Origin of the sequence: Desulfovibrio sp. DV, assembly GCF_001936595.1 — a bacterium.
In the GTDB taxonomy this organism is placed as follows: Bacteria; Desulfobacterota; Desulfovibrionia; order Desulfovibrionales; family Desulfovibrionaceae; genus Solidesulfovibrio.
This window is the reverse complement of the sequence record NZ_MLBG01000015.1, coordinates 1-57,671: the sequence shown is the minus strand read 5'-3', so window position 1 is coordinate 57,671 and position 57,671 is coordinate 1. Positions and strand designations below refer to the sequence as shown.

The following is a 57,671-nucleotide window of genomic DNA, read 5'->3' as shown; positions in this document are numbered from 1 at the left end:
TCCGCGAGGTCCTTCTGGGCGAGGCCGGCGTTGTCCACGGCGCGCGACCGGGCCTTTACGTCGTGGACATGAGTTCCATCGCCCCCCTGGCCAGCCGGGAGATAGCGGCGGCCCTGGCCGAAAAGGGCGTGCGGTTTCTCGACGCCCCGGTCAGCGGCGGCGAACCCAAGGCCATTGACGGCACGCTGACCGTCATGGTCGGCGGCGATGCGGCCGATTTCGAGGCGGTTTCCCCGGTGCTTTCGGCCATGTCCGCCGCCGTCACCCGGGTTGGCGAGGTCGGGGCCGGCAATGTGGCCAAGCTCGCCAACCAGATCGTGGTGGCCCTTAATATCGCAGCCATGTCCGAGGCCTTTGTCCTGGCCGCCAAGGCCGGGGTGGAGCCGGAGCTGGTCTATCAGGCCATCCGGGGGGGGCTGGCCGGCAGCACGGTGCTCGACGCCAAGGCTCCGCTGGTCATGGACCGCAAGTTCGATCCCGGCTTTCGCATCAAGCTCCACGCCAAGGATCTGGCCAACGTCATGCAGACGGCCCACGAGTTGCATGTGCCTCTGCCGTTTACCGCCTCGGTCATGGAAGTCATGCAGGCCATGCTGGCCGATGGCTGCGGCGAGGACGACCACGGCAGCATCATCCGGTATTTCGAGCAGTTGGCCAAGGTCACGGTGAAACGGTAATTCGGCGTTGTAACGATTATTCGGCACTATGCCGGCTCCGCCTGCCTGCGCCTGGGGAGGGGCCGGAAACCGGCGTCTTCGGACGCCGCCAAGGAGGCAGGCATGAGGAGTCGAAAACTGGTACTGGCCCTGGCCCTGGCTCTGTGCCTGGGCACGGCCTGGGCCATTGCCGCCAAGGTCATGAGCGTGTCGGTGCGCGACGGGCAGGTCCGCGAGACCCCGTCGTTTCTGGGCAAGATCGTGGCCAAGGCCGGCTACGGCCAGTCCGTGGACGTGTTGGAAGAGCAGGGTGACTGGTCCAAGGTGACGCTGCCCGGAGGCGTGGCCGGCTGGATGCACAAGACCGCGCTTTCCACGGACAAACTGGCCATGTCCGGCGGCTCGGCCGCACCCGGCAGCGTGTCGGGCAAGGAAATGGCCCTGGCCGGCAAGGGCTTTTCCGCTGAAGTCGAGGCCGATTACAAGCGCAGCCACGGCGGCAACTTCGCCGCTGTCGACGCCATGGAGCGGGTGCACTACGACGCTGCCGCCCTGATCGCCTTTTTGAACAAAGGCGACGTCAAACCGCAGGGAGGGGCGCGATGAAACCGCGTAGCCTGATTGCCTGCGCCGTCCTGGCCCTGGCTGTCCTGGCCCTGGCCGGCTGCCGCAACCCCGAGGCCCTTTCCCAGGCCCTTGGTTCCTTTGGCGGCAGCGTTGCCGGCGTGCCCGTCGGCGACTATGCCGCCTCGGCCGTCAAGGGGGCCTCGGCCGTGGCCCATGCCGCCGAAGACTTCAACCCGCAGCAGGAATACTACATCGGCCGGGCCGTCGGCGCGACGCTTCTGGCCAAATACCAGCCCTACAACAACGCCGCGGCCAACGCCTACGTCAACGAGGTGGGCCAGGCCCTGTCCATGTTCTCGGACATGCCCCAGACCTATGGCGGGTATCACTTCCTCATCCTCGATTCGGCCGAGATCAATGCCTTTGCCGCGCCCGGCGGGCTCATTTTCATCACCCGCGGCATGGTGCGCTGCTGCTCCGGCGAAAACGCCCTGGCCGCCGTCCTGGCCCACGAGATCGCCCACGTCCAGAACAAGGACGCGCTGCGGGCCATCAAACGCGCCCGCACCACCCAAGCCCTGGGCATCATCGGCGGCGAGGCGGTCAAGCACGCCGGCGGCGGGCAACTGTCCCAGCTGAGCAGCCTTTTCGCCGATTCCATCGGCGACATCATGACCACCATGGTCAACAACGGTTACTCCCGCACCCTGGAATACCAGGCCGACAAGGCCGCCGTGTCCATCCTGACCCGCACCGGCTACAACCCGTCCGGTCTGCCGGGCATGTTGGCCGAAATGCAAAAACGCCTGTCTCCGGGCGGGGCGGACTTTGCCAAGACCCATCCCGCTCCTGGCGACCGCATCAGCGAACTGGCCAACCTGGCCCGCGTGGCCGAGGTGAACGAACCGGCTGTCCGGGCCGCCCGCTTCAAGGCCGCCCTGGGCGATATCTAGCCGGCTGTTGCTCCCCTTCCCGTGCCGGGGGCCAAAGGGCCCCCGGCCACACCCCGCCGGATACGAGACCCCATGAGCCAGCCAACGCCCAAGGCCGCCCGGCCGCCAGCCGCCCCCGTCGCACCCCCGGCCGCCGGCCAGGAGGTGTTTGCCAAACGCATCCGCCACGGCCTCATTGCCGGACTGGTCGGGCTGGCCGCCGCCTGGGTGCTCTCGCTTTCCGGCCTCACCGACGCCCTCGAGGCCCGCAGCTTCGACTGGCGGGCCCGTCTGCTCGCCCCCAAAACGTCTGCCACGGACGCGGTGCGCCTCATTCTCCTGGATCAGGCCAGCCTGGACTGGGGAGCCAGGGAGAACGGCCTGTCCTGGCCCTGGCCCCGGGAAGTCTACGGCTTCATCCTGGATTTCTGCCGCCGGGGCGGGGCGGCCGCCGTGGCCTTTGACGTGCTCTACACCGAACCTTCGGCCTACGGCGTGGCTGACGACGCCGCCCTGGCCGAGGCCGGCAAGCGGCTGGACCGGCTGGCCATGGCCGTCTTTCTCGGCCGCGAAACCGGCCAGGATACGTCCTGGCCGGCAGCCATGCCGGCCGATCCCCTGGCCGTCGCCGGCCTTGACGCCTGGCTGGCCGGCCTGCCCCCGGAGGTGGCCCCGGTCTACCCCAGGGCCGCCTTTCCCGTGCCGGACGTGGCTGCCGGAGCGAAAATTCTCGGCAACGTCAGCCAGGAGCCCGATCCCGATGGCATTTACCGCCGGGTGTCGCTTTTCGGCGTCTTCGACGGCCGGCCGGTGCCGAGCCTGTCCCTGGCCGCCTTTGTGCTGCGCCATCCGGAGGTCTCCCTGGCCGTGTCCCCTGACGCCCTGCGTCTGGGCGGTTCCGTCATCCCGCTCGACCCCTGGGGCCGGGTCATCCCGCGCTGGCGCGCTTCCGAAGCCTTTCCGGCCGTGTCCGCCGCCGCCGTCATCCAAAGCGAACTGGCCCTGCGCGACGGCGGCACGCCGGCCCTTGATCCGGAAATGTTTCGCGACCGCTACGTCCTTTTCGGCTTTTCCGCTCCGGGCCTGCTCGATCTGCGCCCCTCCCCGGTGGCCGGCGTCACCTCGGGCGTGGAGATCCACGCCCAGACCCTGGAAAGCCTCCTTTCCGGGGATTTCCTGCGCGATGCCCCGCCCCTGGTCGACTGGCTCCTGACCGCCGCCCTGTCCCTCGTCTCCGGGCTGGCCGTGTCCCTGGCCACCGGGGCCGTGGCCGGTGCGGCCTGCGTCATCCTGCTCGTGCCGCTGCCGGGCCTGATCGCCCTGGCCGCCTATTCCCTGGGCTCGTGGCAGCCGCTGGCCCTGCCGGAATCCGCCGTGGCCGCCTCCCTGGCCACGGCCGTACTCATCGGCTACGCCACCGAGGGCCGCCAGAAACGCTTCATCAAATCCGCCTTCCGCCAATACCTGAGTCCGCACGTCATCGAACAGCTCATCGCTCACCCCGAGCGCATGAGCCTTGGCGGCGAATTGCGCGAGCTCACCATCTTTTTTTCCGATCTCCAGGGCTTTACCAGCATCTCCGAGGGCCTGGGGCCTCAGGAACTGACCGCCTTCCTCAACACCTACCTGACGGCCATGACCGACATCATCCTCGAAGAAGGCGGCACCGTGGACAAATACGAGGGCGACGCCATCATCGCCTTCTGGAACGCCCCCCTGGACCAGCCCGACCACGCCACCCGGGCCGTGCGCGCCGCCCTGCGCTGCCAGCGTCAACTGGCCCGGATGCACCCCGTCTTCGAACCCATCGTCCACCGCGACGTCATCATGCGCGTGGGGCTCAATACCGGCCCGGCCGTGGTCGGCAACATGGGGTCCAATTCCCGCTTTGACTACACCATGCTCGGCGACGCCGTGAATCTGGCCTCGCGCCTGGAAGGCATCAACAAACAGTTCGGCACCCGGACCATGATCTCCCAGGCCACCCGCGAGGCCATGGGCGAGACCATCGCCGCCCGCACCCTGGCCCGGGTCGCCGTGGTCGGCCGGGGCGAACCCGTGGTCGTTTCCGAACCAATGTGGCCTGAAGAAGCGGCCGAGCGCGCCGAGACCTTTGCCGTCTACGCCAAGGGGCTTGAGGCCTTCACCCGGGGCGAGTTCGCCAACGCCCTGGAACACTTCACCCACATCGCCGACAGTGACCCTGCCGCCGCCTCCTACGTCACCCGGTGCCGCGATTACCTGGCCGTGCCGCCGGAAAAGTGGACAGGCGTGTGCGTCATGACCTCGAAATAGTTTTTCCTTCTGTCCCCTTTCGGGCGCAAAAACGCCCTCCGGTTTCCCGGAGGGCGTAAACAGCGAAAGGATGTCCCGGGTTCAGCAATCGTCCGGGCGTCTGGGTTTGTCAGGCGGCGGCGTGGGCGCAGAGAGGGAGAGGGCGGCACGGATCAGGCCGGCGATCCAGATCACGGTATTGGCGCTCATTGCTCCATCCCCCTCGTCCGGTGCAGGCTCGTGGCAATTGCCACGGCGCTTTAAAGCATTGCCTCCCCCGTCGCGGGGGCCGGGGGATCATCCCCCCGGCAGGGCTCGGGGCAGCACCCCGATGCTGCCCTAAAACATATACCGCAGATAATAGCCGCAGGTCGGATAGGCCCAGATGGTTTCGCGAAGGGCCTTGGCCGGCAACCCCTGACGCATGGCCAGGGCCACGACGTTTATGAGTTCGTCGGCGGCGTGGCCGAGGATATGCGCCCCGAGGATGCGGTCGTCGTCGGGCGAGACCAGGGTTTTGGAATAACCGGGGTGTTCGCCCAGGCGTTGCCAGGGGAAGGCCTCGGCGAGGTCGTATTCCTTTTTGGTGTAGGGAATGTTCTGGGTCTGGCAGTCGGCCTCGGTCAGTCCGGCCATGGCCAGGGGCGGCTGGGTGAAAAGGACGCTTGGCGTGCCGGTGCGGTTGATGGGCGTGGTATTGCCGGCCAGCATGTTTTCGGCGGCGGTGCGGCTTTCCAGGTCGGCCGTGGGGGTCAGGGCATAGGGGGCGTCCAGGCAGTCCCCGGCGGCATAGACGTCGGGGTTGGTGGTGCTTTGCAGGAAGGCGTTGACGCGGATGCCGGCCGGGCCGGCGGCGACATTGGCCAGATCCAGGCCGAGTTTTTTGATCTGGGCTGGCCGGCCGGCGGCGTTGACGGCCATGTCGGCGGCGATATCCAGGCCCGGGGCGCTCAGGCACAGGCCATGGGGCTCCTTGTCGATGCGCCCCACCGGGGCGTTGACGTGGACGGCGATGCCCATGGCCCGGGTGGCCTCGATGAGGCGGGAGGCGGCGTCGCGATCAAACCGGCGAAGGGCGGTGTCGCCATGGGTTACGATGGTGGCGCGCGCGCCGCAGACGTGGGCCAGATGGGCCAGTTCGAAGGCCACAAAGCCGCCGCCGACAAAGACGATGCGGGCCGGAAGCGTCTCCAGGGCCAGGAAATCGTCGCTGGTTTGCAGATGTTCGGCTCCGGGGAAGTCGAAACGCTGGTGGGTGGCTCCGGTGGCGATGAGGATTTTTTTGGCCACGATGGTCGTGTCGCCGGCCGCCAGGGTGTTTGGGCCGGTGAAGGCGGCCCGGCCCTCGATCACGTCGATGCCGGCCTCGCGGTAGTGCCGGGCCAGCCAGGGGGCCACGGGTTCGGTGAAGGTCCGGGTGAAGGCGGCCATGGCCGGCCAGTCGGGCCGGGGTTCGCCGGAAAGGCCCTTGCCGGCCAGATGCCGGGCCATGGTCACGGCTTCGGCCGGCCCCATGAGCACTTTTTTGGGATTGCAGCCGGTGTGCGGGCACACGCCGCCAAGGAGGCCGGATTCGATGATGGCCACGGACCAGCCGGCCTCGCGGCAACGCCGGGCGGCCGGGCCGCAGGCCGGGCCAGCGCCGATGATGGCCAGATCGTAGGTGCGTTTTGTCATAATAAACCTCGGATGTCGGCCGGCAGCGTGCCGACGGTTTGGCTTTACGGTTTTTTCCGTTACCATGATTTTGCCGTCCGCCATAGGGGCGCGGCGGGTATTTGGGAAAAACGGAGGCAGGTATGGGGCATCTGGGCGAATATGATCTGCTGGTCATGGGCGGCGGCGCAGCCGGACTCACGGTTGTGGCCGGTGCGGCCCGGCTCGGGGTGCGGGTGCTCCTGGTCGAGAGCGAACGGGCTCTTGGCGGCGACTGCCTGCATTTTGGCTGCGTGCCGAGCAAGACGCTGATTGAAACGGCCCGGGTGCGCCATCTGGCCGGCCGGGCCGCCGAATACGGGTTGCCGGCCATCGAGCCCGGCCCGGTTGATTTCGCACTGGTGCGCCGGCGCATCCAAGGGGTCATTGCCGGCATCCAGGAACATGATTCGCCGGACCGCTTCCGCCGGCTTGGGGCCGAGGTCCATTTCGGCCAAGCCCGGTTTGTCGATGACCACACCCTGGAACTCGACGGACGGCGCATCACCGCCGACCGCATCGTCATCGCCACCGGCTCCCGGGCGGCCGTGCCGGACATCCCGGGACTGGCAAGCAGCGGCTATCTGACCAACCGGGAACTCTTTTCCCTGGAAAAACTGCCGGCCTCGCTGGTCATCCTCGGCGGCGGGGCCATTGCTGCGGAGATGGGGCAGGCCTTTGCCCGGCTGGGCAGCCGGGTGACGGTGGTGCAGCGAAGCGCCCAACTCCTGTCGCGCGAGGACGCCGATCTGGCCGCGGTCGTGGCCGCCGGCCTTGCGGCCGACGGCGTGGAGGTGTGCCTGGACTCGGTTGTGGAATCCGTGGCCGGGCCGGATGCAGCCGGGCTGCGCACGGTGACCGTCATCCACGGCGGCCAACGCCGGGGAATTGCGGCCGAGGCCATCCTCGTCGCCATGGGCCGCACCCCCAACCTCGACGCACTGGACCTTGACGCGGCCGGGATTGCCTATACAGAAAAGGGGCTTGTGCTCGATGACCGTCTGCGCACCTCCGTGCCCCACGTGTTCGGGGCCGGGGACGTGACAGGCGGCCACCAGTTCACCCACGCCGCCGGCTACGAGGGCGGGGTGGTGGTGGCCGGGGCGGTCTTCCGGCTGCCGCGCCGGGTTGATTATACGTTCATGCCGCGCTGCGCCTTTACCGATCCGGCCCTGGCCGCTGCCGGGCTGACCGAAAGCGGGGCCAGGGCGGCCGGCATCGCCCATACGGTCATTGCCGAGCCCTTTGCCGGCAACGACCGGGCCAGGGCGGCCGGCGAAACCGCCGGGCTGGTCAAGCTGGTTCTCGGCAAACGCGGCCGGCTCCTTGGCGTCGGCATCGTCGGGAGCGGGGCCGGGGAACTGCTGGCCCAGTGGCTGGCCGCCCGGGCCGGCAAGGTCGGCCTGTCCACCCTGGCCGGCACGGTGCTGCCCTATCCGACCCTGGGCGAAACCGGCAAACGGGCCGCCGGCCGGACGCTGGAAACGAAACTTTTTTCGCCTCTGGTGCGACGGGTATTGCGGCTGGTGTTCGGGTATCGCGGATAGAGGGAGAGAGTGGCGGGCAGGAGAGAAGAGAGAAGAGGGAAGAGGCCTCCGGCGGCCAAAGGGACTGAGTCCCTTTGGAATCCCCGCCTGGGGGATGGCTGATTGGACGGTGGGTGTTGCCTGACCGGTGCGTGGAAGTTGAGCATGGGAAGACGGGGACAGGCTCCTGCAACGGGGAACGATGTAACGAGGACGGATAGCGACTGATGGCGGGAAAAGGCAAGCCAGTGCTGGTCATGGTGCTCAAGGGGTATCCGAGGATCTCCGAGACGTTTATTTCCAACGAGATTTTACTGCTGGAGAGCCTTGGCTTCACGGTGCGCATCGTGTCCATGCGAAAGCCCCGGGAGGACTTTTCCCATGCCTCGGTCGGGCGCATCCGGGCCGAGGTGGTCTATCTGCCGGAATATATCCTGCCGGCCCTGCCCCGGCTCCTTGCCGCCAACGTCGGCACCGCCCTGGCCCGGCCCCGGGGCTGGCTGCGGGCGGCCGGGCTCATGCTGCGCCATTTCTTCCAATCGCCCAAATCGGCCACGGTCAAGCATCTGCTCCAGGCCGGGCTGTTGTGCCGGGAGGCCCTGCCCCCGGGCGAGTCGCCCCACCTGCACGCCCACTTCGCCCATTCGCCGACCTCAGTGGCCATGTACGCCGGGCTGATGTCCGGCGCGCCGGTCAGCTTCACCGGCCACGCCAAGGACGTCTGGACCCAGAATCCGGCCCGGCTGGCCGAAAAGATCGGCCGGGCCGCCTTTGTGGTCACCTGCACCATGGCCAACGTCGCCTATCTCAAAAAGCTTTCGCCCAATGGCACCCCGGTGTTTGGCGTCTACCACGGCATCGACCTGTCGCTCTTTGACGGCAACGGGACCCGGCCGGCCCAAGGCCCGCCCTACCGGCTGCTCACCGTGGCCCGGCTGACGGCCAAAAAGGGCCTGGATACCGTGCTCGACGCCCTGGCCGTGCTGGCCGGACAGGGTATTGATTTCACCTACGATCTGGTCGGCGCGGGCGAGGACCGGGATTTTCTGGCCCGACAGGCGGCCCGGCTGGGCCTGGCCGACCGGGTGCGCTTCCACGGCGCGCTGCCCCACGAGCAGGTGCTGGAGCTTTACCGGACCGCCCATGCCTTTGTCATCGGCTGCCGGGTGTTGCCAAACGGCGACCGCGACGGCGTGCCCAACGTGGTGGTGGAGGCCATGGCCATGGGCGTGCCGGTGGCGGCAACCGACGTCTCGGCCCTGCCGGAACTGGCCCGAGACGGGGAAACAGCCCTGACCTGTCCTCCGGGTGACGCCAAGGCCCTGGCCGCCAACCTCGTCCGGCTGCTCACCGACCCCGGCCTTCGCGACCGGCTGACCGGGGCGGCCCGGGCGGTGGTTGCCGCCGAGTTCGACAATGCGGCCAACACCCGTCGTCTGGCCGCCATCTTCGCCAAGCAGGCCGGCTCCCCGCCCGGCATCTTTGCCGCGGGACTGGCCTTGTGAACGTCGCCCTCTACGCGCCGTTTAAGCCGCTTGACCATCCCGATCCCTCCGGGGACCGGACCATCGGCCGGGAACTGGCCGCGGCCCTGGCCGGACAGGGGCTGGACCTGACGACGCCCAGCCGCTTCCGGTCGCGCTGGTTCTCAGCCCGTCCCAGGCTCTGGCTGGAGGCGCTGTCCGCCCGCCGCCAAGCCCTGGAAACGGCTTCCAAGGCCAGGGTGCAGGCCTTTGTCACCTACCACGCCTACTACAAATCCCCGGATGTCATCGGTCCCTATGTGGCCCGTGAACTCGCCATTCCCTACGTGGTCTTCCAGGGCGTCTATTCCACCAAACAGCGCCGCTGCCTGAAAACGCGCCTGGGCTACGAACTCAATCGCCGCTCGCTGGTGGCGGCGGATCTGGTTTTTTCCAACCGCCGCCTGGATGTGGACAACCTGCTGCGCCTGTTGCCGCCGGAGAAAATCGCCTACGTGCGCCCCGGCATCGATCCCGAGGCCTTTGCCTTTGACGGCGAGGCGCGGCGGGCCTGCCGCCGGGAGTGGGGCGTGTCGGGACGCCCGGTCATTGTCACGGCAGCCATGTTTCGAAACGACGTGAAGACCAGGAGCCTGACGTATCTTTTCACCCGGCTGGGTGAGCTGGCCCGGTCCGGGCTGGACTTTTTCCTGGTCATTGCCGGGGACGGCGAGATGCGCGACGCCCTTGTCGCCCTGGCCGGCCGGGAGTTGCCGGGACGGCACCTGTTTCTGGGCTGCGTTGCCCGCGAGCGGCTGGGGGCGGTGTTAAGCGCCGGGGACGTGTTCGCCTTTCCGGGCATCGGCGAGTCGCTCGGCATGGTCTATCTCGAAGCCCAGGCCGCCGGGCTGCCGGTGGTGGCCCTGGCCGAGGGCGGCGTGCCCGAGGTGGTGGCGGCCGGCCGCACCGGCCTGCTGACGCCTCCGGGCGACGACGCGGCCTATGGCCGGGCTTTGGCCGCATTGGTTGTGGACCGGGAGCGGCGTCTGGCCATGGGCGAGGCGGCCCGGGCCTATGTCCGTGACCGGCACGACCGCGACCGCAACTACGGGGCCGTGGCCGGGGCGCTGCGGCGGCTGGCCGGGAAGGGCTGAAAATGGCACTGGCTCAACCCGCCGGTCTCGTGGTAAAAAAGGGGGCTTGAGGCTTTTGCACGATGCAATTTTTTTGGAGACCAACCCTGGCCTGGATCCGCAACATTCCAAACGTATTGCGGGTGTCCAAAGGGCAGTGCCCTTTGGCCGCCGGAGGCATCTCCTTTGCCATTTTTTGCAGAACCTCGCTTTTTGTAACTCTCGGTAACCATGTAGAAAATCGAGGCATTTCTGACTCGCGGACGTGGCGGCGAGCCGGAAGGCGATGGAGCCGTCATGGCCAAGTTGCACGAAACGCCACTGCGTGACTTGCCCCCGGCGTCACCTCTGACGCTTGGACTGTGGACCACCGCCGCCCAGGCGGCCCGGACCCTGCTCGGGGCCGGGGTGGGCGAGGCCCTGGTCCTGGACGGGGGCCGTCCCCTTGGCGTGGTCACCACCCGCGGGCTGGCCCGGGTCTTGTGCCAGGATGCCGTCCAGGCGGCGCATCTGGCCGTGCGCGACGTCATGGACCCGGTGGCGGTCTCCCCGGAAAGCGACTTTCTGCCTGCTGCCTTGCGCCATCTGCTGGCTGCGCCGTCGCGGCGTCTGGCCGTGGTGGACGCCACCGGCCGGGCCCTTGGCATGCTGGCCCCGTTTCATGTGGCCCGGCTGTGCGGTTCCCTGGACGAACTGGCGGATCGCAGCGTGGCCAGCGCCATGGCCCGGGCCGTGGTCACCGGGGCTGTTGGCGAGAAGCTGTCCTGCGTCCTTGGCCGCATGGTGCGCATGGGCGTTGGCGGCGTGGTGGTCACCGAAGACGACAAGCCGCGCGGCATGTTCACGGCCCGCGACGCCGTGCGCTTGCTGGCCGGCGGCACGGATATCCGGGACGTGCCGGTGGACGCCGTCATGCGCGCCCCGGTGGCCGTCATTTCGCCCCAGCTGCCCCTGGCCCAGGGGCTGGCCGGCATGGACGGGGCCGGAGCCGGGCGGCTGGCCGTCACCGATCCGGCCGGCTTTCTGCTGGGCCTTCTCACCTGGACCGACGTGGCCGCTGCCCTGGCCCACATCCTGGCCGACGCCGAAGCCCTGCGCCTTCGCGAACAGGCCGATCGTTACCGCGACCTCTACGACAACGCCTCCCAGGGCCTTTTTCGTCTCGACGTCCATGGCCGGATGGTGGCGGCCAACAGTTCCCTGGCCCGGCTTTTCGGCTACCGCGACGTGGCCGACTGCCTGCGCCAGTCCCGGCAGGCCGCCCACCCGCTGCGCCTGGACGTGCCCGAGCGCCACAACCTGCTGGTGCGCGCCCTGTCGCAGCCCGAGCCCGTGGCCTTCGAGACCCGGACCGATGGCCGGGACGGTGGCTCCAGGCGCATCTACTGCGTCATGCGCACCGTGCGCGACAGCCTGGGCACGCCGCGATTGCTGGAAGGGGCCTGTGCCGATTTTCCCGTGGGCGTGCCCCCCCAGTCCGTGCTGGCCGCCGAGTCCGGCTACCGCTCCATCGTCGAACACCAGACCGAGCTGATCTGCCGTTTTGACCCGGCCTGCCGGCTGACCTTTGTCAATGCCGCCTTTGCCCGCTATTGGGGCAAGACGCCCGAGGCCTGCGTCGAGGAAAATTTCCAGCCGGACATCCATGACGACGAGGCGGCCATCGTGACCCGGCGCATTGCTTCCCTTTGCCCCCATCGTCCCACCACCGGTTTCGAATACCGGGTGCTGCGCCCCGACGGCCGGGTGCGCTGGCAACGCTGGACCCATCGGGCCATCTTTGACGCCGAGGGGGAGTTGGTCGAGTATCAGGCTGTCGGCCGGGACATCACCTCGCGCAAGCTGGCCCAGGCCCGTCTGCGCCAGCAGCACACGATTTCCCGGGCCATGCTCGAAGCCCTGCCGCTGCCGGTCTATTGCAAGGACACCTCCGGGCGCTATACCGGCTGCAACCGGGCCTTCGAGCAGCTTCTCGGCATTCCGCGCGGCCAGCTCCTCGGCGGTTCGCTTGACGGGCTGGTGCAGCAGTATGCCTTTGCCGCCGAGTGCGGGCAAAGTGATGCGGCCCTGCTGGCCATGGGGACCCCCCAGGTTATCGAAACCGCCCTGCCGGGATCGGCCGGCCGGCGGGAATTCGATATCCACAAGGCCCTCATCCGCGAACACGATGGCGGCGAATCGGTTGTCCGGGGCATTGTGGGCGTGGTTGTGGACGTCACGAAAAAGCGGCGCACCGAAACGGCCGCCAGGAAGATCGTCGGGGAACTGGAGGCCCTCATTGCCGCTCGGACTGCGGAAATCGAGGTCCTCGGCCGCCGGTTGGCTGCCCAGGCCACCGAGTCCGGGCAGCTGGCCGCCGCCCTGCGGGATCGGGACAACTTTCTAAACGCCGTGCTGGCCGGCATTCAGGACGGGGTGTGCGTGCTGTCCCCGGACATGGTGGTGCTTTCGGCCAACCGGGCTCTTCGCGGCATGTATCCGGGCCGGGGCGAGCTGGTGGGGCAACGCTGCCATGAGGTCTACCACGGCCTTTCCGCTCCGTGCCCGGATTGTCCGTCGCTGCGGGCCATGGCCACCCGCAAGCTGGCCATCAACGTGGTGCCCAAGGAAGATCCCACGGATTCCGCCGGCTGGGTGGAACTGTTCTGCTATCCGTTGCTCGACGCCTCCGGGGCCGTGACCGCCGTGGTCGAGATCGTGCGCGACGTCACGGCCGGAAAAAAACTCGAAGCCGAACTGGCCGCCGCCCTGGAGCGGGCCGAGGCAGCCAGCCAGGCCAAGGGCGCATTTTTGGCCAACATGAGCCACGAGATCAGAACGCCGCTCAATGCCGTGCTCGGCTATGTCCAGCTCATGCTGCGCGACCGCCTCGAACCCAGCCAGCGCCAGCGTCTGGCCGTGGTCGAGGAATCCGCGTCCACGCTGCTCTCGATTATAAACGACATCCTCGACTACTCGAAAATCGAGGCCGGACGCCTGGAGATCAAGGCCGAATCCTTTGATCTGCCGCGCTGCCTGGATGCGGTGATAAAGGAGCAGGAAGTGCTGGCCCGGGACAAGGGCCTGACCCTTGGCCTGGAGCTCGGCCCGGATTTGCCCGCCACCGTGCGCGGCGACGGGCTGCGCCTGCGCCAGATCCTGCGCAATCTGGTCAACAATGCCGTCAAATACACCGAGCAGGGCAGCGTGGTCCTTCGGGCCAGCGTCCTGGAGCGCAGTCCGGCGCCGGGCGGGTTCGAGCAGCGGGTGGGCCTGCGCTTTGCCGTGGTGGACACCGGTGTTGGCATCCCGGGCGACCAGCTGGCCAGTATTTTCGACAGCTTCACCCAGGTCGACGGCGGCCTGACCAAGCGCCAGGCCGGCACGGGCCTGGGGCTGGCCATCTGCCGCCGGTTGGCCGGGCTTCTCGGCGGCGGCGTGTTCGTGGACAGCGCCCTGGGCAAGGGCAGTGTTTTTTGGCTGGAATGTCCCTTTGAGGTGTTGCCGGCGGCGGGCGGCCGGGTTGGCTATGATCCGTTTGCCGCCATCCGGCGCGAGATGCCGCCGAGCCTGCGCATCCTTCTGGTCGAGGACAACCGGGTCAACCGCATTTTCGCCTCGGATCTGCTGGAAAGCCGGGGCCATGAAGTGGTCTTGGCGGAAAACGGCCGGGTGGCCCTGGATTATCTGGCCGCCCACGCCGTGGATGTGGTGCTCATGGACATCCAGATGCCGGTCATGGACGGGCTGGCCGCCACCCGGGCCATCCGGGCCGGCCACATGGACATTGACCCGGGCCTGCCGGTCGTGGGACTTTCGGCCTATGCCATGGATCAGGAGCGGGAGCGGTTCCTGGCAGCGGGTTTTGACGACTACATCATAAAGCCCATCGACGTGGAGATCTTTTTTGCGGTCGTGGCCAAGGTCCTGGCCCGGCGCGGCCGGGCCCCGGTCGGGGGCAATCCCTGCGATCTGGCCCGTCTGGGCGGGATCATCGACACCGATGCCCTGGCTGCCCAGTACCGGGGCAAGGCCGGACTCCTGTCACGGGTTGGCCGGGAGTTCGTTGCCTCGGTGCCGGAGCAACTCTCTGCCCTGGGCAGGGCCATGCAGGCGGGCGATCTGGTGGCCTGCGAGCGCGTGGCCCATACGCTCAAGGGCAATGCGGCCATGTTCGGGGCCGGAACCATGCGGGATCTGGCGGCCGAGGCCGAACAGGCCGCAGCCTCGGGCGATGTGGCCCGGGTCACGGCCCTGGCCCCGGCCCTGACCGACGCCTGCCAGGCCGTGGCCACGGGTATGGACGAATTTCTCTGCCGGCTGGACCCGGAAAACCGGGGCGTCCGACCGGACAAGTGACCCTGCTACAAGGATGACAGGCCATGTCGCGCTGTGTTTTTCATCTTATGCGCCACGCCCCGACGTTGTGGAACCTCGAAAAGCGCATCCAGGGGCAATGGGACAGCGAACTGGCCCCGGCCGGGATCGCAGCGTGCGAAGCCCTGGCTTCCCGGCTCGTTGGGCTGTCCCTGGCCCGCATCCTGGCCAGCGATCTGGGCCGGGCCAAGTCCACGGCCGGTATCCTAAACCGCGTCCTGCGTCTGCCCGTGACGCTTGATCGCCGGCTTCGCGAACAACACTACGGCGAGTGGACCGGCAAATACTGGCGCGACATCCCGCCGGCCGACATCGCCGAGGCCGAGGCCGCCGGCTGGCATTTCCAGCCTCCGGGCGGCGAATCCCGGGCCGATGTGCGGTCCCGGGCCGAACATGCGCTCCTTGACGCCGCCCGGGCCAATGGCGGCAAAAACGTGCTGGTCGTCACCCACCAGGGCGTCATCAAGGCCGTGCTCTACCATCTCCTTGGCCGGGCCTATATGCCGGACGAACCGCCGGCCTTTGACCTCGGGTGCATCCAGCAGGTGGTCTGCCAAGGCGGCGTGTTGTCCCTGGGCCTGCTCGACCTGGAACTGCCCGCGTCGTGAAGGTCGCCGTCTACTGCCAGCATGTGCTGGGCATGGGCCACCTGTTTCGCACCCTGGAAATCGTGGCTGCCCTGGCCGGCCACGAATGTCTGCTCATCCTTGGCGGTCCGGACACCCCGGCCGCCCTGCCGGACGGCGTCAGGCTCGTGCGCCTGCCCCCCCTGGCCATGGACGCCGATTTTCAGGCCCTGACCCTGGCCGGGCCGGCCCTTGAGGCGGCCAAGGCCGACCGCTGCACCCGGCTTTTGGCCGCCCTGGCCGCTTTTGCCCCGGACGTTTTTTTCGTCGAACTCTATCCCTTCGGCCGCAAGGCCTTCGAATTCGAGCTGTTGCCCGCCCTGGCCGCCGTCCGGGAGGGCCGGTTCGGGCGCTGCCGCTGTGTCTGCGGCGTGCGCGATATTCTGGTCGAAAAAAAGGACCAGCCGGCCTACGAGGCCCGGGTGCTCGACCGGCTGGGCCGGTTTTTCGATGCCGTGTGCGTCCATGCCGATCCCACACTCTTCCCGCTGTCCGCCACCTTTGCCCGGGCCGCCGAAATCCCGGTGCCCGTGGTCCACACCGGCTACGTCGCGCCGGCCCCGGCCGTTGTCCGGCCGCGGCCGGCGGTGCGACGGGAGCTTGGCGTGGCTGATGGAAAGACCCTGATTGTTGCTTCGGCCGGCGGCGGCAAGGTGGGGAGCCAGGTGTTGGCTGCGGTCCTGGCCGGCTGCCGGGAGGATGCCCGACTTTCCCGGGCGGCGCTTCGCGTATATTCCGGCCCCTTTTGCGACGAAGCAGCCTATGCGGCCCTGGTTGCTGCGGCCGGGCAACTCCCCGACGCCCGGGTGGCCCGGTTCACGGACGGGTTTGCCGATGTGCTGCGGGCGGCCGACCTGTCGGTCAGTCTGGCCGGCTACAACACGGTGATGGGGCTGCTTGCCGCCGGCTGCCGGGGGCTGGTGGCCCCGTTTGACCAGAACCGGGAACAGCGCCTTCGGGCCGAGCGCCTGGCCGGCCTGGGGCTTTTGGGCGTGCTCGATCCGGCCGATCTGGCCCCGCCGGTCCTGGCCGGGCGTATGGTCGCCGCCCTGGCCGGGCCGCCCCCGCCGCCAGGGGCCATCGACCTGGACGGCGCGCCGGCCACGGCGCGGTTTCTGGAGAGCCTTGCGGCCGAGGGAGTGAGAGAAGAGGGAAGAGAGCCTCCGGCGGCCAAAGGGCAGTGCCCTTTGGAAACCCGCCTGGGGTCAGTCTGATTTGACCGGATACACTGCCACGACGACGGGCGGAAGTTGGGGAAGGCAAGACGAGTAGGGGCCGTTTGGGCAGCCAGCGCCAAGACCCTTGAAAATTTTTCCCTTTGCAGGGGTCCGGGGGGATCATCCCCCGGCCGCCGGAGGCATTCCCCCTTCTTCTTTCCCTCTCCCCCCTCATCACTGCGGCGTATGCCGCACGAAAACGGCGTCACCTGAGGCGATGCGGCCGGAGGCGTCGCGGTAGAAATCGTACAACCCGTCAAGCGCCAGCCCGAATCCTTCCAGATAGGCCGCCAGCTCCGGCAAAAGCGCCTGCCCCTGGTAGAGCGGATAGAGCGCCGTCTCGGCCACCACCACCGATACCTCGGGCAAAAGCGCCGTGGCTCCGGAAAGGGCCGGCAGCTCGTAGCCCTGCAAATCCAGTTTGATGACGTCGGCCCGGCCAAGGACCGCGTCCAGGCGCACGACCGGCACGTCCACGATTGCGGTGACGCTCAGATCCTGGCCGGCGTACTTGTCCTGGATGCCGGTTGGTGCAAACAGTGAGGACAGGGTGGGCCGGGACAGGACGGTGAGCGGCAGGGTGGCCGGGGATGCGCCCAGGGCCACGGGGTGGACGGCCACCCTGGGATCGCCGGCAAAGCGCTTGGCGAGTTTTCGGGCCAGGCGCGGCTGGGGTTCAAAGGCGTGGAGCCGGGCGCGGGGCAGGGCGGCCAACAGCCGGGCGGCCACATGGCCCTTGTTGGCCCCGCCGTCGACGATGACGGGATCCGGCGGCAGGCGGCAGCCGAGCAGCCGGGGAAGCCAGGATTCACCGCTCATGTCCGGCCGTTCCCGGGACGCCAGACAGACTCGGCCGTGTCCTCGAGTTCGTCGTCGCTTCTGTCGTTGTCGTCCGGGGTGTCGGCCAGGGGGTCGATGGGCAGTTGCAGGGTGAAGGCGGCCTCGTTGCCGGGCTGGGAAAAGGTCAGGGAGCCGCCCATGTTCTTGACGATGCGGTAGGCCAGCGGCAGCCCCATGCGTTCGTCGCCTTCCTCGAAGGGCAAAAACAGCACCTCCGGGTCGATGATGTTGCGGCTTGGGTGAAAGGCCACATCGCAGTGGGCGTAGCGGGAATGGCGCGAGGTGGCCAGCCGGATCGTGCCGCCAAGGGTCATCCGGCTGGCGGCAAAGCGCACGAGGCTGGTCATCACCTGGGTGAGCAGATCGGGGTCCAGGCGCAGGTCCGGCAGGCCCGGGGACAGCTCGGTGTTGGCGGCAAGGCCCCGGGCGGAAAATTCCGGGGCCAGGAAATCCAGGGCCGCGGTCACGATGGCCCCCAGGGAGCACAGTCTGGGGCGCAGGTCCACCGGATGGAGATAATTGCTGATCTTGTCGAGAATGTCTTCCAGCCGCCGGGCTTCCGACAGGATGATGCCGGCCTCGCGGTTGTCCGGCATCCGGGCCTGCAGGCGGTGGGCGAACCCGGCGATGGAAAAGAGCGGATTTCGGATCTCGTGGGCCACTTCGGCTGATATGGCTCCGAGAGTCTTGAGCTTTTCTTCCTGGACCACGAAGCGTTCCAGCTCCACCCGGTCGGTGATGTCAACCACGATGCCTTCGATGGTGAGGTCGGATTCCGGGGTGCTGTCCCGGGAGGAGGGGATGGCCCGAAGCAGGATGTGGATGGTCGCGCCGTTTTTGTGCAGCAGGCGGCATTCCTCGGTCCGGGTGCGTTCCTGGGGAGAGAGGCTGCGCCGCAGGCAGGCTTCCACCCGGTCGCGGTCCTCGGGATGGACGCGGCCGATGAAGAAGCCGGGGGTGGCCAGGGCTTCGGCCCGGGTGAACCCGAGCAGCGGCCGGCAGAATTTGTTGACAAAGGCCAGTTCCAGTTGGCCGTCAAGGACAAAGACCAGAAGCGGCAGGTTCTGCACCAGATTGAAATAGCGGTTTTCGGCCTGGCGCACGGCCCGTGACAGTTTCTGGCGTTCCAGGACTGCGCCCAGGGCGTGGGCCAGCAGATCGAAACTGAGGATGGGTTTTTGCAGATAGTCGGCCGCGCCCAGGCGAAAGGCCCGGATGACGCCTTCGATGCCGTCCTGGCCGGAGATGACGATGACCGGCGGGGCATCGCTTATATGGGACAGGCTTTCCAGGACGCCAAAGCCGTCAAGGCCGGGCAGGCGCAGATCGAGCAGCACGGCGTCGGGGCGTTCGGCGGCGATGGCGGCCAGGGCGCGCAAACCATCGACCGCCTCGGTCACGGCATACCCGGAGAGGTCGAGCCAGGTGCACACCGGGTGGCGCACGTTTTCGTCATCCTCGACCACCAGGATTTTGGCGATTTTGTCGGACACAGCAGGCCTCCCGGGGTTGGTTGCGGTATCAAGGATAGTCGGTTTTCCGGGAATACGCCAGTCTGCGCGGGGTTTGCGGCCAATGGTGCCGGGGTGGTTTTTTAGTGTTGCAAAAATGTCAACCTTGGGCTAATCACGAAACTGTCACACCGACCGACCCCGGTCGCCGGGCCTTGGAGAGGGCTGCGGAGGCTTTTGGCGGGATGGGACGGATGTGGCGACGGCAGCGGCAAGTTCGACAAAAACGTCATCAGAGGGGGAAACCATGAACGCGGCAGATACCGCTTTCGTGCTCATTTCGGCGGCCCTGGTCATGCTTATGACCCCGGGTCTGGCTCTTTTTTACGGCGGCATGGTCCGGGGCAAGAACATCCTCGGCACGCTCATGCACTCCAACATCCTGCTTGGCTCCGTGTCCGTGCTGTGGGCCCTGGTCGGCTACAGCCTGGCCTTTGGCGGCGATGTCGGCGGCCTCATCGGCAATCTGGACTACATGTTCCTGAAAGGTGTTGGCTCGGCCGCCAAGGAAGGGATCGACAACATCCCGCACTCGGCCTTCATGATCTTTCAGTGCATGTTCGCCGTCATCACCCCGGCGCTCATCACCGGCGCCTTTGCCGAGCGCATCAAATTCTCCGGCTTCCTGCTCTTTACCGCCCTGTGGCTGCTCGTGGTCTACTGTCCCATGGCCCACTGGGTCTGGGGCGGCGGCTGGATGGCCAAGATGGGCGCTCTCGACTTTGCCGGCGGTGCCGTCGTCCACATGAGCTCCGGCGCGTCCGCCCTGGCCGCCGTCCTCTACCTGGGCCGCCGCCACGGCTACGGCAAGCAGTCCTTCATTCCGCATAACCTGCCGCTGACCATCCTGGGCGCGGGCATCCTTTGGTTCGGCTGGTTCGGCTTCAACGCCGGCAGCGCCCTGGCTGCCAACGGCCTGGCCGCCTCGGCCTTCGTCACCACCCACCTGGCTGCCGCCGCTGCGGCGCTCAGCTGGATCATCGTGGAGTGGTTCCACCGCGGCAAGCCCACCACGCTGGGCATGGCTTCCGGCGCCGTGGCCGGTCTGGTGGCCATCACCCCGGCCGCCGGTTTCGTCGAGCCCATGCCGGCCATCCTCATCGGCCTTGTCGCCGGCGGGTTGTGCTACGGCGGCGTGCTGGCCAAGAGCCTTTTCAAGTACGACGACGCCCTTGACGTGGTCGGCATCCACGGCCTTGGCGGCACGTTTGGCGCCCTGGCCACCGGCCTGTTCGCCACCAAGGCCGTCAACGAGCTTGGCAACGACGGCCTGTTCTACGGCAACCCCGAGCAGCTGTGGATCCAGTTCGTCTCCGTGGTCGCCACCTGGGTGTTCTGCTTTGTCATGACGCTGATCCTTTTCAAAGTCGTGGACGTGCTGGTCGGTATTCGGGTAAGCCAGGACGACGAAATCAAGGGCCTCGACGTCAGCCAGCACAGCGAAGTCGGCTACCAGCTCTAGTCAAGAAAAGGAGCGCGCCATCATGAAAAAGATTGAAGTCATCACCCGTCCCTATAAGCTCGACGAGATCAAGGAAAAGCTGACCACCATCGGCATCAAGGGCATGACCGTCTCCGAGGTCAAAGGCTTCGGACGCCAGCGCGGCCACACCGAAGTGTACCGCGGAGCCGAATACCAGGTGGACTTTGTGCCCAAGGTCAAAATGGAACTGGTGGTCGAGGACGCCGTGGCCGGCGAGGTCATCAAAGCCATCCAGGCCGCTGCCCAGACCGGCGAAGTCGGCGACGGCAAGATCTTTGTCTCCACCATTGACGAGGTCATCCGTATCCGTACCGGCGAGACCGGCAACGCCGCCATCTAAGCGCCCGGCGCGGTACCCCCGCGCGGACCCATAGCCAACCACGACCGGGAAGGGGAAAACCTCCTTCCCGGTCGTTTCATTACGCGGGAGAGCCCATGCCGTCTGCTGCCGACAGGCCGCCCAGTGCGGCCATGCTCGTCGAGGGCAAAAGCCTTTGCGACGACGCCCTGGCCGCCGGTCAGGTGGATGTGGCCTATGTGGCCGCCCTGGCCGATGTCTATGACCGCTATTTCCGGGAACGCCTGGCCGAATACCAGGTCGGCCGGGACGGGCCGGCCGCCTTTGCCCTGGCCGCTGTCGGCGGCTACGGCCGGCGGGAATTGTGTCCGGCCTCGGATATCGACGTCCTGGTCCTTTTTGACGGCGACACCCCGGAAAGCGCGGCCGAGTTGGCCCGATTTCTCTTTTTCCCGCTCTGGGACCTCGGCGTGGAGCTTGGCCACGGCGTGCGCACCGTCGAGGCTTGCTGCGAACTGGCGGCCTGCGATCCCAAAGTCCTGGCTTCGCTCATTGATCTGCGCTTTCTGGCCGGCGAGGCCGGCGTGGTCGCGCGTCTGGAAGCCCGTCTTCAGGCCGAGGTCTACCCGGCCCACGCCGCCGCCTTTGCCAACTGGCTGGCCCGGGGCAACGAGGAGCGCGGCCGCAGCTACGGCGATGCCGGCGGGATGCTCGAACCCAATCTCAAAAACGGCCTGGGCGGGCTTCGCGACTGGCATCAGGTCCGCTGGCTCACCCGGCTCGATCCCCGGAGCGAGGCCGATGCCCGGCTGGTGGCCGAGGATCTGGCGGCCCTGGAAGAGGACGTCCGGTTCGTGCTGACCGCCCGGATGCATCTGCACCGGTTTTGCGCCCGCAAAAACGACAAGCTCTATTTTGAATTTCAGGAACGGGTGGCCGAGGCCATGGGCTTTGGCCCCCGGGGCGACCGCAAGGCCGTGGAGCGCTTCCTGTCCCGACTGCTGCGCCGCATGGCCGACATCAAGGCCCTTCGCCTGTCGGTGTGGCCGCTTCTGGCCGGTGGGGTGGGGGCCGTTGATCTGGCTGCCCCGGCCACCACCGTCTCGGCCGGCATCGAGGACGGGCCCGAAGGCCTGCGCTTTGCCCGGCAGGTGACGGACACGGCGGCCATGGAGCTGGTCTTTGACCTCTTTGCCGCCTGCGCCCAAACAAATCGCGCCCCCTCCCACGCCACCCTTCGCCGCCTGCGGGCCATGGCCCCGGAACTGGGCCGGCTGGCCGGGGTGTCGCCGCGCACCGGGCGCATGATCTACGACCGTCTGGGCGAGATCATGGCTGTTGATGTGGCCGGGGTGGCCATGGACGCCATGCTGGCCTCGGGCATGTTGGCGGCGGTCCTGCCGGAATTTGCCCGGGTTTCGGACATCGTGGCCTACGACGTCTACCACGTCCATCCGGTCGGCCGGCACAGCCTGGAGGCCGTGCGCCTCTTGGCCGAGATCCGGGCCGGCGGCCCGTCCCGGGCCAAGGACATGCTGGCCGGGTTGCCGCGTCCGGAGCTGGCCTTCTGGGGGCTTCTTCTGCACGACGTGGGCAAGGGCCTGGGCGGGGGCCATGCCGAGAAGGGGGCGCAATTGGCCGAGGACATGCTGACCCGGCTCTCGGCCCCGCCCGAGGCCCGCCACGTCATCGCCGCCCTGGTGCGCGAACACCTCATCCTGCCCGAGACCGCAACCGGCCGGGATCTGGCCGACCGCGACATCCTGGCCCGGGTGGCCGGCCGGGTGGCCACGGTCGAGATGCTCGACCTGCTCGTGCTCATTGCCCGCTGCGACGGGCTGGCCACCGGTCCGCAAGCCTGGACGGGCTGGAAGGAATCGCTGGTCTACGACCTCTACGCCAAGGTGCGCGCCGCCATCGAACAGGGGCGGTTGTTTGACGCCGGCGATGCCCGGATCATGCTGGCCACCCGCGACCGGCTGCGCGAAGTGGCCCGGGACCGTTTTACGGCCGAGGCCCTGGAGGAAATGCTCCTGGCCATGCCGCCGCGCTATCTGGTCAGCCAGTCCGTGGAGTCGATCCTCGGGCACCTGGACCTTCTGGCCGAACTGGAGGCTGCCGAGGCCGAGGACCGGCGCATGAAACCCGGCGACCGGGGCGGCCGCGACGTGGCCGCCCTGACCCAGACGGCCCTGCCCGGCGGCGACGGCTTTGCCGTGACCGTTGCGGCCCGGCGGGTGCGGGCGCTTTTCCCCACCGTCACCGGCGTGTTGGCCCTGCACGACCTGTCCATCCACGAAGCCGACGTCTTTGTCTGGGAAGACGGCGTGACCATCCTGTCGCTTCGCACCGGCAACCCCCCGGACGTCATCTACAGCGACGAGGTCTTTGCCCGGGTGGCCCGGGCCGTGCGCTACGCCCTGTCGGGCAAGCTCTTTTTAGCCTACCGGCTGGCCCGCAAACGCTCCTCCTTTGCCGCGGCCAGGACCCCGGCCGGGCCGAAATCGCCGCCCACGGTCAGGCTCGACAACAAGGCGTCAGATCTGTTTACCGTCATTGACGTATCCTGCGACGACCGGGTGGGCCTTTTGTACGACATCGCCCGGACGCTTACGGAACTGCATCTGGAGACGCATCTGGCCAAGGTCATGACCCCGGCCGGACGGGTGCGCGACGTATTTTACGTGCGCGGCCTGGACGGGCGGCGCATCGAGGACCCGGAACAGGCCGATGAGATCAAGGCCGCCCTCATGCACCGGCTGGCCGAGGACCTGTGTTCCCTCTCCTGACCGCTTTGGGACTGGTTTATGGGGGTTACGCGGCTGTTTGTCCGGGGCGGCGCGCTTGACGCGCCGCGGCGAAGCGTTAATAAAAGGGTTGTGAGAGCCGGGCCATGGCAGTGTGCCATGGCCGACAAGGAGCCTGCATGACCGAACACGCTTCCGTTTGCGTCCCGCGCATCGGCGACCCGGCCCCGGATTTCGAGGCCGAAACAACCCACGGCATCCTGCGTCTGGAAGACTTTCGGGGAAGCTGGCTGGTGCTGTTCTCCCATCCGGCGGATTTCACGCCGGTATGCGCCTCGGAACTGATTGCCTTTGCCGGCGTGCGCCAGGCTTTGCGCGCCACCGGCTGCGAGTTGCTCGGCCTTTCGGTCGATTCCATCTTCTCGCATATCGCCTGGGTGCGGTCCCTTGAGGAGAAATTCGGCGTTTCCATCGATTTTCCCCTCATTGCCGACACCACCGGCGAGATGGCCCGGCGCTACGGCATGACCATGCCGGCCGAGTCGCCAACCGAACCGGCCCGCGTGGTCTATGTCATCGACGACCGTCAGTTTATCCGGGCGTTTATGGCCTATCCCATGACCACGGGACGCAACGTCGAAGAAATCATGCGCCTTGTCGCGGCGCTTCAGGCTACAGACGCCCATGGCGTGGCCACGCCTGCCGGTTGGAAACCCGGCGAGGGCGTCCTGGCCCCGCCGCCGCGAACCCAGGCCATGGCCGAAGAACGGGCCAAGGCCGCCGGTCCGAGCTGCCCGGATTGGTATTTTTGCAAAAGAGAGTTGTCATGACTTCCGACATGTACGATGCCGCCGAAGCCACCCCCCAGGTCAAGCCCGACGGATCGCTCACCCAGGCCGCCAAGGACATCCTGCGGGTCTGTGAACCCCCAGCCACCGAGGAGGACATCAGCCGGGCCCTGGTGCGGCATTTCTCCCAGGTGCAGCCCATGGTGCGCGATCTTGTCAATCTCGGGCTGCTCGAAGACAACAACGGCCGCCTGGCCGTGACTGCCTACGGCCGGGAAAAACTCGGCCGCTAGCCGCCTGGCCGGCCGTTGCGCCGCCGCCGGTCTCCGGACTGGCGGCGGCGCAGCCGGGCATTGCCGGGCGGGCCTGCCTGGCGCGGGCCTTTACGGCTGCCGTTGCCGGGATTATGGTGCCCCGGGATGCCGGATGCGGCCGGGGTATGTGCCCCGGGCCGTGCGGCGGCCCGGGAGGTCGCCGTGAATGTTGATCGGATGCTGTTGCCGGAGGCGCCGCCGCCCGGAGAGGACGTGTGTGGCCGTTGCGCCGCCGCCGGTCCCACCTGCTGCACGCTCTCGCCGGGCCAGGAAGAGCTGTGCTTTCCCGTCTCGGAGATGGAGCGCACCCGCATTGTCGAACAGGTGGGCCTCACCCTTGGGGCCTTTGTCCCGGAGGGCAATTCCGGGGCCTTTGTGGCCAATCTGGTCCGGCTGTTCCCGAGTGACCGGGACCGTCTGATCCGGCTTTTCCCCGAGACCGGACAGCATCTGCGCCTGGCTGTGGACGGGTCCGGCAACTGTGTGTTTTTGCGCGCCGGCGGATGCAGCTTGCCAAGGCCGGTGCGTCCGTATTATTGCCGGCTCTTTCCGTTCTGGCTGACCGGCAAGGCTCTTTCGGCCTTTGCCGCCCCGGGTTGCCTGGTCCACCGCCAGGGACGGACCGTGGTCCGGATGCTGGCCCTGCTTGGCTGCACCGAGGCCGACGTCCGCGACCTGCATGGCCGGTTGCGTCTGGCCTGGGGGCTTCCCCCCAAGGAAGGCATGCCCTTCGTCACTCCCTCTCCTGCGAGATTCCGCCCGTGAAAAAGCTTCTCATTCTTCTGGCGATCCTGGTTTTTGTCGGCCTCGTTTCCGGTCTGGCCGGCGGCATCGGCCTTTATTACTGGGCCTCAAGCGATCTGCCGAGCTTTCGCAAGATCACCGACTACCGCCCGCCCCTGGTCACCACCATCTACACCCGGGGCAACAAGGTGCTCGGCTACCTCTATTCCGAAAAGCGTTTCCTGGTGACGCTCTCGGAAATGCCCGATTTTCTGCCCAAGGCCTTTCTGGCCGCCGAGGACTCCACCTTCTACCAGCACGAAGGCGTGGATTTCTCGGCCATTGTCCGGGCCATGATCAAAAACCTCCAGCAGGGCAGCCGCAAGCAGGGCGGTTCCACCATCACCCAGCAGATCATCAAGCGCCTGCTGCTGTCTTCGGAAAAGAGCTACACCCGGAAAATCAAGGAAGCCATTTTAGCCTACCGCCTGGAAAAGTATCTGACCAAGGACGAGATCCTCACCATCTATTTGAACCAGATCTACCTCGGTTCCCGGGCCTATGGCGTGGAAGCGGCGGCCCGGACCTATTTTGGCGTCCACGTGGGCGACCTGACCATTGCCCAGGCCGCTCTGCTGGCCGGCCTGCCCCAGGCCCCCAGCCGCTACAGCCCGTTTCGCGATTTCGAGTCGGCCAAGAGCCGCCAGAAATACGTCCTTGGCCGCATGTTGGCCCAGAACTGGATCACCCAGGCCCAGCACGACGCGGCCGTGGCCGAACCGCTGGTCTTTAAGAGCATGCCGGATCCGTCCTGGGAAGTGGCCCCGTTTTATTTGGAAGAGGTGCGCCGGGAACTGATCGACCGCTTTGGCGAGGATCAGGTCTATAACGGCGGCCTGCATGTCCATACCGCCGTCGACCTCAAACACCAGGAAGCGGCCGAGCGGGCCCTTCGCGAGGGGCTGGTCGCTTCGGAGAAGCGGCGCGGCTTCAAGCCAACCCTGGAGAAACTGGAAAAGGACAAGTACGAGGACTTTTACGAGCGCTCCAACGTGCCGGAATCGCTTCTGACTCCCGGACGCTGGGTCAAGGCCCTGGTCCAGGAAGTGGGGCCGTCGGGTGCGGTGATCCGTTTTGGCGACAAGTACGGCCTGATCCCGGCCGAAGACATGAGCTGGGCCAAGGGCAAGGTGGAAGTGGGCGATCTGGTCTGGGCCTCGGTGACCGCCGTGCCGGACAAGCCCGGCGCGGAAAAGCCGGTTGCCGCCCCGGCCGCGGCCCCGGCCGCCAAAAAAGGCAAACCGGCCGAGACGCCTGCCCCGGCCGTGCCGGCCAAGCCCGGACGGCCCATGTGGCGGCTGGCCATGCAGCTTGAACCGCGCATCGAAGGGGCCATCGTGTCCATGGACCCGCGCACCGGCGAGGTGCTGGCCTGCGTCGGCGGCTTCTCCTTCGAGAAAAGCCAGTTCAACCGGGCCACCCAGTCCTTTCGCCAGCCCGGATCGTCGTTTAAGCCCATCGTCTATTCCGTGGCCATGGACAACGGCATGACCCCGGCCACGGTGGTCATGGACGGTCCTTTCACCTACGTCGATCCCTGGTCCCACGTGGCCTGGACCCCGGGCAACTACGAGGGCGACTACGGCGGGCCCATGACCATCCGTTCCGCCCTGGCCAAGTCCAAAAACCTCGTCACCGTGCGCGTGGCCCAGCAGGTGGGCATGAAAAAGATCGTGGACCGGGCCCACGAACTGGGCCTTCGCGGTGATTTCGGGCCGTTTTTGCCGGTCAGCCTCGGGGCGGTGGCGGTCAATCTGCTGGACATGGTCCGGGCCTACTCGGCCTTTGCCCGCGACGGCTCCACCATAAACCCCCGGTTCGTGCTCGACGTCAAAAGCCCCTGGGGCGAGGAAGTCTGGTCCAACAAGCCCGAGGTCAAGCAGGTTTTGACGCCCCAGACCGCCTACGTCATGGATTGCCTGCTCAAGGAAGTGGTGCGGGCCGGCACGGCTACCGCCGTCAAGGTCCTTGGCCGGCCCATTGCCGGCAAGACCGGCACCACCAACGATTTCCAGGATGCCTGGTTCATGGGCTTCACGCCCTATCTGCTCACCGGCTGCTACATCGGCTTTGACCAGCCCAAGTCCATGGGCAAGGGCGAAACCGGCGGCCGGGCCACCCTGCCCATCTGGCTGTCCTACCGCAAGGCGGTCGAGGAAGATTATCCGGTGGAGGATTTCTCGCGGCCGCCCGGCATCTTCATGGGCACAGTGGACGGCGTGCCCATGGCCTTTAAGGAAGGCACGGAGAAGGGCTCCATGGCCATCATGGACGAGGAGCAGGAGAAGGCGTTTTTAAACGATCCCAATGCGCCGCTCGGCAAGGGCGAGGATCTGCTCAAGCAGATGTTCTAGGTGCGTTGTCGGGAGTGTGCCGCGGCCGTCAACGACGCCGCCGGCCCGGGGTGCGCCAGCCCGGGCCGGCGGCGTTTTTGTTGCGAGTGTTGCAGGCGGGCTGGGTGCGGGAGAAGTCTGAAAAATTTCCAATTTTTTCTGGCATGGCGAAGGCTGGCAGGGGTATTGGCATGCAGAGCTGAAGGTGTTCGTCGTTTTAAGACTCTTGAGTGGAAAAAATGATTTTTTAGTGCGGTGATTCCATGGCCTCTTTTTGATGCAATGAAGCGATTGTAGCTTCAAACCTGGGCGTATCTTTGGTGTAAGAGGCGTTTTCTTGTGATGACGTGATATTGATGAAAAGGTTACAGTCGAATAATATTTATTTCTATGTAAACTTCTTTTCGAGGCGGCCGATAAGCTGGCAGACGGCAACCACGAATAAGGAGTGCAGCCATGTCATCGGATCTTATCAGCCTGTCCTACGGCACGAATGCATCGACGCTTTCCAGCCTGACCTCGACCACCAGCTCCACGGCCACGGCCGCAACCGGCTCTCTGGCCGTTTCGACCAGCCAGAGCGCCGACGCCACCGATCTGTCCAAGGGTGGGCAGTCCATGCAGGAACTCAAGGAATTGGCCACGTCGGACCCTGAGAAGTTCAAGCAGGTGGCCCAGCAGATTTCCGACAAACTGACCGAAGCAGCCGGCAACAGCACCGATTCCAAATCGGCCAAGATGCTGTCGGAAATGGCCTCGAAGTTCTCTTCCGCAGCCTCTTCCGGCTCCATGGATTCCCTGACCCCGCCCGAACCGCCGACCGGCGCTGCCGGTGCCCAGGGACAGGCGGCGGCGCAGTATTTCAAGCAAAGCGGCACCAACCCCATGGAGCAGGTGGACAGCGTTATTTCCGATGCCCTTTCCGGCGTCGGTTCAACTTCGGCCTAGGTTGTAAGGAATGATGTGCCGGGCCGGCACGCAGGACTCCCCGTCGCCGGGCCTCGCCGGGCGACCGGCGGCGGGGCGGGCGTGAGGCCACCAGCCTCTTCCCGTCATTTTTCGCGCCTCGCCCCGGCACCGCGCCCGGTCCGAGCAAACGCCCCCGGGTGGGATTCCAAAGGGCACTGCCCTTTGGCCGCCGGAGGCCTCTTCTCCCCTGCCTTTCTCTTTTCCCCTGCCGCCCTACACCCGCTCGTTCTGTCTGACCTCGGTGACGCAGTAGATGCCTTGGCCGGCCCGGGCCGGGCCAAAGCACAGATTGTCGTTGATGCAGGCAGCCGGGGCCGTGTCGCCGGCCAGCCAGCGGGCGACGAGGCCGGGTTCGCGGATGAGGGGCCGGGACAGGGCCACCAGGTCGGCGTCGCCTGACGCGATCAGGTCTTCGGCCGTGCCCAGGCTGCGGATGCCGCCAACCAAAATGACGGGCATGGCCACCCCGGCCGCCTTGACGGCCCGGGCGGTGTCCCGGTACCAGGCCTCGCCTTCGGGGATGGCAATGCGTCCGGGGCGGGAAAACGTGCGCTTGCCCGACTCGAACACCCCGCCGGAGAGCTCCACCCCGTCCAGGCCGGCCGTTTCCAGCCAGGATACGACCTGCACGCATTCCGCGGCAGTGAAGCCGCCTTCGAGGAAGTCGTCGCTGTTGATCTTGGCCAGCACCGGGAAATCCCGGCCGATACGGCCGCGAATGGCTCCCAGGACTTCGAGCAGCAGCCGCGCCCGGTTGGGCAGGGAACCGCCGTACGCTCCGGTGCGGCTATTGGTGCGGGGGGAAAGAAACTGGCTGAGGCCATAGCCGTGGGCGGCGTGGATCTGGACGCCGTCAGCCCCGGCGTCACGGCAAAGGGCTGCGGCCGCGCCGAAGGCTGCCTCGACCCGGGCCAGATCGTCAGCCACCATGGCCCGGCACCGGGGGCCATCGGACGTCCCGGGGGCCGAGGGGCAAAGCGCCGGCTCGCCGGTCACGGTCGAATCGGCCCGGCTCCCGGCATGGGCCAGCTGGACCACGAACCGGCCGCCGTAGGCATGGACTGCCCGGGCCAGCCGGGCGATGCCGGCTTCCATGTCCGGGCTGTGGGCGCCAAGCTGGCCGGCCCTGGCCTGGCCGCGCTTTTCCACATAGGCATGGCTGGAAATGACCAGCCCCACCTCGCCCACGGCCAGCGCCTTGAGGCAGGCTTCCAGCCGGTCGGAAGCCGAGCCGTCTGCATTGGCCATGCCTTCGCCGGTGGCCGAGCGCACGAAGCGGTTTTTCACCCGCATCCCGTTTATGACAATGGGAGTGGCGGCCTTTAAGGCGTCAGGCCGTGGCAAAGCGCTCAAGGAACCGCTCCAGGTCGTTGGGTTCGCCATCCTGGTAATCGTCAGGATAGAGCAGGGCACCCATGAAAAAAATACTTTCGAGTTGCAGGGCCAGGCCGGCCCGGCGGGCGAAATCCTCGAGGCCGGCGGTAAAGGCGGCCGCCTCCGGGGTGTCGCTGCCGGCCAGCCCGGCTTCGGCCTCCTCGGGCAGGCCCTCAAGGATCAGGCACTTCTCGGTCAAAAGCCGCCGATGCCCGGCCGTGTCCCCGGATTCGTGCAAAAGCCGCCCGGCTGTTGCTTCGAGCTCCCGGATGCGCCCGGCAGCGTCGCGCACAGCAGCAAAGGCCGCAGCAGGCACTGTACGTTTGGTCATCGTTCCTCCCTCGGTGGCGGACGGTGAAAGACCCGTCCCCCAATGAGTATGACCAACAAGCGCTGCCATGGCAAATCTTTCGGCTGTCTGCTGCAGCCTGTGTGACGCCGGCCTTCGGCCGGGGAAGTTCTTGACGACATTGGGCGGAATCTGTAGGTATAATGTGAAAAATAAGACAAGGTTATGACAGCCACATCCCAGCCCGAATCGGGCATCCCGCCGTTGCCCGAAACCAATGTCAGCGCCCACGCCCTCGACGGTGTGGCCCGCACTGCTGCCTCGCGCCTGTGCTTCGACGCCGGCGACTACGAGTTGCTGCGCATCGTCAACGATGTTCTGGCCAGACGCAGCTCATCGAGCCTGAAGCGCCTGCTCGCCCCCTACCTCCATCCCCATGGCATCAAGGAGATGGCCGCGCCCAAGGGGCTGCGCATCGCCTATGCCGTCATCCACCTGCTCGGGTCGCTGGAGGCCGGCATGGCCGGCGACCGGCTCACAGCCCTTCGCTCGCTTCGCGACGAGGTCATGGCCGCCGCCGAATCAGGGCTTGAGAAAAATACGGCCCGGGTGCTGCTCCAGATCATGAAAGAACTGGTGCGCTCCCGGGACACTCCCCGCCGCCAGCTGGAACTGGCCCATGACTTCAGAAGCGCCGTCTCAGGCCGCCCCCGGGTGGTGCGAAAGCTCCTGGCCGAATACCATCTGCTGGAAATGCCCGAGGAATGGAACCAGATCGCCTTCGACGACCACGTCCACGATGCCAATACCAAGGGCCGCAAATCGCCCACCCATCTCATCATGGACGCCTGGATCAAGGGCATCCGCCGGCTCACCGTCATCCACTACCATTTTGTGCGTCCGGAGACGGCGGCCGAGCTCCTCGAAGCCGCCGCCATCATGGACATGGGCGTGGATATCGGCATCGAATGCCTGGCCAGCCACCAGGGCGGGCATGTCAAGATCGTCTGGACGCCGCGCGGCTTTGCCCGGCCGGAGGATTTCAGCGCCTTTCTCAAAAAGCCCGGGATGCGCGAATTCATGCGCGAAGGCTTTGAGCTGTCGCTGCGCCAGCAGCATTACATCCTGTCCCTGCTCACAGCCTTTAACGACCGCCACCGCCACACCATCCGGGAGCGCTATGAGTTGCCCCTGGAACCCCTTGATCCCGAAGAATTTTTGGCCTTTGTCGGTTCCGGCCAGGCCAGCCTGCTGCATCTGGCCCGGTTTATCCACGACGCCCTGCGCCCCTTGCTCGACGCCCGGGCCGGCGAAACCATGGATCAGGCCGACCCCCAGGGAGCCTGCCCCTATCTGGCCGAGCGCGACAGCCTGGATGTCGAGGCCATTCTCGACGATTACCTGTCCCCGGCCGCCAACCCGGAAATCGCCCCGCCTGAGGCCGCCCTGCCGGGTGAAACCCTGCCCCCCCGCCTGACCATCAGCCCGGCCGAACTGACCGAACGCATAAGCGCCCTGCATTTCCACAACAAGCTGGCCCTTTGCACCGCCGAGATGGCCCTGCCCGACGTTCTGCTGGTCCTTTTTGCCTGCCGGGGGGAGATCACCGACTGCGACGCGTTTAACCTGCGGGTTTTTGAGACCGGCGGCGGCGACGGCGGCGAGACCCTGGGCCTTTTGTCCATCGTCAATGCCGGCAACGTGGTGGCCTTAAAACGCCTGCTCACCCGCACGGCCGATACGGCCGAAGCCGAGGGGGCAGGGGAGGTGGCTGCCGCCCTTCGGGCCCTTCGCCAGGACGTCGCCGCCATTGCCGGCGCCTACCGCCAGCGGCCGCTGTCTGCCCGCATCGGCACGGACTCCACCGGCCAGTCCACCCGCTGCCACGGCATGGGGCTGGTGGTGGCCGACAGCCTGCCGGCCCGGACCAGGAAACGGCTGGCCCGACGCGAGAGGCATCCCGGGCAAAGCCTGCGCCGGGCCATCCCCGTCGGCGTGACGGTCACGCCCCGGGTGAGCACCCTGCCCGATGAATTTTCCAGCGAACTCTCCGCCCGGTTTTTCCGCTTCCTGCGCGGCCTGCCCGGACTGCGGCTGGCCGGGTACCGCTATGTCCTGGACTGGGTGGCCCAGCGGTTTTTCAAGGCCACGCCGGGCACGGCCAATATCCACACCCTGGGCGGCATCCAGCAAAAGGCCAGCCAGCGTTTCCTGGCCCGGGCCGAGGCGCTTCGCCGGCCGCTTCGCCTGTCCTGGCGCTATCTGAGCGGCACACTCAAAAATGCGCTCAAGATCGGCCTGGGCTTTTCCGTGGCCGCCGCGTCCTTTGCCAGCATCAATTCCTGGTGGGTGCTGGCCTGGCTGGGGCCGTTTATCTGGTTTGGCATCACCGGCGTTCGTAACGTCATCCAGGCCGTGCTCGGCTGCGGCGGCCTGCGGCGCAGCCCGCTTTTAACCTGGAAGGACTACGTCAGCTTCGACCGACTGGCCGACTCGCTGCTCTTTACCGGCTTTTCCGTGCCGCTGCTCGACATCGTGGTGCGCACGCTTTTGCTGGGCCAGGGCCTGGGCGTCACCACGTCAAGCAATCCCTTGCTCCTTTTCGCCTGCATGGCCGTGGCCAACGGCCTCTATCTGGCCAGCCACAACCTGCTGCGCGGGCTGCCCAAATCTGCAGCCGTCGGCAACCTTTTCCGCTCGGTCGTGTCCATCCCTCTGGCCTTTGGCCTGAACCAGGGGCTGGCCTGGCTGCTGGCCCACGGCGGCATCATCGATCCCGAACTGGCCCTTGAACCCTTTGCCGCCATCGTGTCCAAGTTCGCTTCGGACTGCGTGGCCGCCGTCATCGAAGGGCTGGCCGACCGGGCCAAATACGTGCGGATGCGCCTTCGCGACTACCGGGAAAAATTCAAGCAGCTCTATGACACCTATTCCCTGCTGGAACTGCTCTTTCCCAGCGACGATGTGGCCAAGCTGCTGGAAACGCCCAAGGAGTTCATCACCTCCATCGGCTCCCAGAAAGGCGACCTGGACAAGATCGTCATCGTAAACGCCTTGGATTTCCTCTATTTCTGGATGTACCAGCCCCGGGCGCGCACGGTCCTGGCCCGGGCCATGCGGTCCATGTCCTCGGAGGAACGGCGGATGTTCCTCCTGTCGCAGTACGTGCTGTTGCGCGAGCGCGAGATCAGCCGGCTATTTATCGAAGGACTGGTCGGGCGCAAATTCGCCCCGGCCCTGTCGTTTTATTTAAGCCACGCCCGGCGCTACCTGGACGATCTCCAGGAACTGGCCCTGCGCCATCCCCCGGCCGAACCGCTGACCCTGCAAAACAGCCTGCTTGGCCGGGACGTCCGCCTGGGCGGGGTGTAGGGAGAGGGAAAAAGAGAGCCTCCGGCGGCCAAAGGGGTGACCCCTTTGGAATCCCACCCGGGGGGAGGGTGATTTGACCGGGCGTGCGCATTGGGACACGGGCGGCACCTGCCCCGGGCCGCGGTGTAATCCCGCCAGAAAGAGCCGGGGAGGAGTGCGGCATGGAGAGCAGTATTTCGCGTGACATCGTGGCCTGGATGGCCGATCCGGCCAACAACGCCCTGGCTCCGGGGCTGGCCGAACCGGCCTTTGACAGCCCGCTTGTGGGCTGCGCCTCCGGGGCTGATCCGCTTTTCGCCTGGCTTCGCGACGATATCGGCCCGGACTTCTACTGGACCCCGGCCCAGGCCCTGCAACTGGCCTTTCCCGGCCGGGAGATGCGTCCCGAGGCGGTGACCGTCATCGCCTGGGTGCTGCCCCAGACGGCCCGGACCCTGGAAGCCCATCGCCGCTGCCGGGAGCTGCCGAGCCTCGCCTGGTCCCAGGTTCGCCACTACGGTGAAATGATAAACGAAAATCTGCGCCGCTTCGTGGTCGAAACCCTGGCCGGCCAGGGCATCGCGGCCGCGGCCCCGGTCCTTTTGCCCCAGTGGAACCGGGCCACCTCGGCGCGCTACGGATTTGCCTCCTGCTGGTCCGAGCGCCACGCCGCCCATGCCTGCGGCCTGGGGACTTTTGGCCTGTCCGACGGGCTCATCACCCCGGCCGGCAAGGCCATGCGGGTGGGCTCGGTGGTGGCCGAAATGGTCCTGCCGCCAACACCCCGGCCATACACCCGGCACGACGAATGGTGCCTGCGGGCAGCCGGCGTCGCCTGCCGGTCCTGCATCAAGCGCTGCCCGGCCGGAGCCATAAGCGAGGCCGGCCACGACAAAGAACTGTGCTTTAACTACATCCGAAACGTCACCGCCCCCTACGTCGCCCGGGAGCTGCTCCCGGGCATCCCGGTCAACAGCTGCGGCCTGTGCCAGACCGGGACGCCCTGCGAACACGGCATCCCCAAACGGCCCCGCAAACGGCCGGCTGGAGAGCAGACAGGGGAACTGGCAGGTCAGGGAGAGGCGGCCGGCTGACCGGCAGAGGCAGCAGCATTTTGAAGAACCCGGCGGCAGCAGGCTGCGCCGGGTTCTTTTGTCGAGGCGGACCGGCGGCGGCTCAGGCCGGTCCGGGCAGCGGGGAGCACTTGTGCTTGTAGTCCACGGCCCGGCGAATGAAGATCGTCGATTCGGCGATGTTGGCGCACTGGTCGCAGACGCGCTTTAAGCTGTGGGCCACGAAGGACTGCTGCACGGCCCGTTCCACCGGCCGGGATTCCCGGATCATTTCCGTGGTCACTTCCCGGAAGATGCGCACGTTGAGTTCAAGCGCGGCGGCGTTTTGCTCGATGACCCTGAGCGCCCCGGCGTCGTCGAGGTCCATGTAGCAACTGATGGACGCGGCCAAAAGCTCCAGGGCCAGATCAGCCAGTTGGCGCAGATTGTCGTGGATGGGCAGGCGCGTTTCCGTGGTCAGCACCAACACCCGCTCGGCAATGTTGACGGCCTCGTCGCCCAGACGTTCGATATTGACCAGCATCCGCATGGACCCGACGATAAAGCGCAGATCCTTGGCCACGGGATGGTGCAGGGCCAGGATTTTGAGGCTTTCCGAATCGACGCGGCATTCGAAGTCGTTGATTTCCCGGTCCGCGTCGATGACGTCGCGGGCCATGGCCGGGTCGTGTTCGAGCAGGCTGGCGACAGCCTTTTTCACGGCGTCCTGGGCCAGATGCATCATGTGCAGCACATCCACCTTGAGTTTGTGGAGGGCTTGATCGAGCGGGCTTTCCAAAACATGGCTCCTGGTTTGGCGCGGGGGTTGTCGCCCGGCGGCGTCATTGTCGGTAACCCTTGTCACGAACGGTTTTCGGTTACAACCAGAAGCCGAATGTGTGACAATTCGCACAAACCCTGTCAACCATACCGATGGGCGCGGACCCGCGCGTCGCAGCGGTTACGAAAGCGTGTCGCGATCGCGCACGCCGACCAGATAGAGGATGCTGTCCAGGCCCAGGGTGGAGATGGAATGGCCGGCTCCTTTTTTGACCACCGGCTTGGCATGGTAGGCGATGCCCAGGCCGGCGATGCCGAGCATGGGCAGATCGTTGGCCCCGTCGCCAACGGCGATGACCTGTTCCAGCGACAGCCCTTCCTTTTCGGCAATCATGCGCAGCACTTCGGCCTTTTTGGCCGCGTCCACGATTTCGCCCACCACCCCGCCGGTCAGCGCGCCGTCAACGATTTCCAGCTCGTTGGCAAAGACGTAGTCTATGCCCAGGCGCTCCTTGAGGCGGTTGCCGAAGTAGGTGAACCCGCCGGAAATAATGGCTATTTTGTAGCCGAAGCGCTTGAGGTTGGCGATCAGCCGTTCGGCTCCGTCGTTTAAGGGAATGCGCTCGGCCACCTCGGCCAGGGTGGCGGCGGGCAGGCCCTTTAACAGGCGCAGCCGGCGGCGCAGGCTTTCCTTGAAATCGATTTCGCCGCGCATGGCCGATTCGGTGATGGCCGCAACCTGTCCGCCAACGCCGGCCGCCTTGGCCAGTTCGTCGATGACTTCGGCGGCGATGAGGGTCGAGTCCATGTCAAAGGCGACCAGCCGCCGGTTGCGGCGAAAGGCGTTGTCTTCCTGGATGGCGATGTCCACGCCCATGTCGGCTGAGATGGCCAGGAATTCGCTTTTAAGCGTGGTCAGGTCGGCCGGCGTGCCGCGTACGGAAAATTCCACGCAGGCCATGCGCGGGGCATTGCTGCCGTCCAGCGAGGTGCGGCCGGACAGGCGGGTGATGATGTCGATATTGAGCCCGTTTTGGGCAATGACGCCGGTGACGGCGGCGATATGTTCGGCATTGAGGCTGCGGGCGAGCAGGGTGACGATGCGCCGCTGCTTGCCCTGGGCGTCCACCCAGTTCTCGTAATTATTGGCGTCAACCGGCGTAAACGAGAGATTGACCCCGAGCTTGTGGGCGCTAAAGAGCAGGTCCTTTAAAAACGGCGTGGCCTCGGCCGTGGTGGGCACGCGCACGAGGATGCCGAGTGTCAGGCTGTCGTGGATGACGGACTGGCCGATGTCCAGGATATCGGCCTTGAACTTGGCCAGCTCGGCAGTGATGGCGGCGGTGAGGCCGGGCTTGTCGTCGCCGGACACGCGGATGAGGATGATTTCAGGCTGCTGCATGGGGAGGCTATAGCGCCGGGCCGGCCCGGGGGCAAGATGGAGGCGCTTGCAATGGGGTGCAACGCGCGCGTCCTGGCCGGCTTCGGCCGAGGACTTGCCCCTGGCGACCGGGCTGCCAGGACCGGGCGAGGCGGCCCTCAATCGGAAGCACAGCGGTTTTTTCTGTGATCATGGCCTGTTGCCGCCAGTGCCGTGTCAGCCATGTGTCGCCGACGATTTCCCTTTCCCCGGCCGGTGATTTCGGGTATCTTTGACGACGAGACGCTAGTAAACGCCCCTCTCCGTTTCTCTCACCGATTCCCCGCGCCCGGGCCGGCTTCAGCCGGTCTGGAGGCTTAAACAGCTCATCTGGAGGACAAGTGGCCAAAAACGCTTATACTTTTGCAAAGCGGTCCAAGGAATTGGCAAAGAAAAAGAAAAAAGAAGAAAAGCTCGTGCGCAAGAACCAGCGCGGCGATGTGGAAGAAGGCCCGGTTTACGACGAGGCCACCGGACAGATCATCTATCCCCAGGCCGCCGACGCTGAAAATGCTGCCGAAGGCGCTGTCGAAGGCGCAGCCGATGGGGAAACCGAAGCGCCGGCCAAGTCCCCGGACGCTGCCGGGCATCCGTAGATTCCGTCCTGCGCTTTTGGGCCCAGGGCCGCTGGCCAGACCAGCGCGCCACGGCCGGCGCACCCCCCTTTTTGCGTCACGCAGACAGTTCGGACGCGGCCCGGTTGACGGCCGCATCCCCCAGGCAAACGCCCCCCGGCAGCAGGCGGGGGAGCGTCCCTGCCCTGTTACGGCAGCATAAACGACGGCGTTTTCTGCCGGAAACTGCGAAAATCCTGCCGTCCCTGAATCTGGGTCAGACAGTCGTCGCTGTCACGGTTGTAAAGCCGGGCCAGTTCCCCGTTGCCAACCGGGGCGCAGGCTGCGGTGAGCAGCGCGAGCAGCACTACGGCAAATCGAAGCATAGTCGTCTCCCTGGCCGATTTTGCCGGCCGCCCCCCATATTGCAGCATCCATGCCCAACCGCTCGCCCCTGGCCCGGGGGCGAGATTCACCCGGTCGCCGCAGCCGCACCGGTTCGCGTCGCGCCTTCCCTTCGCCTGTCCAGGACCACAGCCGAACGCATGGCCAGCCCGCGCCAAAACCCCCTTTGCAAACTTCTCCCTTTGCAGGGGTCCGGGGGGATCATCCCCCCGGCCGCCGGAGGCATCTTCTCTTCATTCTCCTCCATTTCTGGCGCATTGCAGCCCCTGCTCTTTTTCCGTATGATTCCCCGCTTACCGCAACAGGGAGCAGTCATATGGCCAACGCGCCGTTTCCGGAGATCACGCTTTTCATCACCGGCCCGACCTATATCCGGCCCGAGGTGCGCGCCGCCGGGGCCTGGCCCGAATACGGCCACCGCGACGCCGAGAACGCCAAGCGCTTCGAATCCATTTTCCATAATCTCGGCGTCATTGCCGATCTGCCTGCCGATTACCGCACCATCCTGTTTCTGGGCTCGGGCTCGACAGCCATGGAAGCGTCCATCCGGTCGCTGGTGGCCGAGGATGAGACCGTGCTCCACGCCACGGTCGGGGCCTTTGGCGACCTGTGGCACAAGATGTCGGTGGCCAACGGCAAAAAGACCGTGCATCTGGCTTTTGAGCCGGGCCGGCCGGTCGATCCGGCCGTGCTTGAGGCGGCCATGGCCGAGCACAAACCGGCGGTTGTGGCCATCACCCACAACGAGACATCAACCGGCCTTGCCAACGATGTGCCGGCCCTGTGCAAAATCATCAAGGCCCACGGCGCCCTGGCCCTGGTCGACGGGGTGAGCATTTTTGGCGGCGCGCCGTGCCCCATAGCCGCCTCCGGCTGTGATTTTTACGCTACCGCCACCCAGAAGGCCCTGGGGTTGCACGCCGGCTTCGGCATTGGGTTTGTGAGTCCGGCCGCCATTGAGAAAGCCCGGCATGTCACCTGCCGGGGCCATGCCACGGACATCCTGAGCCACCTGGGCCGGGCCGAGAAATTCCAGACCCAGTCCACGCCAAACGGCGCACTGGGCAACCAGATGTATCTGCAACTGCGTTATATCGTGGAAGAAGAAGGGCTGGCCGCACGTTTTGCCCGACACGAGGCCATGCGGGAGATGACGGTGGCCTTTGTCAAGACCCTGCCCGGCTATGCGCTTTTTGCCGCCGAGGGCTTCCGTTCACCAACGGTCACGGCCGTGGCTGCGGCTCCGGGTATGGCTGCGGCGGATTTGCGGGCCATCAAGGAAGCCCTGCGTCCCCGGGGCTATCTGTTCGATCCCGGCTACGCCAAGCTCAACGAAGATCTCGAAGCCGCCGGGCAGCGTCCGATTTTCCGCATCGGCCACATGGGCGACATCACCCCGGCCATGCTCGAAGCGTATCTGAAGGATCTGGGCGAGGTGCTCGTCCGCTAGCAGAGCTGGAGCTGGGGAAGAGCCTCCGGCGGCCGGGTGGATGATCCCCCGGACCCCTCACTGGGAGAAGTGGTTTAAGGGCTTTCTCGGGGCTGGTTGGCAATCCGGTCGGTAGCCGGCCAGTTTGCCGTCCATCATCCAGAACCACTTGAAATACTTTTCCTATCAAGGGGGTCCGGGGGGGATTATCCCCCCGGCCGCCGGAGGCTCTCTTTCTCTTCCCTGCCACAACCAAATAACCCTATAGCACTTCACCCTTTCTTTTCGCCACCAGCTCCCGCACCCGGCATACGCCGCACACTTCCCCGGACGACGGGAACCCGCATTGGGTGCAGGCATAGAGCGTATCCTGCCCCTCGCCCCGGGACGCGCCCGCGAACTGGGGCCGGCCCTGGGCCAGGAAGGCTTCGTAAAAGGCCGTCTTCTGGCCCGGACTGCGATCCTCAAGGTCGGCAAAGAGCTTTTTGTGGCCGGTGAAGCTGGCCCCGCCGCTGTAGGGGCAGGCCGCCTTCCAGTGGTTGATGGCCTTTAGGAAGCAGTAGGCCGCGGTCTCGAATTCGGTCACGCGGTACAGCGGCTTGATCTTGCGCACAAAGCGGCCCTCGCCCGGCAGGGTCGGGCCCTGGGTGCCCAGATACTTGGCGTCCCAGCGCAGGGTGTTGGCGAAAAGCCGGGCCACCTCGTCGTCGAGGTTGTGCCCGGTGGCCAGGGCGGTATAGCCGTTTTCATAGGCGAATCGATTGAAATAGTGGCGTTTGATCTTGCCGCACACGGCGCAGATGGGCCGGTGGACCGAATCCTTGACCTCGGGAATGGCCAGCCCGACCTCGGCCGTGCGCAGGACATGCAGCCGGAAGCCGTTTTCCCGGCAATACGATTCGGTGCGCTCGCACACCGGATCGGAGGAATCCGGGATGCCCAGATGCACATGCAGCCCGTCCACGTCGTGGCCGAGGTCGGAGAGCACCCGCATAAGGGCCAGCGAATCCTTGCCGCCGGACACGGCCACCAGCACCTTCTCGCCGGGCTTGATCATGGCGTGGCGGCGGATGGCCGTCTCCACCTGCCGCTTAAAAAAAACCTCGAAACACGTCGGGCAAAACCCGGCATGGTGGCTTGGCAGCTTCACCGCCGCCAGTTCGCCGCAGCGCTTGCACTTCATACGGTCAGTTTGTCCTTTCTTGGAATATCGGATGCATCAAGCGCCCGGCCTGGCCGGTGCCCCCGGTCCAATCAAACTCCCCCTGGAGGGGATTCCAAAGGGACTCAGTCCTTGCCGCCGGAGGCTCTCTTCCCTCTTCTCTCACACGGCCCCGGCCACCGTCAGCCTCGGGAGACGACCCGGCGCACGGTGATCTCGTCGCCGGGCCACAGGTGGCGGTCCGGGGTGAGCAACTCGCCGTCGCGGATGATCAGGGCATCATTGACGCGAAGGTTAAGATTGTGGAGCAATTGGAGCACGGTCTTGAGTTTGGGGTAGGTCAGCGGTGGTTTTTTGCCATCGATGGTCACGGTTATCATAGGCCGGCTGTGTAGCGCGGCCGGCTTTGGGAATCAAGCCAGCCCAGGTATGAAAACGGTTGACCCTGCACAGGGTTTTGCGCATAAGGTTGAATTGTTCGGCAGCTATCCTGTCGATTTGTGTCGCATTGCAAGGAGTTTATCTATGAGCGGGAAGATCTTGGTCGTCGATGACGAAAAGCATATCCGGATGCTCTATCAAGAGGAACTGGAAGGCGAAGGCTACCAGGTGGTTGTGTCGGACGGCGAGGACGACATCCTGCCGCTTCTGGAAAAGGTATCGCCCGATGTGGTGGTCCTGGACATCAAGCTCGGCGGCAACCGCTCGGGTCTGGACCTGCTCCAGGAGATTCGCGGCAAGGATCAGGCCATCCCGGTCATCCTCAGCACCGCCTACGACAGTTTCCAACACGATCTCAAGTCCATCGCCGCCGACTACTACGTGGTCAAATCCGTGGATCTCGGCGAACTCAAGTCCAAAGTGGCCCAGGCCATGGCCAAGGCCACGGCCGCCGCGTCCTAGTATCTCGTAAGGCCTTTCCGTCATGCGGATTGAACAAACAACAGATTAGATTTATTATTTAAATTTGTAAAAAGCAGACAATTTTCTGGGAACGCGACATTCGGCCGGGAAACACGTTTTGCCCCTTTGCCAGGGAGGGGGAGCCAATGGATCGTATGAACAGGCAGTCCACGGTCCGCTGCCCGGCATCGCCGGCAGCCGCCTGATGCAGCCGGGGCCGGCCGCGCCGACACCCGTCGGCCGGCCGGACTCCCGACAGCCCCACAGCCCGGGCCATCGGCGCAGCGAGGCTTAGCCCTTGCCCCGGCCGGGCGTTCGTGCTAGCCGCCATCTCCATGTTTCCAGATATCTCGCGCGCTATTCAGGAGATCGCACTGCTGCTTGTGCCCGTGCTCATGGGCGTCACCTTCCATGAGGTGGCCCACGGCTACGTGGCCAACTGGCTGGGCGATCCCACCCCCAAAATGGCCGGCCGACTGACCTTTAATCCCATCAAACACCTCGACGCCTTCGGTGCCCTGGCCTTCCTGCTCACCCGCATGATCGGCTGGGCCAAACCCGTGCCCGTCAACCCGCGCTACTTCCGCGACCCGGCCCGGGGCATGATGCTCGTGGCCCTGGCCGGACCAGCCATGAACGTCCTTTTGGCCGTCGGCTTCTCCCTGGTCATCCGCCTCGTGGAATACGCCGCCATGGGCGTCATGCCCGGTACGACCGCCTACAGCATCCTGGAGCCGCTCCTTTACATCTGCGCCGCCGGCGTTCAGGTCAATCTGGCCCTGGCCTTTTTCAACCTGCTCCCCATACCGCCCCTGGACGGCAGCAACGTGCTGGCCGCCTTCCTGCCGCCGCAGCTCGCCGACCGCTACATGGAGCTTGGCCGCTGGGGCTTTTTTGTGCTGCTGCTCCTGGCCGTAACCGGCATCCTCGGCCGGCTCATCCTGCCGGTCGTCAGCTATTTCACCCATCTGTTGCTGTAGGTCGCGGCCCCGCGCCGCTTTTTCATACCCCCGACGACCCAATGGAATATCGATTATGAGCGAAAATACCCCCAAGGAAAACAAACGGATCGTCTCCGGTATGCGCCCCACCGGAGCCCTGCACCTCGGCCACTACTTCGGTGTGCTCAAAAACTGGATCAACCTGCAAGACAGCCACGAATGCTACTTCTTCGTGGCCGACTGGCACGCCCTGACCACCGAATACGCCGATCCCAAACGCATCAAAGGTTTTGTGCCCGATCTGGTCAAAGACTGGGTGGCCGGCGGACTCGATCCGCAAAAATGCGTGATTTTCCAGCAGTCCCAGGTCAAGGAACACGCCGAGCTGCATCTGCTCCTGTCCATGACCACCCCCGTGCCCTGGCTGGAACGCTGCCCCACCTACAAAGACCAGCTTCAGGAATTGGCCGCCAAAGAACTCAATACCTACGGTTTCCTCGGCTATCCCGTGCTCATGGCCTCGGATATCCTCCTGTACAAGCCGGCCTTCGTGCCCGTCGGCCTCGACCAGCTGCCCCACCTGGAGTTGACCCGGGAAATCGCCCGTCGGGCCAATAATCTCTACGGCAACTTTTTCGTCGAACCGCAGGCCCTGCTCACCCCGGACTCGAAACTGCCCGGTCTCGACGGCCGCAAAATGAGCAAAAGCTACGGCAACGCCATCGGCCTGTCCGAAGAGCCCAATGCCATGAAGAAAAAAGTCATGAGCATGCTCACCTGCGAAAAACGCGCCCGGCTGACCGACCCCGGCGATCCCAAGGAATGCAACCTCTTCCCCTACCACGAACTGCTCACCGACGCCGCCCGGTTGCCCGAAATCATCGACGGCTGCACCCACGCCACCTGGGGCTGCGGCGACTGCAAAAAATTGCTCGTCGAATCCATGAACGCCTTCCTCGAACCCATCCGCGACCGCCGCAAAGCCTTCGATAAAGACCCCAACCTCGTCTGGGATCTCCTGGAAGCCGGCAATACCGTGGCCCGCGCCCGGGCAAGCCGCAATCTGGATGCGCTGAAGAAGAAGCTGAATTTTGTTTTTTAAGTGAAGTGGGGTGAGTGGAGCGGAGTGCAATGGAGTGAAGTGAGGAAGCGCGAAGGCAGAAGATGCCTCCGGCGGCCGGGGGGATGATCCCCCCGGACCCCTCGATTGGGGGGGTATTGGGTAAGCGGGTTGGGGCCGTCGTCTGCGGCGGGAGCCGAAGGCGGAGCGAAGAGAATCGGGTCTGGATTTCGGGTGTTGGGTCCGACGCGGAAGCCGCGCCAGACCCAACACCCGAAATCCAGACCCGAACTCGCCAGCGGCCTTTGGCCTTTTGCGCAATCAAAGCCTTGCGCAAAAGGCCAAAGGCCGCATTTCGTTGGCGAAAGAGCAACCAGACAGGGTGAAGCCAAAGCAGCTGCCACCGTCCTTGCCTTCCTGCCTTTCCGGGCGAACCGGTTTGTCGCAATTGGGGCCGCCGTGCTCCCCGCGCTTCGCGGGGAGTGTCGGCGGCCCCAATTGCGACAAACCATGCGGCACAGCCGCCAAGCGCTCCCGCGCCAACAGTCCTCCCACACTTCGCGTTCGCATCGGTCCCTCACCCCGGCCGTACCATGCCCCCATCCAGGGGGTCCGGGGGGATGATCCCCCCCGGTGGGTCCAGGGCAACGCCCTGGCAGGTCCAGGACAGCGTCCTGGCGGGGTCCGGGGCAGCGCCCCGGCTCTTCATTCCCGTCCTCATCGCTGCGTCTCCACCCTGCCGATGTTCCCTTCGCCGTCAACCCGCACGGTGACAGCGCCGTTGCGGTTGGTGGCGTAGGTGGTGCAGCCGAGGCGGGCCAGGGCGTCGAAGACTTTGCCGGACGGGTAGGGGCCGGAGTCGCCGGCGCTGGCGATGGCGATTTTGGGGGCGACGGCGGTGTAGAAGCGTTTGGCGAAGCTCGATGACGAACCGTGGTGCGGAACGACGAGGATATCGGCCTGGATATTGCGGCCGGAGGCGGCGAGTTTTCGGAGGATGCGGGTTTCGGCGTCGCCTGGGAAGATCGCCAGTCCGTGGCCGTTTTGGGTCAGGCGCAGGATGAGGGAGCCATTATTGGTGTTGCGGTCGTCGTCCGGGCCGGGATGGAGGACTTCGAGGCGAAGGCCATGGTCGATGTCGAGGTCGAGGGTGTCGCCTGCGGCCAGGGCCTGTTGGGGGATGGCGTGTTTGGCCAGGGCGGCGGCGATGGGGGTGGCCAGTTCGCCTTCGGGGGTGCCGCCGTTGTCGTACCAGGCGTCGACGGTGAAGCGGGTGAGCAGGGAGACGAAGCCTTTGACGTGGTCGCTGTGGGGGTGGCTGGCGAAGGCCATATGGATGTGTGGCGGGCGTCCGTGGGTGAGGCTTGCGCCGACCACGGCCCGGCCCACGTCGAAGCTGCCGAACAGGCCGCCGGCGTCGATGAGCAGGCGGCGGCCGCCGGGGATGGTGACGGCCACGGACTGGCCCTGGCCCACGTCGAAGACGGTGAGGCTGACGTCTGGCCGGCTGTCTTCGATCAGGCGCAGGGTGGTTGGCGTCAGGAGCAGGAGGAGGCTTGCGGCCAGGGCGGCGCGGGGCAGGGCGCGGCCGGAGGCGGCCAGGGCCAGGATGGCGAGCAGGCCGTAGCAGCCGAGCAGTTCCGGCCAGGTGGGGCGCAGGACGGCGTTGGAGACGAGCAGCCCCTGGGCGTCTATGGCGGCCAGGGTGCGCATGAGCCAGGCGCAGCAGTCGGCCCCGGCGTGAAGGAGCAGGGCGGCGGCCTGTTCCAGTCCGGGTACGGCGACCAGGGCCGCGCCGCCAAGGACCAGCGGCATGACCAGGCCGCCGAGGACCGGCAGCCACAGGAGATTGATCCAGGGGTTGAACGGCCAGTCGCCAAAGAGCCGGGCGAGCAGCGGCAGGACGGCTGCTTCGGCGCTGATGCTGGTCCAAAGGACGCCAAGCGTCCAGACGAGCGCGGTGCGGGGGAGTCCCTGGCCGGGGATGCGCCGGGTGAAGCGGGTGAAGGGCGGCCAGAACAGGGCGATGCCGGCCACGGCCAGGGCCGAGAGTTGCAGGCTGGCGCTGAAAACGGCCAGGGGCGAGACGATCAAAAAGACGGCCAGGGCCAAAAACAGGCCGTCGAACAGGGCCTTGTCGCGGCGAAGGAGCAGCATGAGGCCAAAGGCGGCGAACATGAGGCCGGCCCGCATAAGCGACGGCGAGGCCCCGCCGATCCAGCAATAGGCTGCCACCAGGGGTGCGGCCACGAGCACGATCAGGCGCGGCCGGGGAAGGTGCAGGTAGACGCTCGGAGTGATTTTGCCGAGGCAAAGGACCAGGGCCGTGGCCAGGGCGACCACATAGCCCACATTCATGCCGGACAGGGCCAGGGTGTGGGCCAATGACGCCCGGCGCACCAGGTCGAGGTCGTCCTCGGTGAAGCCGGATTTGTCGTCGAAAAGGAGCGCCGGCACCATGGCCCGTCCGGCATTGGCGGCGGTGTCGGGTCGGGGCGCGTCAGGGGTCGGGGCCGGGGCCAGGGCGGCGGCGACCCGGGCGCGCAGGGCCTGCCGCCAGGAGGCCAGGACATGGTGTCCCTGGGACAGCCGTTTGACCTGCTCGCGGTCGCCTCGGGCAAAGGTGCGGAAAAAGACGCCGTCCAGGCGGCGCAGGAAGGCGAAATCGGTGGTGCCGGGATTGGCGAAGCCGCTGGTCGGGCGCAGCCGGCCGGTGACGGCCAGGACATCGCCGGGCACGGGATCGAAGGCCGGATGGTCGATGGTGACGGCCAGCCGGCCGGGCAGGGGGACATCCCGGCACTCGCCGCCGGTGAGACGCACGCCATCGAGCAAAACGGCCTGCCGGTTGCCCGGCCGGGGATCGACCTCGGCCACGCGGCCCGTGGCCGTCACGGGCGTCTTGGCCAGACAGTCCGGCGTGGCCTCCAGGGGCGTTGGCATGGCCAGGAACCCGGCTCCCAAGCCCAGGGCAAAGGCCAGGAGGAAGGCGGCCGGTCGCGGGCTGCCGGCCATGGGGCGCGGAAACAAAAGCAGCAGGAGCAAGGCGCACAGTGCCGGCAGGAAAAAAGCCACGGCCAAAATGCCGGCGGCATAAGCCAGCAGGCAGGGTTGCCAGGGGAGCAGGGGCGGCACTCCCCCGGGCGCGGGCCGCGGTACTGGTGTTTGCACAGAACTGTCCGTTTTCCGTCACAAAACCTGGGCGGAGTTGTAGGAATGTTGGCCCATTGAGGCAAGGGCCGCGTGACCTTGCCTGCCTGCTTGTCACCGCTTCCGCTTGGGGGTAATGCTGCTAACGAATCCCGATACCCGCGCAGTGGTGCGCATAGGAGCAGGCATGGTCCGTCACATTATTTTGATTTGCATTCTCGGTTGTATCGGCCTTACGGGCTGCGGCCAGTCCAAACCCATCATGGTTCCCCAGGAATTTGAGGCCGACTGCCGCAGCAATGCGTACGGGGCCGACGCCGCCTGCGCCGCCAAGGTCTGCGAGGTGTACCAGGCTGTTGTCACCGACTATTATGACAATATGGAAGGGTGCTACGCCGCGTGCAAGGACCGGGCAGCGTCCCTGGAAGCCGGCGCGGCCAGCCAGTGCAAGGCGAAGATCGCTGCGGCCAGGGATACCTGCCGCGATTTCTGCAATCGCAAGTTCTACCGCTGCAACTGTGCGAAATAACTGTTCCCTGCGTCGTCCCGGGACGACGACAACAGCATAGCCAAGGAGTACCCCATGGCGGTCAAAAAATTCTCATGCTCGTTGGTGATTACGTTGAAGACTATGAAGTGATGGTGCCTTTCCAGATGCTGGTCATGGTCGGCCACGACGTCTCCACCGTGTGCCCGGGCAAAAAAGCCGGCGATACCGTGCGCACCGCGATTCATGACTTCGAAGGTGACCAGACCTACAGCGAAAAACCCGGCCACAATTTCGGGCTCAACGCCGACTTCGACGCCATTGACCCGGCGGCCTTCGACGCCCTGGTCGTTCCCGGCGGACGCGCCCCGGAATATATCCGCTTAAATCCCCGCGTCATCGAAATCGTCAAACATTTCGGTGTGGCCAAAAAACCCATCGCCGCCGTCTGCCACGGCCAGCAGGTGCTCGTCGCCGCTGACGTCATCGCCGGCTGCCAGTGCATGGCCTACCCTGCGGTGCAGCCCGAGATCGAACGCGCCGGCGCGACCTACGTCGGTCCCAACGACACCTTCACCAATGCCGTCACCAGCGGCAATATCGTCACCGCCCCGGCCTGGCCCGCCCACCCGCAGTGGATACGCCAGTTTTTGGAGCTGCTCGGCACCAAGATCGAAGCCTGATAACGACTTTTCCGTGGCGGCCCGCGCCGTCTTTGGCGCACAATGCCCGGGGGGATGCGGATTTGCCGGATCCCCCCGGGCAGACCCCCCTTTTTTCCCCGGCCCAACGATGGTATAGCCCTTGGCGATGACCGGCCCGGCGGTGGCCCGACCAGCCCGCCGGCGCAATGAGGCGCTATGATTGACACGACCAAGCTTGAACGCGTGCGGCAAATTATCGGCGATTTCGCCGTGAATAAAGGGAAAGTGCTCCTGCTCGTTTCCTTTCTGCTTTTTATCGTCGCCGCCTACTACGTCATGGATTTTATCACCGAAGACAGCCTGGCGGTAAAATACAAAAAAACCACCGCCCTGGTCGAAGAAGTCCAGGAAACCAAAAATGTCCTCACCATCGTCACCAGCCAGGGCTTTTTTGTTGTCGATCCCGGCTTGCGGTCCGATAAATTTAAAAATATTGGCGACTTTTTCCGCAAGGTCAAAGAAGACGGCTCCCCCGTGCGCATCGACTACAAAGACGTCGGCAACGACAAAGTCATTGAAAACGTCTTTTATCGGGCTGAATCCAATAAATTCGGCAAGATAGGGTCGCTTAAGTAACAGTTGGGGAGAGGCGGAGGAAGGACTCGGGAAAGCGGAAACGAAGATGCCTCCGGCGGCCGGGGGGATGATCCCCCCGGACCCCTCGTTGGGGGGAGCGGGAGAGGGTAAGCGGATTGGGAGTTATGGCGTCGGCGGCAGCGTCGGCGTGAGAAGATGGGGGTTGGAATTTGGGTCGATGGGGCAGCCGGGCTTTGGCGGCTGCCCCATCGACCCAAATTCCAACCCCCAACTCGCCAGCGGCCCCGGGGCCGCATTTTTTGAGGTATCGTTTGAGCCGTCAAACTGGGCTCTTCCTTCCAGGCGAACCATGCGGCATAGCCGCCAAGAGCTTCCGCTCCCCCCAGTCTTCCTGTTCTCCCAGCCCCACTAGCAGCCCCTTATCCAGGCCACCCCATGCGCCCCCATCCAGGGGGTCCGGGGGGATGATCCCCCCCGGTGGGTCCAGGGCAACGCCCTGGCAGGTCCAGGACAGCGTCCTGGCGGGGTTTGGGGCAGCGCCCCAATCTAAAAGAACATATCGCGGCGGCCGGCTTCGATGTCATGCAAGCGTTCGATGGTCAGGTCGCGGATACCGTCCTTGGGGATGGTGTCCAGTGCTTCCTGGATGCGCCTCTCGCCCAGGGCTTTGGTTTCAGGGTCGGCGTAGTCGATCAGGTATTCTTTGAAGGTCAGCAGGGCATTTGGCAGGCAGACGTTTTGGATGGTGCCGTCTTTGGCCAGGCTCATGAAGCGGTCGCCGGTGCGTCCCTGGCGGTAGCAGGCGGTGCAGTAGCTGGGGATGAACCCGCGCTCACACAGCATGCGGATGATTTCGTTGGGCGAGCGTTGGTCGCTGGGTTCGAATTGTTGGCCGTTGTTGGTGTTGCTGGTTCCTTCGTGTTCCTCGTGGACTTTCTGGTAGCCGCCAACACCGGTGCAGGACCCGGCGCTGATCTGGGAGATGCCGCAGTCGATGAGTTCGTCGCGGAAATCCGAGTCTTCGCGGGTGGAGAGGATCATGCCGGTGTAGGGCACGGCCAGCCGGATGATGGCGATGATTTTTTTGAAGGCCTCGTCCGGGACGAGGTAGGGGAAGGTTTCGAGGTTGACGGCCCCGGCCGGGCGCATCCGGGGGACGGAGATGGTGTGGGGTCCGACGCCGAAGGTTTTTTCCAGGTGTTCGGCGTGCAGGAACATGGCCACGGTTTCGTATTTCCAGTCGTAGAGGCCGTAGAGGACGCCGATGCCGACGTCGTCGATGCCGGCTGTCATGGCCCGGTCCATGGCGGTGGTGTGCCAGTTGTAGTCGTGTTTGGGGCCGGAGGGGTGCAGGGCGGCATATTGGGGCCGGTTGTAGGTTTCCTGGAACAGGATGTAGGTGCCGATTTCGGCGTCTTTGAGCTTTTTGTAGTCTTCGATGGTGGTGGCGGCGATATTGATATTGACGCGGCGGATGGAGCCGTTGCCGTCCTTGATGCTGTAGATGGCCTTGATGGCGTCGGTGACGTAGTCGATGGGGCAGTTGAGCGGATCTTCGCCGGCTTCCACGGCCAGGCGTTTGTGGCCGAGCGATTCGAGGATTTCCACTTCGCGCTTGATTTCGTCGGTGGTCAGGCGTTTGCGCAGTTGTTCCTTGTTGCTGCGCTTAAAGCCGCAGTAGACGCAGTTGTTGATGCAGTGGCTGGAGATGTAGAGCGGCGCAAAAAGGACGATGCGTTTGCCGTAGATGGCTTCCTTGACCTTTTTGGCGGCGGTGAACATGGCCTCAAGGAGTTGCGGGTCGTTGACTTCGAGCAGCACGGCCACTTCTTCGGCGGACAGGCCTTTGTAGTCCAGGGCCTTGTTGATGATGCCGGTGACGGCCTGGGGGTCGGCGGCAGCGGTTTTGGCGGCGGCCAGGGCGGCGTGGATGCGGTTGTCGTCGATGAACGCATCGGTTGTGCGCTGGGATTCGTCAATCATGGTCGTCCTCCTTGCGAAGGGTCTTGCTGGTCAGGGCGGACTTGACGGTCACGCCGGGGATATTCCCGAGTCTGCCGGTAAGTGAACCGATCTCATCGGTTGTGCCTTCGATAATGAGCGACACCACGCCCACCTGGTATTCGGGCCGGGGGATGCCCATGCGGCCGAGCACGATGTGGCCGTGTTCGCTGATGATGGCGTTGACTTTTTCGGAGACGTGTCTGGGATCGTCGATGACGATGCCGACCACGCCGAGGCGTCTGTTCATGGGTGTTTTCCTTGGACAATAAAAAACGCCTTGGTTTCCCGGCGGGAAAACAAGACGTGGTGATGCGGCTTTGGCATGGCGTCATCCTCGGCGCAGGGACGGCCCCTTGCCAGCAGATTGCGTATGATTGTGCGCCTTCACGTCAGGACCGGTCCGGTCCCACCGTGGCAGCGCCCTGACTATGCGCGGGTTTGTGGCGCTTGGCAAGTGTCACGAAAATATTTTTCGTAATATTTTTGTTTCTCATTGAAATCATTGCAAAAGAGAGTGGGTGTCCGACAAGCCGGGCCTGGCAGGGGCCACAGTGCCGGGCGGGGCTGGTTTGGCGGGTGCAAAGGTGGCGGGGTGCGATGTTGGGGAACCACGGCCAGACAAGTAGGGGATGTATTGTTTTCATAATTAAGAAATGATAGTTGTTGTAGTTCGAGAGTTTCACAACGAACGATTCCGATATTTCAACATATGAATTATATCCATAGCAACGATAGGGGTGATGCGGTGCAAGACGCCGTCCCGGAGACCATGGATGGCGCATTGGCGTATATAGCGGTGCTGCAGTCCAGGTTAGCCGATCAGATTGCAGCCAAAGACGCTGTCGCCGTGACCAGGGTTGGTCTGCATTTTTTGCTGGATTGCGTCAGCGATGCAATTTTTTTTATCGATCCGGCCGATGGCCGTATCCGAAACGCCAGTCTGGCTGCCTGCAGTCTTACCGGATATCCGCGCGAGATGCTTGTCGGCCGCCGGCACACGGCGTTGCATCCGGCCAAGGAGCAGGATTTCTGCGCGGCTCAGTTTCGGGAGTGTGTGCGTGCGGCCATGGAAGGGCGGCCCTGCCATTCCCTGCCGGTGACGGTGCTACGGGCTGACGCCAGCCGCATCACCTGCCGGGTGGCGGTGATCATGGTGGCCTGTGAAGGCGAGCGTCTGGCCTGCTGCGTGTTCAACAGTCCGGCCATCCACGGGCTGATGGGCAGCGGTTTGCAGGAGAGCGAGGCCTATTTCGCCCAGTCCCTGCCGTTTTCCGGGGATGGGGCCTGGAGCTGGGATCCGGAAGCCGGAGAGGTGTACCTGTCGCGGCAGTGGAAGGCCCAGTTGGGGTATGGCGACGACTTTACAGCCACGGCCGAGGAATGCAACGATCTGCTGCATCCGACCGAGCGCCAAACGGTGCTCGGGACCATCATCGACTGCCTTCGGGGGAATATCCCCTCATTTTCCATGGAATATCGGCTGCGCCGCCAGGATGGAACCTACTGCTGGGTGCACGGCCGGGGGGCGACGGTGCGCGATCCGGCTGGCCGGGTGTTGCTTTTGGCCGGGGCCACGACGGACATCACCGGACGCAAGGAGGCCGAAGTGGCCCTGGCCGAGGCCCGGGACGCCGCCATGGCCGCCAGCCGGGCCAAGAGCGAGTTCGTGGCCAGCATGAGCCATGAAATCCGCACGCCCATGAACATCATCCTCGGTATGGCCGAGATGCTGGCCGAAACGCCGATTTCCCCGGTGCAGCGGCGCTATCTCGATGCCATCCAAAGTTCGGGGCGGATGTTGTCCTCGCTGCTTGGCGACATCCTGGATTTTTCCCAGATCGAGGCCAACCGTCTGACGCTTTGCAAGCAGGCGTTTAGTCCGGCGGCCCTTATCCGGGACGTCTGCGGACTCATGGGCATACCGGCCGCCAGCAAGGGGCTGGACCTTGGCGTGGAGCTGGCTCCCGATCTGCCGGCGGTGCTGCAAAATGACCCGGACCGGGTCCGCCAGGTGTTGGTCAATCTGGTGTGGAACGCGGTCAAGTTTACCTCCGTCGGACAAATAACCGTTGCGGCCCAGCTGCGGGTTGATGCTGCCGGCCGGGAGTGGGTGCGATTTTGTGTGCGCGATACCGGGGCGGGCATTGCCCCGGAGGCGTTGGAGCGGATTTTCACCCCGTTTACCCAGGCCGACAGTTCGGTCCACTCGCGCCATGCCGGCACCGGCCTTGGATTGTCCATCAGCCAGCGGCTGGTCGAGCTTATGGGGGGGGCGATCCGGGTGAAGAGTGTCCCGGGGGCAGGTTCATGTTTCTCCTTCACCCTGCCGGTACAAGCGGCCGGCGGCCAAAGCGTGCCACCGCCAGAAAACGGGGACAAGGGGGCGCGCCAGGAGACGGCAATGGCCACAGCACGATCCGACAAGACCTGGCGGCTGCTTCTGGCTGAGGATTCCGAGGCCAACCACGAACTCATCCGGCTCTTTCTGGAAAGCGAACCCTATGAGATTGTCTGGGCCAGGAACGGCTGGGAGGCGGTGGCTGCCGTCAGCGAGGCCGCCACCCCCTTTGACGTCATCCTCATGGATGTGGAGATGCCGGTCATGGACGGGATCGAGGCGACCCGGTCGATTCGCAACCTGGAGGGCAAACGGCAGCTTTCCCCGACGCCCGTCGTCTTGCTGACCGCCCATGCCCTGTACGAATTCGAGGCCAAGGGGAAGCGGGCCGGCTGCACCGGCTTCCTGACCAAGCCCATCCGCAAGGTCCATCTCCTGGACCATCTGCGGACCCTCCTTAAGACCGCAGCGCCGGACTGAACCGGGAGGTCGGGACGGCACAGCAAAAACGGCCGGGACACTGCCATGTCCCGGCCGTTTTGCGTTCGGAGCCAGCCGGCTGTTATTCCGGCACCACCTCCAGCACCGGTTCGCCGTAGGTGTCGGGAACCGTGGCCTTGATGCGCAAAAGGCTCATCCAGCGGCGCAGCGTGCCCACGATGACGATGGCGATGAGCACCAGGACGACGACGGCCAGGGTGGCCAGCAGGTAGAGCCCCTTGGGCAGGTAGTTGTTGACGATCTGCAGATAGCCGGCCCACACGGTGATGACGACCATGGCCAGTCCCGGCACGGCCGTCATCCAGGCATAGCGGGCCTTGCCCATGCGGATGATCATGGTGGTGCCGATGAGGAGGCCCACGGCGGCCAGCAACTGGTTGGACATGCCAAAGAGCGGCCAGATGGTCGAGATGTCGCCGGTATAGACCAGATAGCCCCACATGAAGGTGAAGATGGCCGAGGTGGAGAGGATGCCGGGCATCCAGTGCTTTTCCTGGAACTTGGGGATCACCTGGCCGATCATCTCCTGGAGGAAGAACCGGCCCACCCGGGTGCCCGTGTCCACGGCCGTCAGGATGAAGACGGCCTCGAACATGATGGCGAAGTGGTACCAGTAGTCCATCAGATGGCTCATGACGGGAATCGAGGAGAAGATGTGGGCCATGCCGACGGCCAGGGACACGGCCCCGCCCGGACGGCCGGTGATGTTTTCGCCGACGGCGGCGGACAGATTGGCCAGATCGACGGTGGCCATGCCGAGGGTGGCGAACACCTCGGGCTTGGTATTGATGGCGAAGTAGTCGGCCGGCATCAGCACGCAGGCGGCAATAAGGGCCATGATGGCCACGAAGCCTTCCATGAGCATGGCCCCGAAGCCGACAAAGAGCAGATTGCGTTCATTGTCGAGCATCTTGGGCGTGGTGCCCGTGCCGATGATGGCGTGGAAGCCCGAGAGCGCGCCGCAGGCGATGGTGATGAACAGGAACGGGAAGACCGCGCCGGGGATGATGGGGCCGCCGCCGTGGGCGAACTTGGTCAGCGCCGGCATCTGCAGGTCGGGATGGACCCAGAAGATGCCGATGGCCAGCATGGCGATGGTGCCGATCTTCAAATAGGTCGAGAGATAGTCGCGCGGACACAACAGCAGCCACACCGGCAGCACCGAGGCCACGAAGCCGTAGATCGGGAGGGTGAGGGCGATGGCCGGGCGCGGCATGGTGAAAAGCGGTCCCCAGGTGGGGCTGGCGGCCACGTGCGGTCCGATCAGGATGGCGACCGCCAGAAGGCCCACGCCGATGAGCGAAGCGCCCAAGACGTCGCCGTCGCGCCACTTGTGGAGATAGACGCCCATAATGAGCGCGATGGGGATGGTGGCAAAGACGGTAAACGTGCCCCAGGCGCTGTCATGCATGGCGTTGACCACGGCAATGGACAGGCCGGCCAGGGTCAGGACGAGAATGAACAGCACGGCAAAGCCGGCCACGTTGCCGGTGTGCTTGTCGATCTCCTGGGTGGCGATGTAGGCCAGGGAGCGGCCCTTGTGGCGCACCGAGGCGAACAGGACCACGGTGTCGTGGACGCAGCCGGCCATGACGCAGCCGACGAGAATCCACAGCGCCCCCGGCATATAGCCGAACTGGGCGGCCAGCACCGGTCCGAGCAGGGGGCCGGCCGCGGCGATGGCTGCGAAGTGGTGGCCGAAAAGGACATACTTGTCCGTCTTCACATAGTCGTGCCCGTCCGCCATCTTCACCGCCGGGGTCAGGCGCGTTTCACTGACGCCCAGCACCTTTTTGGTGAAGAACAGTCCGTAAAACCGGTAGCCGATGGCGAAAATGCACAGGGCGGCGAAGACCAGGGTCAGGGCGTTCATGCCAGCCTCCCGTGTTTGGGGCCCCGGCCGTCCGGGACGCCTGTTGTCGATGTTGGTTCTGCTCTGGCACGGGATGGCCGGCCGCAACAAGACGGCCGGCGTGAAAGGGATAATCCCGGGGGTGAAGCGGCGATTTTACGGTCTGGCCGACACCGGCTCCCGGGACTCCCCGGCCGCGTGGGCGTCACGGGAATCTGGGGACTCCCGGGACTCCTGGGACTTCCGGGCGTCGGCGTCCTGGCCGGGCCGGGGCGGGGCGGCCGGAGGCACGCGAAAGGCGATGCGCGCGCCCTGGCCCGGAGCGCTTTCGATGCGCATGGCATAGTCCTGGCCGAAAAGCTGCACCAGCCGCTGGTTGGAATTGCGCGCGCCAACGCCTTCGCCAAGGGATTCCGGGGCCGTCGGCGACAGGATGAGCCCGATGGTCTCCGGGGCCATGCCCAGGCCGTCGTCTTCCACCACCACTTCCAGATGGCCGCCGGCAAAGCGGGCCGTAACGCGCACCTGCCCGCCCTCGGGCCGGGCCTGCAAGCCATGGCGCACGCTGTTTTCCACCAGTGGCTGGATGAGCAGCGGCGGGATCAGCCAGTCGGCGCAGCCCGGCTCCACGTCGATGGCGCTTTTGATGCGCTCGCCAAACCGGGCCTGTTCGATGGCCAGATAGGAGTGGATCTGCTCCATTTCCTCGGACAAGCGGACCAGCCCCCGGGAACTGTCCAGGTTGCGGCGCATGTAGCGGGCCAGATCGAGCAGCAGCTCCCTGGCCTGGCCCGGTGCGGTGCGGCAAAACGAGGCAATGGTATTGAGTGAATTGAACAGGAAATGCGGGTTGATCTGGGCTTGCAGACGGCGGATCTCGGCGTGGGCTAGGAGCTGGTTTTTGATGCCGATGTCTTCCAGTTCGAGCTGGGTGGAAAAAAGGTCAGCCAGCCCCTTGGCCAGTTCGAAAAGCGGCTGGTCCAGCGGCCGGTCCTTGGTGCCGTAGAGTTTGAGGCAGCCGCAGATGGTCGTCCCTTTGCGCAGCGGCACAATGATGGCCTCGCGCAGCGGGCAATCGGCCTTGGCGCAGCCGATGCTGGCCCGGTCGCGCAAAAAAAGGGCCGTGCCGCTTTCAAAGGAACGCCGGGTGGCCCGGGTGCGCCAGGGCGCGCCGGCCAGATGATGGTCCTGCCCGGCCCCGACATGGGCCAGGATGGTGCTCTCGCCGGTGATGGCCACGGCAGCCACCCCGGTTTCGACCAGGATGATGGCGGCGGTGGCCCGGGCCGACTGCGGGGTCAGGCCGCTTCGCAGATGGGGCACGGTCTGGCTGGCAATGGACAGGATGCGCCGGGCCTCGGTCGAGTCCTGGTGTTCGCGCAGATTGCGCTGCAGGCGAAGCGCCCGCACGAAGATGGCCGCGCCCATGGCGTTAATGACGATCATGGGCGCGCCGATGACCTGGACCAGGGCAATGGCCTCGTCAAAAGGCCGGGCCAGGGCCAGCACCAGCCCCATATGGAAGGACTCGCCGACAAGCCCCAGGGCCATGGCCACGCCCCAGTCCAGGGACTGGCCCGGAAAGCGCCGGGCAATGAGTCCGGCCACGGTCCCTTCGAGGAACGTGGCCAGGGCGCAGGGCAGGGCGCTAAATCCTGCAATGTCGATGAGATAACGGTGGCCGCCGGCAATGAGCCCGGCCCCGATGCCGACCACCGGCCCGCCGAACAGCCCGGCGGTAATCACGCCCATGGCCCGCAGGTTGGCGTAGGAGTGAAAGACCGAGTTGCCGGTGTAGGTGCCAAGGATGCCGAAGACGCCAAAAAGCACGGTGACGGCGGCAGTGGTCCAGGCCGGGCGCTTTTGCCCCAGGCCCATGCGCTCAAACGGGGCCATGGTCATGATGGCGAAGCCGCCGGCCAAAAGCAGGCCGAACCGCTGGGACAGGTTGATGAAAAGTCCCGGCACCTCGGGAACGAGGATGTCCAGATTCACGCGGCCTCCTACAGCCCGAGGCGTTCCTTGAATTCGCGCACCCGGTTGCGGCTGACCGTCACCTCGGTGCGGGCCGGATCGTTCATGACGAGCAGGTATTTGCCGCCAACCCAGGGCGAGAGTTCGGCGATGCGCTCCAGGTTGACCAAGACGGCCCGGTTGGCCCGGAAAAAGGGCTGGCCGGCGAGGCGCTCCTCGGCCCGGGTGAGCGTTGGCAACCCATGGCAGGGATAGCGGCCATGGTCGGTCAGCGCCCCCACGTCGCGGTCGTCGGCCTCGATGAGCACCACCTCGCCGGCCGGAAGCAGGGCGATGCGGCCCTGGCGCTCCACAGCGACGCGGGCGAGCTGTCCGCCCCGGCCAAGGCCGGCCAACAGCGAGCCCAGGGCGTCGGTCAGGCCGCTTCGGCCCTCGGCCAGCCGGCGGCGGACCCGGGCCAGACTGATGTCCAGCCGTTTGGCCGATACGGGCTTTAACAGGTAATCCACGGCGTTTTGCTCAAAGGCGGCAATGGCATACTGGTCATAGGCGGTGACGAAGATGAAAAGGGGCACATGGGGCAGGCCGGCCGCCTCGCCAAGCACGTCGAAGCCGTCGCGGCCGGGCATCCGGATATCGAGCAGCACCAGATCGGGCCGGGACACGGCAATGGCGGCCAGGGCCGCGTCAGCCCCGTCAGCCTCGCTCGCTTCAATGTCGGGATGCTGGCCAAGCAGATAGGCCAGCTCGTCGCGGGCCGGTTTCTCGTCGTCGACAATCAGGGCGCGGATGACCATGGGCCAAGCCTTAGCGCCGGCCCGCCCCCCTGTCCAGGGGGCGTAAAGTGGGAGAGAAGAAAAGGCGGAAGAGGCAGAAGATGCCTCCGGCGGCCG

At 65.7% G+C, this 57,671-nt stretch carries 45 protein-coding genes (1 of these 45 running past the window's edge); 29 read left to right on the top strand and 16 right to left on the bottom strand.

Annotation, left to right across the window (positions count from 1 at the left end; all coding sequences use genetic code 11):
* The 4 genes from garR to DVDV_RS05970 form a co-directional block, all read left to right on the top strand.
* On the top strand, positions 1 to 677 hold the 3' portion of the coding sequence (garR, locus tag DVDV_RS05985) for a 2-hydroxy-3-oxopropionate reductase (RefSeq protein ID WP_075353799.1). It extends 211 nt beyond the left edge of the window; 677 of the gene's 888 nt are visible here — the last part of the coding sequence; the start codon falls outside the window, past its left edge; its stop codon occupies positions 675 to 677.
* 102 nt (positions 678 to 779) lie between these two features.
* Positions 780 to 1,262 (top strand): SH3 domain-containing protein, encoded by a 483-nt coding sequence (locus DVDV_RS05980; protein WP_075353798.1) that lies wholly within the window; start codon positions 780 to 782, stop codon positions 1,260 to 1,262.
* A complete protein-coding gene (locus DVDV_RS05975; RefSeq protein WP_075353797.1) occupies positions 1,259 to 2,176 on the top strand; it encodes a M48 family metallopeptidase in 918 nt (305 codons plus the stop codon). Before DVDV_RS05980 ends, DVDV_RS05975 begins: the two co-directional genes overlap by 4 nt.
* Positions 2,177 to 2,248: 72 nt before the next feature.
* Positions 2,249 to 4,450, top strand: coding sequence for a CHASE2 domain-containing protein (locus tag DVDV_RS05970; protein ID WP_083634667.1), 2,202 nt, complete (start codon positions 2,249 to 2,251; stop codon positions 4,448 to 4,450).
* Between the two features lie 318 nt (positions 4,451 to 4,768).
* On the opposite strand, the gene DVDV_RS05965 is transcribed toward DVDV_RS05970, so the two are convergent.
* On the bottom strand, positions 4,769 to 6,106 hold the full coding sequence (locus DVDV_RS05965) for an NAD(P)/FAD-dependent oxidoreductase (RefSeq protein ID WP_075353801.1): 1,338 nt from the start codon (positions 6,104 to 6,106) through the stop codon (positions 4,769 to 4,771).
* Between the two features lie 122 nt (positions 6,107 to 6,228).
* On the opposite strand from DVDV_RS05965, the gene DVDV_RS05960 reads away from it, so the two are divergent.
* The 6 genes from DVDV_RS05960 to DVDV_RS05935 all read left to right on the top strand — a co-directional run bounded on the left by DVDV_RS05960 (position 6,229) and on the right by DVDV_RS05935 (position 16,442).
* A complete protein-coding gene (locus DVDV_RS05960) occupies positions 6,229 to 7,671 on the top strand; it encodes an NAD(P)/FAD-dependent oxidoreductase (protein WP_075353796.1) in 1,443 nt (480 codons plus the stop codon).
* 206 nt (positions 7,672 to 7,877) lie between these two features.
* Positions 7,878 to 9,155, top strand: coding sequence for a glycosyltransferase (locus tag DVDV_RS05955; RefSeq protein WP_075353795.1), 1,278 nt, complete (start codon positions 7,878 to 7,880; stop codon positions 9,153 to 9,155).
* A complete protein-coding gene (locus DVDV_RS05950; RefSeq protein WP_075353794.1) occupies positions 9,152 to 10,267 on the top strand; it encodes a glycosyltransferase family 4 protein in 1,116 nt (371 codons plus the stop codon). The genes DVDV_RS05955 and DVDV_RS05950 overlap by 4 nt, the downstream gene beginning before the upstream one ends.
* A 276-nt stretch (positions 10,268 to 10,543) precedes the next feature.
* Complete coding sequence (locus DVDV_RS05945; RefSeq protein ID WP_075353793.1) at positions 10,544 to 14,584, top strand: PAS domain-containing protein; 4,041 nt, start codon at positions 10,544 to 10,546, stop codon at positions 14,582 to 14,584.
* Between the two features lie 23 nt (positions 14,585 to 14,607).
* Positions 14,608 to 15,210, top strand: coding sequence for a histidine phosphatase family protein (locus DVDV_RS05940; RefSeq protein WP_075353792.1), 603 nt, complete (start codon positions 14,608 to 14,610; stop codon positions 15,208 to 15,210).
* Complete coding sequence (locus DVDV_RS05935) at positions 15,207 to 16,442, top strand: glycosyltransferase family protein (RefSeq protein WP_083634665.1); 1,236 nt, start codon at positions 15,207 to 15,209, stop codon at positions 16,440 to 16,442. Before DVDV_RS05940 ends, DVDV_RS05935 begins: the two co-directional genes overlap by 4 nt.
* Before the next feature lie 177 nt (positions 16,443 to 16,619).
* Here the strand turns inward: DVDV_RS05935 and DVDV_RS05930 are convergent, their stop codons facing one another.
* Together DVDV_RS05930 and DVDV_RS05925 are read right to left on the bottom strand one after the other, a co-directional pair.
* Positions 16,620 to 17,264 (bottom strand): FkbM family methyltransferase, encoded by a 645-nt coding sequence (locus tag DVDV_RS05930; RefSeq protein ID WP_075353791.1) that lies wholly within the window; start codon positions 17,262 to 17,264, stop codon positions 16,620 to 16,622.
* The gene (locus tag DVDV_RS05925) at positions 17,261 to 18,778 is read right to left on the bottom strand and encodes a response regulator (protein WP_075353790.1); all 1,518 of its coding nucleotides are present in this window, start codon (positions 18,776 to 18,778) and stop codon (positions 17,261 to 17,263) included. The genes DVDV_RS05930 and DVDV_RS05925 overlap by 4 nt, the downstream gene beginning before the upstream one ends.
* A 265-nt stretch (positions 18,779 to 19,043) precedes the next feature.
* On the opposite strand from DVDV_RS05925, the gene DVDV_RS05920 reads away from it, so the two are divergent.
* The 8 genes from DVDV_RS05920 to DVDV_RS05885 all read left to right on the top strand — a co-directional run bounded on the left by DVDV_RS05920 (position 19,044) and on the right by DVDV_RS05885 (position 28,490).
* Positions 19,044 to 20,258, top strand: coding sequence for an ammonium transporter (locus tag DVDV_RS05920; RefSeq protein WP_075353789.1), 1,215 nt, complete (start codon positions 19,044 to 19,046; stop codon positions 20,256 to 20,258).
* Between the two features lie 22 nt (positions 20,259 to 20,280).
* On the top strand, positions 20,281 to 20,619 hold the full coding sequence (locus DVDV_RS05915; protein ID WP_075353788.1) for a P-II family nitrogen regulator: 339 nt from the start codon (positions 20,281 to 20,283) through the stop codon (positions 20,617 to 20,619).
* A gap of 95 nt (positions 20,620 to 20,714) precedes the next feature.
* Positions 20,715 to 23,366: an HD domain-containing protein gene (locus DVDV_RS05910; protein ID WP_075353787.1), complete on the top strand. Its 2,652-nt coding sequence runs from the start codon at positions 20,715 to 20,717 to the stop codon at positions 23,364 to 23,366.
* A 137-nt stretch (positions 23,367 to 23,503) separates the two neighbouring features.
* On the top strand, positions 23,504 to 24,154 hold the full coding sequence (locus DVDV_RS05905) for a peroxiredoxin (RefSeq protein WP_075353786.1): 651 nt from the start codon (positions 23,504 to 23,506) through the stop codon (positions 24,152 to 24,154).
* Positions 24,151 to 24,405 carry a hypothetical protein gene (locus DVDV_RS05900; protein WP_043639011.1) on the top strand — a complete coding sequence of 85 codons (255 nt, stop codon included), beginning with the start codon at positions 24,151 to 24,153 and terminating at the stop codon, positions 24,403 to 24,405. Before DVDV_RS05905 ends, DVDV_RS05900 begins: the two co-directional genes overlap by 4 nt.
* 198 nt (positions 24,406 to 24,603) lie before the next feature.
* A complete protein-coding gene (locus DVDV_RS05895) occupies positions 24,604 to 25,191 on the top strand; it encodes a YkgJ family cysteine cluster protein (protein ID WP_075353785.1) in 588 nt (195 codons plus the stop codon).
* On the top strand, positions 25,188 to 27,563 hold the full coding sequence (locus DVDV_RS05890) for a penicillin-binding protein 1A (RefSeq protein WP_075353784.1): 2,376 nt from the start codon (positions 25,188 to 25,190) through the stop codon (positions 27,561 to 27,563). The genes DVDV_RS05895 and DVDV_RS05890 overlap by 4 nt, the downstream gene beginning before the upstream one ends.
* Positions 27,564 to 27,998: 435 nt before the next feature.
* Complete coding sequence (locus DVDV_RS05885; protein WP_075353783.1) at positions 27,999 to 28,490, top strand: hypothetical protein; 492 nt, start codon at positions 27,999 to 28,001, stop codon at positions 28,488 to 28,490.
* A 234-nt stretch (positions 28,491 to 28,724) separates the two neighbouring features.
* Here the strand turns inward: DVDV_RS05885 and DVDV_RS05880 are convergent, their stop codons facing one another.
* Together DVDV_RS05880 and DVDV_RS05875 are read right to left on the bottom strand one after the other, a co-directional pair.
* Positions 28,725 to 29,864 (bottom strand): NADH:flavin oxidoreductase, encoded by a 1,140-nt coding sequence (locus DVDV_RS05880; protein ID WP_303046326.1) that lies wholly within the window; start codon positions 29,862 to 29,864, stop codon positions 28,725 to 28,727.
* Positions 29,842 to 30,216 (bottom strand): hypothetical protein, encoded by a 375-nt coding sequence (locus DVDV_RS05875; protein ID WP_075353781.1) that lies wholly within the window; start codon positions 30,214 to 30,216, stop codon positions 29,842 to 29,844. The genes DVDV_RS05880 and DVDV_RS05875 overlap by 23 nt, the downstream gene beginning before the upstream one ends.
* 183 nt (positions 30,217 to 30,399) lie before the next feature.
* On the opposite strand from DVDV_RS05875, the gene DVDV_RS05870 reads away from it, so the two are divergent.
* Together DVDV_RS05870 and DVDV_RS05865 are read left to right on the top strand one after the other, a co-directional pair.
* Positions 30,400 to 33,546, top strand: a complete 3,147-nt coding sequence (locus DVDV_RS05870; RefSeq protein WP_075353780.1) for a hypothetical protein — start codon at positions 30,400 to 30,402, stop codon at positions 33,544 to 33,546.
* A 161-nt stretch (positions 33,547 to 33,707) separates the two neighbouring features.
* Positions 33,708 to 34,619, top strand: a complete 912-nt coding sequence (locus DVDV_RS05865; protein ID WP_075353779.1) for a 4Fe-4S ferredoxin — start codon at positions 33,708 to 33,710, stop codon at positions 34,617 to 34,619.
* A gap of 82 nt (positions 34,620 to 34,701) precedes the next feature.
* Here DVDV_RS05865 and phoU read toward each other — a convergent pair whose 3' ends face one another.
* On the bottom strand, positions 34,702 to 35,376 hold the full coding sequence (gene phoU, locus DVDV_RS05860; RefSeq protein ID WP_075353778.1) for a phosphate signaling complex protein PhoU: 675 nt from the start codon (positions 35,374 to 35,376) through the stop codon (positions 34,702 to 34,704).
* Between the two features lie 162 nt (positions 35,377 to 35,538).
* Positions 35,539 to 36,759, bottom strand: coding sequence for a phosphoserine phosphatase SerB (serB, locus tag DVDV_RS05855; protein WP_075353800.1), 1,221 nt, complete (start codon positions 36,757 to 36,759; stop codon positions 35,539 to 35,541).
* A gap of 359 nt (positions 36,760 to 37,118) precedes the next feature.
* Between serB and DVDV_RS05850 the strand changes: the two genes are divergently transcribed.
* Positions 37,119 to 37,373, top strand: a complete 255-nt coding sequence (locus DVDV_RS05850; protein WP_075353777.1) for a hypothetical protein — start codon at positions 37,119 to 37,121, stop codon at positions 37,371 to 37,373.
* A 167-nt stretch (positions 37,374 to 37,540) separates the two neighbouring features.
* Here the strand turns inward: DVDV_RS05850 and DVDV_RS22685 are convergent, their stop codons facing one another.
* Positions 37,541 to 37,717 (bottom strand): hypothetical protein, encoded by a 177-nt coding sequence (locus tag DVDV_RS22685; protein WP_175577070.1) that lies wholly within the window; start codon positions 37,715 to 37,717, stop codon positions 37,541 to 37,543.
* 335 nt (positions 37,718 to 38,052) lie between these two features.
* Between DVDV_RS22685 and DVDV_RS05840 the strand changes: the two genes are divergently transcribed.
* Complete coding sequence (locus tag DVDV_RS05840) at positions 38,053 to 39,186, top strand: alanine--glyoxylate aminotransferase family protein (protein WP_075353775.1); 1,134 nt, start codon at positions 38,053 to 38,055, stop codon at positions 39,184 to 39,186.
* A gap of 241 nt (positions 39,187 to 39,427) precedes the next feature.
* On the opposite strand, the gene DVDV_RS05835 is transcribed toward DVDV_RS05840, so the two are convergent.
* Positions 39,428 to 40,348, bottom strand: a complete 921-nt coding sequence (locus DVDV_RS05835) for an ATP-binding protein (RefSeq protein ID WP_075353774.1) — start codon at positions 40,346 to 40,348, stop codon at positions 39,428 to 39,430.
* Positions 40,349 to 40,509: 161 nt separating this feature from the next.
* Entirely contained in the window at positions 40,510 to 40,707 is a 198-nt protein-coding gene (locus tag DVDV_RS05830) for a hypothetical protein (RefSeq protein WP_075353773.1), read from the bottom strand.
* A gap of 145 nt (positions 40,708 to 40,852) precedes the next feature.
* On the opposite strand from DVDV_RS05830, the gene DVDV_RS05825 reads away from it, so the two are divergent.
* From DVDV_RS05825 to trpS, 3 genes are all read left to right on the top strand, one after another.
* Positions 40,853 to 41,230, top strand: a complete 378-nt coding sequence (locus tag DVDV_RS05825) for a response regulator (protein ID WP_075353772.1) — start codon at positions 40,853 to 40,855, stop codon at positions 41,228 to 41,230.
* Between the two features lie 335 nt (positions 41,231 to 41,565).
* Positions 41,566 to 42,210 (top strand): site-2 protease family protein, encoded by a 645-nt coding sequence (locus DVDV_RS05815; protein ID WP_075353770.1) that lies wholly within the window; start codon positions 41,566 to 41,568, stop codon positions 42,208 to 42,210.
* 55 nt (positions 42,211 to 42,265) lie between these two features.
* On the top strand, positions 42,266 to 43,273 hold the full coding sequence (trpS, locus tag DVDV_RS05810; protein ID WP_075353769.1) for a tryptophan--tRNA ligase: 1,008 nt from the start codon (positions 42,266 to 42,268) through the stop codon (positions 43,271 to 43,273).
* Between the two features lie 675 nt (positions 43,274 to 43,948).
* Here trpS and DVDV_RS05805 read toward each other — a convergent pair.
* A complete protein-coding gene (locus DVDV_RS05805) occupies positions 43,949 to 46,402 on the bottom strand; it encodes a ComEC/Rec2 family competence protein (RefSeq protein WP_075353768.1) in 2,454 nt (817 codons plus the stop codon).
* Between the two features lie 166 nt (positions 46,403 to 46,568).
* On the opposite strand from DVDV_RS05805, the gene DVDV_RS05800 reads away from it, so the two are divergent.
* The 3 genes from DVDV_RS05800 (at position 46,569) to DVDV_RS05790 (ending at position 48,148) form a co-directional block, all read left to right on the top strand.
* On the top strand, positions 46,569 to 46,910 hold the full coding sequence (locus tag DVDV_RS05800) for a hypothetical protein (protein WP_075353767.1): 342 nt from the start codon (positions 46,569 to 46,571) through the stop codon (positions 46,908 to 46,910).
* Between the two features lie 74 nt (positions 46,911 to 46,984).
* Positions 46,985 to 47,551 carry a DJ-1/PfpI family protein gene (locus DVDV_RS05795; protein ID WP_075353766.1) on the top strand — a complete coding sequence of 189 codons (567 nt, stop codon included), beginning with the start codon at positions 46,985 to 46,987 and terminating at the stop codon, positions 47,549 to 47,551.
* Positions 47,552 to 47,728: 177 nt separating this feature from the next.
* Positions 47,729 to 48,148: a hypothetical protein gene (locus DVDV_RS05790; RefSeq protein WP_075353765.1), complete on the top strand. Its 420-nt coding sequence runs from the start codon at positions 47,729 to 47,731 to the stop codon at positions 48,146 to 48,148.
* Positions 48,149 to 48,655: 507 nt separating this feature from the next.
* Here the strand turns inward: DVDV_RS05790 and hydG are convergent.
* On the bottom strand, positions 48,656 to 50,092 hold the full coding sequence (hydG, locus tag DVDV_RS05785) for a [FeFe] hydrogenase H-cluster radical SAM maturase HydG (protein ID WP_075353764.1): 1,437 nt from the start codon (positions 50,090 to 50,092) through the stop codon (positions 48,656 to 48,658).
* Complete coding sequence (locus DVDV_RS05780; RefSeq protein ID WP_075353763.1) at positions 50,085 to 50,360, bottom strand: TM1266 family iron-only hydrogenase system putative regulator; 276 nt, start codon at positions 50,358 to 50,360, stop codon at positions 50,085 to 50,087. Before DVDV_RS05780 ends, hydG begins: the two co-directional genes overlap by 8 nt.
* Before the next feature lie 522 nt (positions 50,361 to 50,882).
* On the opposite strand from DVDV_RS05780, the gene DVDV_RS05775 reads away from it, so the two are divergent.
* A complete protein-coding gene (locus DVDV_RS05775) occupies positions 50,883 to 52,931 on the top strand; it encodes a hybrid sensor histidine kinase/response regulator (RefSeq protein WP_175577069.1) in 2,049 nt (682 codons plus the stop codon).
* A gap of 82 nt (positions 52,932 to 53,013) precedes the next feature.
* On the opposite strand, the gene DVDV_RS05770 is transcribed toward DVDV_RS05775, so the two are convergent.
* The 3 genes from DVDV_RS05770 to DVDV_RS05760 all read right to left on the bottom strand — a co-directional run bounded on the left by DVDV_RS05770 (position 53,014) and on the right by DVDV_RS05760 (position 57,575).
* Entirely contained in the window at positions 53,014 to 54,825 is a 1,812-nt protein-coding gene (locus DVDV_RS05770; RefSeq protein WP_075353761.1) for a carbon starvation protein A, read from the bottom strand.
* A gap of 135 nt (positions 54,826 to 54,960) precedes the next feature.
* Complete coding sequence (locus tag DVDV_RS05765) at positions 54,961 to 56,799, bottom strand: LytS/YhcK type 5TM receptor domain-containing protein (protein WP_083634662.1); 1,839 nt, start codon at positions 56,797 to 56,799, stop codon at positions 54,961 to 54,963.
* An 8-nt stretch (positions 56,800 to 56,807) separates the two neighbouring features.
* The gene (locus tag DVDV_RS05760) at positions 56,808 to 57,575 is read right to left on the bottom strand and encodes a LytTR family DNA-binding domain-containing protein (protein WP_075353760.1); all 768 of its coding nucleotides are present in this window, start codon (positions 57,573 to 57,575) and stop codon (positions 56,808 to 56,810) included.
* Positions 57,576 to 57,671: the final 96 nt, after the last annotated feature.

Coding starts and splice junctions, on each gene's coding strand:
- DVDV_RS05795 (WP_075353766.1), top strand. CDS start 46,985: ATGCTCGTTGGTGATTACGTTGAAGACTATGAAGTGATGGTGCCTTTC.
- DVDV_RS05800 (WP_075353767.1), top strand. CDS start 46,569: ATGGTCCGTCACATTATTTTGATTTGCATTCTCGGTTGTATCGGCCTT.
- DVDV_RS05920 (WP_075353789.1), top strand. CDS start 19,044: ATGAACGCGGCAGATACCGCTTTCGTGCTCATTTCGGCGGCCCTGGTC.
- DVDV_RS05830 (WP_075353773.1), bottom strand. CDS start 40,707: ATGATAACCGTGACCATCGATGGCAAAAAACCACCGCTGACCTACCCC.
- DVDV_RS05885 (WP_075353783.1), top strand. CDS start 27,999: ATGTCATCGGATCTTATCAGCCTGTCCTACGGCACGAATGCATCGACG.
- DVDV_RS05840 (WP_075353775.1), top strand. CDS start 38,053: ATGGCCAACGCGCCGTTTCCGGAGATCACGCTTTTCATCACCGGCCCG.
- DVDV_RS05900 (WP_043639011.1), top strand. CDS start 24,151: ATGACTTCCGACATGTACGATGCCGCCGAAGCCACCCCCCAGGTCAAG.
- DVDV_RS05980 (WP_075353798.1), top strand. CDS start 780: ATGAGGAGTCGAAAACTGGTACTGGCCCTGGCCCTGGCTCTGTGCCTG.
- DVDV_RS22685 (WP_175577070.1), bottom strand. CDS start 37,717: ATGCTTCGATTTGCCGTAGTGCTGCTCGCGCTGCTCACCGCAGCCTGC.
- DVDV_RS05915 (WP_075353788.1), top strand. CDS start 20,281: ATGAAAAAGATTGAAGTCATCACCCGTCCCTATAAGCTCGACGAGATC.
- DVDV_RS05895 (WP_075353785.1), top strand. CDS start 24,604: ATGCTGTTGCCGGAGGCGCCGCCGCCCGGAGAGGACGTGTGTGGCCGT.
- DVDV_RS05770 (WP_075353761.1), bottom strand. CDS start 54,825: ATGAACGCCCTGACCCTGGTCTTCGCCGCCCTGTGCATTTTCGCCATC.
- DVDV_RS05955 (WP_075353795.1), top strand. CDS start 7,878: ATGGCGGGAAAAGGCAAGCCAGTGCTGGTCATGGTGCTCAAGGGGTAT.
- DVDV_RS05940 (WP_075353792.1), top strand. CDS start 14,608: ATGTCGCGCTGTGTTTTTCATCTTATGCGCCACGCCCCGACGTTGTGG.
- trpS (WP_075353769.1), top strand. CDS start 42,266: ATGAGCGAAAATACCCCCAAGGAAAACAAACGGATCGTCTCCGGTATG.
- DVDV_RS05760 (WP_075353760.1), bottom strand. CDS start 57,575: ATGGTCATCCGCGCCCTGATTGTCGACGACGAGAAACCGGCCCGCGAC.
- DVDV_RS05965 (WP_075353801.1), bottom strand. CDS start 6,106: ATGACAAAACGCACCTACGATCTGGCCATCATCGGCGCTGGCCCGGCC.
- DVDV_RS05960 (WP_075353796.1), top strand. CDS start 6,229: ATGGGGCATCTGGGCGAATATGATCTGCTGGTCATGGGCGGCGGCGCA.
- DVDV_RS05875 (WP_075353781.1), bottom strand. CDS start 30,216: ATGACCAAACGTACAGTGCCTGCTGCGGCCTTTGCTGCTGTGCGCGAC.
- DVDV_RS05930 (WP_075353791.1), bottom strand. CDS start 17,264: ATGAGCGGTGAATCCTGGCTTCCCCGGCTGCTCGGCTGCCGCCTGCCG.
- DVDV_RS05945 (WP_075353793.1), top strand. CDS start 10,544: ATGGCCAAGTTGCACGAAACGCCACTGCGTGACTTGCCCCCGGCGTCA.
- DVDV_RS05905 (WP_075353786.1), top strand. CDS start 23,504: ATGACCGAACACGCTTCCGTTTGCGTCCCGCGCATCGGCGACCCGGCC.
- DVDV_RS05910 (WP_075353787.1), top strand. CDS start 20,715: ATGCCGTCTGCTGCCGACAGGCCGCCCAGTGCGGCCATGCTCGTCGAG.
- DVDV_RS05870 (WP_075353780.1), top strand. CDS start 30,400: ATGACAGCCACATCCCAGCCCGAATCGGGCATCCCGCCGTTGCCCGAA.
- DVDV_RS05835 (WP_075353774.1), bottom strand. CDS start 40,348: ATGAAGTGCAAGCGCTGCGGCGAACTGGCGGCGGTGAAGCTGCCAAGC.
- DVDV_RS05815 (WP_075353770.1), top strand. CDS start 41,566: ATGTTTCCAGATATCTCGCGCGCTATTCAGGAGATCGCACTGCTGCTT.
- DVDV_RS05975 (WP_075353797.1), top strand. CDS start 1,259: ATGAAACCGCGTAGCCTGATTGCCTGCGCCGTCCTGGCCCTGGCTGTC.
- DVDV_RS05970 (WP_083634667.1), top strand. CDS start 2,249: ATGAGCCAGCCAACGCCCAAGGCCGCCCGGCCGCCAGCCGCCCCCGTC.
- DVDV_RS05775 (WP_175577069.1), top strand. CDS start 50,883: ATGGATGGCGCATTGGCGTATATAGCGGTGCTGCAGTCCAGGTTAGCC.
- DVDV_RS05780 (WP_075353763.1), bottom strand. CDS start 50,360: ATGAACAGACGCCTCGGCGTGGTCGGCATCGTCATCGACGATCCCAGA.
- hydG (WP_075353764.1), bottom strand. CDS start 50,092: ATGATTGACGAATCCCAGCGCACAACCGATGCGTTCATCGACGACAAC.
- serB (WP_075353800.1), bottom strand. CDS start 36,759: ATGCAGCAGCCTGAAATCATCCTCATCCGCGTGTCCGGCGACGACAAG.
- DVDV_RS05825 (WP_075353772.1), top strand. CDS start 40,853: ATGAGCGGGAAGATCTTGGTCGTCGATGACGAAAAGCATATCCGGATG.
- DVDV_RS05865 (WP_075353779.1), top strand. CDS start 33,708: ATGGAGAGCAGTATTTCGCGTGACATCGTGGCCTGGATGGCCGATCCG.
- DVDV_RS05790 (WP_075353765.1), top strand. CDS start 47,729: ATGATTGACACGACCAAGCTTGAACGCGTGCGGCAAATTATCGGCGAT.